54 protein-coding genes, 1 tRNA gene and 1 other RNA gene (2 of these 56 only partly in view) are annotated in these 56,080 nt (G+C 63.8%); 29 read left to right on the forward strand and 27 right to left on the reverse strand.

What is annotated here, in order from left to right:
- Positions 1-279, forward strand: partial view of a purine-cytosine permease family protein gene (locus AC1DUN_RS06130; RefSeq protein WP_477713191.1) — the end only. Its footprint begins 1,035 nt before the window's first position; only the last 279 of its 1,314 coding nucleotides appear in the window; the start codon falls outside the window, past its left edge; it ends in the stop codon at positions 277-279.
- On the opposite strand, the gene thiD is transcribed toward AC1DUN_RS06130, so the two are convergent.
- From thiD to thiM, 3 genes are read right to left on the reverse strand one after another with little or no spacing between them, the layout of a single operon-like run.
- Complete coding sequence (thiD, locus tag AC1DUN_RS06135; RefSeq protein WP_477713192.1) at positions 263-1,108, reverse strand: bifunctional hydroxymethylpyrimidine kinase/phosphomethylpyrimidine kinase; 846 nt, start codon at positions 1,106-1,108, stop codon at positions 263-265. The genes AC1DUN_RS06130 and thiD overlap by 17 nt on opposite strands.
- Before the next feature lie 4 nt (positions 1,109-1,112).
- Positions 1,113-1,763 carry a thiamine phosphate synthase gene (thiE, locus tag AC1DUN_RS06140; protein ID WP_477713193.1) on the reverse strand — a complete coding sequence of 217 codons (651 nt, stop codon included), beginning with the start codon at positions 1,761-1,763 and terminating at the stop codon, positions 1,113-1,115.
- An 11-nt stretch (positions 1,764-1,774) separates the two neighbouring features.
- Positions 1,775-2,608, reverse strand: a complete 834-nt coding sequence (thiM, locus tag AC1DUN_RS06145; protein ID WP_477713194.1) for a hydroxyethylthiazole kinase — start codon at positions 2,606-2,608, stop codon at positions 1,775-1,777.
- 310 nt (positions 2,609-2,918) lie between these two features.
- Between thiM and AC1DUN_RS06150 the strand changes: the two genes are divergently transcribed.
- Positions 2,919-3,587 (forward strand): methyltransferase domain-containing protein, encoded by a 669-nt coding sequence (locus tag AC1DUN_RS06150; RefSeq protein WP_477713195.1) that lies wholly within the window; start codon positions 2,919-2,921, stop codon positions 3,585-3,587.
- Positions 3,588-3,620: 33 nt separating this feature from the next.
- Here AC1DUN_RS06150 and AC1DUN_RS06155 read toward each other — a convergent pair whose 3' ends face one another.
- A complete protein-coding gene (locus AC1DUN_RS06155) occupies positions 3,621-4,625 on the reverse strand; it encodes a glycosyltransferase (protein WP_477713196.1) in 1,005 nt (334 codons plus the stop codon).
- A gap of 280 nt (positions 4,626-4,905) precedes the next feature.
- On the opposite strand from AC1DUN_RS06155, the gene AC1DUN_RS06160 reads away from it, so the two are divergent.
- From AC1DUN_RS06160 to AC1DUN_RS06175, 4 genes are all read left to right on the forward strand, one after another.
- Positions 4,906-4,981, forward strand: a tRNA-Asn gene (locus AC1DUN_RS06160).
- A gap of 208 nt (positions 4,982-5,189) precedes the next feature.
- Positions 5,190-5,957, forward strand: a complete 768-nt coding sequence (gene aat, locus AC1DUN_RS06165) for a leucyl/phenylalanyl-tRNA--protein transferase (RefSeq protein WP_477713197.1) — start codon at positions 5,190-5,192, stop codon at positions 5,955-5,957.
- Complete coding sequence (locus tag AC1DUN_RS06170; protein WP_477713198.1) at positions 5,954-6,739, forward strand: arginyltransferase; 786 nt, start codon at positions 5,954-5,956, stop codon at positions 6,737-6,739. The genes aat and AC1DUN_RS06170 overlap by 4 nt, the downstream gene beginning before the upstream one ends.
- Positions 6,740-6,812: 73 nt before the next feature.
- Entirely contained in the window at positions 6,813-7,592 is a 780-nt protein-coding gene (locus tag AC1DUN_RS06175; protein WP_007869695.1) for an IclR family transcriptional regulator, read from the forward strand.
- Between the two features lie 46 nt (positions 7,593-7,638).
- Here the strand turns inward: AC1DUN_RS06175 and pbpG are convergent, their stop codons facing one another.
- The 7 genes from pbpG to AC1DUN_RS06210 form a co-directional block, all read right to left on the reverse strand.
- The gene (pbpG, locus tag AC1DUN_RS06180) at positions 7,639-8,703 is read right to left on the reverse strand and encodes a D-alanyl-D-alanine endopeptidase (protein ID WP_477713199.1); all 1,065 of its coding nucleotides are present in this window, start codon (positions 8,701-8,703) and stop codon (positions 7,639-7,641) included.
- A gap of 204 nt (positions 8,704-8,907) precedes the next feature.
- On the reverse strand, positions 8,908-10,446 hold the full coding sequence (locus AC1DUN_RS06185; RefSeq protein WP_477713200.1) for a 2-isopropylmalate synthase: 1,539 nt from the start codon (positions 10,444-10,446) through the stop codon (positions 8,908-8,910).
- A gap of 26 nt (positions 10,447-10,472) precedes the next feature.
- The gene (gene leuA, locus AC1DUN_RS06190; RefSeq protein WP_477713201.1) at positions 10,473-12,173 is read right to left on the reverse strand and encodes a 2-isopropylmalate synthase; all 1,701 of its coding nucleotides are present in this window, start codon (positions 12,171-12,173) and stop codon (positions 10,473-10,475) included.
- Positions 12,174-12,346: 173 nt separating this feature from the next.
- Complete coding sequence (gene pssA / locus AC1DUN_RS06195) at positions 12,347-13,159, reverse strand: CDP-diacylglycerol--serine O-phosphatidyltransferase (RefSeq protein WP_074574637.1); 813 nt, start codon at positions 13,157-13,159, stop codon at positions 12,347-12,349.
- A gap of 248 nt (positions 13,160-13,407) precedes the next feature.
- Positions 13,408-14,424, reverse strand: a complete 1,017-nt coding sequence (ilvC, locus tag AC1DUN_RS06200) for a ketol-acid reductoisomerase (RefSeq protein WP_413329667.1) — start codon at positions 14,422-14,424, stop codon at positions 13,408-13,410.
- Positions 14,425-14,551: 127 nt separating this feature from the next.
- Positions 14,552-15,043 (reverse strand): acetolactate synthase small subunit, encoded by a 492-nt coding sequence (gene ilvN / locus AC1DUN_RS06205; RefSeq protein ID WP_007869681.1) that lies wholly within the window; start codon positions 15,041-15,043, stop codon positions 14,552-14,554.
- A 111-nt stretch (positions 15,044-15,154) separates the two neighbouring features.
- Entirely contained in the window at positions 15,155-16,933 is a 1,779-nt protein-coding gene (locus tag AC1DUN_RS06210) for an acetolactate synthase 3 catalytic subunit (RefSeq protein ID WP_413329669.1), read from the reverse strand.
- 323 nt (positions 16,934-17,256) lie between these two features.
- Between AC1DUN_RS06210 and AC1DUN_RS06215 the strand changes: the two genes are divergently transcribed.
- The 6 genes from AC1DUN_RS06215 (at position 17,257) to AC1DUN_RS06240 (ending at position 20,716) form a co-directional block, all read left to right on the forward strand.
- Positions 17,257-17,823 (forward strand): RNA polymerase sigma factor, encoded by a 567-nt coding sequence (locus AC1DUN_RS06215; RefSeq protein ID WP_036838986.1) that lies wholly within the window; start codon positions 17,257-17,259, stop codon positions 17,821-17,823.
- Entirely contained in the window at positions 17,820-18,266 is a 447-nt protein-coding gene (locus AC1DUN_RS06220; RefSeq protein WP_477713202.1) for a DUF3619 family protein, read from the forward strand. Before AC1DUN_RS06215 ends, AC1DUN_RS06220 begins: the two co-directional genes overlap by 4 nt.
- Positions 18,263-18,991 (forward strand): DUF3106 domain-containing protein, encoded by a 729-nt coding sequence (locus AC1DUN_RS06225; protein WP_477713203.1) that lies wholly within the window; start codon positions 18,263-18,265, stop codon positions 18,989-18,991. Before AC1DUN_RS06220 ends, AC1DUN_RS06225 begins: the two co-directional genes overlap by 4 nt.
- Positions 18,992-19,070: 79 nt before the next feature.
- Positions 19,071-19,610: an RDD family protein gene (locus AC1DUN_RS06230; RefSeq protein WP_477713204.1), complete on the forward strand. Its 540-nt coding sequence runs from the start codon at positions 19,071-19,073 to the stop codon at positions 19,608-19,610.
- 36 nt (positions 19,611-19,646) lie between these two features.
- Positions 19,647-20,099, forward strand: coding sequence for a diacylglycerol kinase (locus AC1DUN_RS06235; RefSeq protein ID WP_477713205.1), 453 nt, complete (start codon positions 19,647-19,649; stop codon positions 20,097-20,099).
- A complete protein-coding gene (locus AC1DUN_RS06240; RefSeq protein ID WP_477713206.1) occupies positions 20,096-20,716 on the forward strand; it encodes an LOG family protein in 621 nt (206 codons plus the stop codon). Before AC1DUN_RS06235 ends, AC1DUN_RS06240 begins: the two co-directional genes overlap by 4 nt.
- Positions 20,717-20,731: 15 nt before the next feature.
- On the opposite strand, the gene AC1DUN_RS06245 is transcribed toward AC1DUN_RS06240, so the two are convergent.
- Both AC1DUN_RS06245 and AC1DUN_RS06250 read right to left on the reverse strand, forming a co-directional pair.
- Positions 20,732-21,070 (reverse strand): P-II family nitrogen regulator, encoded by a 339-nt coding sequence (locus tag AC1DUN_RS06245; protein ID WP_007869659.1) that lies wholly within the window; start codon positions 21,068-21,070, stop codon positions 20,732-20,734.
- 153 nt (positions 21,071-21,223) lie between these two features.
- Positions 21,224-22,912, reverse strand: a complete 1,689-nt coding sequence (locus tag AC1DUN_RS06250; protein ID WP_477713207.1) for an NAD+ synthase — start codon at positions 22,910-22,912, stop codon at positions 21,224-21,226.
- Positions 22,913-22,936: 24 nt separating this feature from the next.
- Here AC1DUN_RS06250 and AC1DUN_RS06255 point away from each other — a divergent pair, with 24 nt between their 5' ends.
- From AC1DUN_RS06255 to AC1DUN_RS06280, 6 genes are all read left to right on the forward strand, one after another.
- Entirely contained in the window at positions 22,937-24,154 is a 1,218-nt protein-coding gene (locus AC1DUN_RS06255) for a GNAT family N-acetyltransferase (RefSeq protein ID WP_477713208.1), read from the forward strand.
- A gap of 115 nt (positions 24,155-24,269) precedes the next feature.
- Positions 24,270-24,866: an outer membrane beta-barrel protein gene (locus AC1DUN_RS06260; protein ID WP_477713209.1), complete on the forward strand. Its 597-nt coding sequence runs from the start codon at positions 24,270-24,272 to the stop codon at positions 24,864-24,866.
- A gap of 93 nt (positions 24,867-24,959) precedes the next feature.
- Positions 24,960-25,277, forward strand: a complete 318-nt coding sequence (locus tag AC1DUN_RS06265) for a hypothetical protein (protein ID WP_477713210.1) — start codon at positions 24,960-24,962, stop codon at positions 25,275-25,277.
- Between the two features lie 22 nt (positions 25,278-25,299).
- The gene (locus AC1DUN_RS06270) at positions 25,300-26,103 is read left to right on the forward strand and encodes a hypothetical protein (protein ID WP_477713211.1); all 804 of its coding nucleotides are present in this window, start codon (positions 25,300-25,302) and stop codon (positions 26,101-26,103) included.
- 111 nt (positions 26,104-26,214) lie between these two features.
- On the forward strand, positions 26,215-27,819 hold the full coding sequence (locus tag AC1DUN_RS06275; RefSeq protein ID WP_477713212.1) for a wax ester/triacylglycerol synthase family O-acyltransferase: 1,605 nt from the start codon (positions 26,215-26,217) through the stop codon (positions 27,817-27,819).
- A gap of 85 nt (positions 27,820-27,904) precedes the next feature.
- Positions 27,905-28,741, forward strand: a complete 837-nt coding sequence (locus AC1DUN_RS06280; protein ID WP_477713213.1) for an alpha/beta hydrolase — start codon at positions 27,905-27,907, stop codon at positions 28,739-28,741.
- 71 nt (positions 28,742-28,812) lie between these two features.
- Here the strand turns inward: AC1DUN_RS06280 and ppa are convergent, their stop codons facing one another.
- A complete protein-coding gene (ppa, locus tag AC1DUN_RS06285; RefSeq protein ID WP_477713214.1) occupies positions 28,813-29,346 on the reverse strand; it encodes an inorganic diphosphatase in 534 nt (177 codons plus the stop codon).
- A 308-nt stretch (positions 29,347-29,654) separates the two neighbouring features.
- Between ppa and AC1DUN_RS06290 the strand changes: the two genes are divergently transcribed.
- From AC1DUN_RS06290 to moeA, 7 genes are all read left to right on the forward strand, one after another.
- Complete coding sequence (locus AC1DUN_RS06290) at positions 29,655-31,820, forward strand: sodium-translocating pyrophosphatase (RefSeq protein ID WP_477713714.1); 2,166 nt, start codon at positions 29,655-29,657, stop codon at positions 31,818-31,820.
- A 95-nt stretch (positions 31,821-31,915) separates the two neighbouring features.
- Positions 31,916-33,349, forward strand: coding sequence for an aldehyde dehydrogenase family protein (locus AC1DUN_RS06295; protein ID WP_477713215.1), 1,434 nt, complete (start codon positions 31,916-31,918; stop codon positions 33,347-33,349).
- A complete protein-coding gene (locus tag AC1DUN_RS06300) occupies positions 33,342-34,397 on the forward strand; it encodes a DUF4424 family protein (RefSeq protein ID WP_477713216.1) in 1,056 nt (351 codons plus the stop codon). Before AC1DUN_RS06295 ends, AC1DUN_RS06300 begins: the two co-directional genes overlap by 8 nt.
- Positions 34,398-34,503: 106 nt before the next feature.
- Complete coding sequence (locus AC1DUN_RS06305; RefSeq protein WP_477713217.1) at positions 34,504-35,265, forward strand: SDR family oxidoreductase; 762 nt, start codon at positions 34,504-34,506, stop codon at positions 35,263-35,265.
- A gap of 213 nt (positions 35,266-35,478) precedes the next feature.
- A complete protein-coding gene (gene moaA, locus AC1DUN_RS06310) occupies positions 35,479-36,606 on the forward strand; it encodes a GTP 3',8-cyclase MoaA (RefSeq protein WP_477713218.1) in 1,128 nt (375 codons plus the stop codon).
- A 1-nt stretch (position 36,607) separates the two neighbouring features.
- Positions 36,608-37,255, forward strand: coding sequence for a molybdenum cofactor guanylyltransferase MobA (gene mobA, locus AC1DUN_RS06315; RefSeq protein ID WP_477713219.1), 648 nt, complete (start codon positions 36,608-36,610; stop codon positions 37,253-37,255).
- Positions 37,252-38,556, forward strand: a complete 1,305-nt coding sequence (gene moeA, locus AC1DUN_RS06320) for a molybdopterin molybdotransferase MoeA (RefSeq protein WP_477713220.1) — start codon at positions 37,252-37,254, stop codon at positions 38,554-38,556. The genes mobA and moeA overlap by 4 nt, the downstream gene beginning before the upstream one ends.
- Before the next feature lie 29 nt (positions 38,557-38,585).
- Here moeA and AC1DUN_RS06325 read toward each other — a convergent pair whose 3' ends face one another.
- The 5 genes from AC1DUN_RS06325 to AC1DUN_RS06345 all read right to left on the reverse strand — a co-directional run bounded on the left by AC1DUN_RS06325 (position 38,586) and on the right by AC1DUN_RS06345 (position 46,107).
- Positions 38,586-39,824, reverse strand: a complete 1,239-nt coding sequence (locus AC1DUN_RS06325) for a hypothetical protein (RefSeq protein WP_477713221.1) — start codon at positions 39,822-39,824, stop codon at positions 38,586-38,588.
- Between the two features lie 57 nt (positions 39,825-39,881).
- Positions 39,882-43,055 (reverse strand): efflux RND transporter permease subunit, encoded by a 3,174-nt coding sequence (locus AC1DUN_RS06330; protein ID WP_477713222.1) that lies wholly within the window; start codon positions 43,053-43,055, stop codon positions 39,882-39,884.
- A gap of 28 nt (positions 43,056-43,083) precedes the next feature.
- Complete coding sequence (locus AC1DUN_RS06335) at positions 43,084-44,466, reverse strand: efflux RND transporter periplasmic adaptor subunit (protein ID WP_477713223.1); 1,383 nt, start codon at positions 44,464-44,466, stop codon at positions 43,084-43,086.
- Between the two features lie 264 nt (positions 44,467-44,730).
- The gene (gene rnhA, locus AC1DUN_RS06340; RefSeq protein WP_477713224.1) at positions 44,731-45,213 is read right to left on the reverse strand and encodes a ribonuclease HI; all 483 of its coding nucleotides are present in this window, start codon (positions 45,211-45,213) and stop codon (positions 44,731-44,733) included.
- Between the two features lie 75 nt (positions 45,214-45,288).
- Positions 45,289-46,107, reverse strand: a complete 819-nt coding sequence (locus tag AC1DUN_RS06345; RefSeq protein WP_477713225.1) for a class I SAM-dependent methyltransferase — start codon at positions 46,105-46,107, stop codon at positions 45,289-45,291.
- A 31-nt stretch (positions 46,108-46,138) separates the two neighbouring features.
- Between AC1DUN_RS06345 and gloB the strand changes: the two genes are divergently transcribed.
- Entirely contained in the window at positions 46,139-46,909 is a 771-nt protein-coding gene (gene gloB, locus AC1DUN_RS06350; protein ID WP_477713226.1) for a hydroxyacylglutathione hydrolase, read from the forward strand.
- Positions 46,906-48,480 (forward strand): transglycosylase SLT domain-containing protein, encoded by a 1,575-nt coding sequence (locus tag AC1DUN_RS06355; RefSeq protein ID WP_477713227.1) that lies wholly within the window; start codon positions 46,906-46,908, stop codon positions 48,478-48,480. The genes gloB and AC1DUN_RS06355 overlap by 4 nt, the downstream gene beginning before the upstream one ends.
- 25 nt (positions 48,481-48,505) lie before the next feature.
- Here AC1DUN_RS06355 and AC1DUN_RS06360 read toward each other — a convergent pair whose 3' ends face one another.
- The 8 genes from AC1DUN_RS06360 to dnaX form a co-directional block, all read right to left on the reverse strand.
- Complete coding sequence (locus tag AC1DUN_RS06360; protein ID WP_007871478.1) at positions 48,506-48,658, reverse strand: DUF3096 domain-containing protein; 153 nt, start codon at positions 48,656-48,658, stop codon at positions 48,506-48,508.
- Positions 48,659-48,823: 165 nt separating this feature from the next.
- Positions 48,824-49,663, reverse strand: coding sequence for an ABC transporter permease (locus AC1DUN_RS06365; RefSeq protein WP_477713228.1), 840 nt, complete (start codon positions 49,661-49,663; stop codon positions 48,824-48,826).
- Positions 49,664-49,665: 2 nt separating this feature from the next.
- A complete protein-coding gene (locus AC1DUN_RS06370) occupies positions 49,666-50,493 on the reverse strand; it encodes an ABC transporter ATP-binding protein (protein ID WP_477713229.1) in 828 nt (275 codons plus the stop codon).
- Positions 50,494-50,696: 203 nt separating this feature from the next.
- The gene (locus AC1DUN_RS06375) at positions 50,697-51,746 is read right to left on the reverse strand and encodes an ABC transporter substrate-binding protein (protein WP_477713230.1); all 1,050 of its coding nucleotides are present in this window, start codon (positions 51,744-51,746) and stop codon (positions 50,697-50,699) included.
- A gap of 136 nt (positions 51,747-51,882) precedes the next feature.
- The gene (locus AC1DUN_RS06380) at positions 51,883-52,296 is read right to left on the reverse strand and encodes an MAPEG family protein (protein ID WP_477713231.1); all 414 of its coding nucleotides are present in this window, start codon (positions 52,294-52,296) and stop codon (positions 51,883-51,885) included.
- A 44-nt stretch (positions 52,297-52,340) separates the two neighbouring features.
- Positions 52,341-52,967, reverse strand: a complete 627-nt coding sequence (recR, locus tag AC1DUN_RS06385; protein WP_477713232.1) for a recombination mediator RecR — start codon at positions 52,965-52,967, stop codon at positions 52,341-52,343.
- 15 nt (positions 52,968-52,982) lie between these two features.
- Positions 52,983-53,306 carry a YbaB/EbfC family nucleoid-associated protein gene (locus AC1DUN_RS06390; RefSeq protein ID WP_477713233.1) on the reverse strand — a complete coding sequence of 108 codons (324 nt, stop codon included), beginning with the start codon at positions 53,304-53,306 and terminating at the stop codon, positions 52,983-52,985.
- Positions 53,307-53,378: 72 nt separating this feature from the next.
- Positions 53,379-55,223 carry a DNA polymerase III subunit gamma/tau gene (gene dnaX / locus AC1DUN_RS06395; RefSeq protein WP_477713234.1) on the reverse strand — a complete coding sequence of 615 codons (1,845 nt, stop codon included), beginning with the start codon at positions 55,221-55,223 and terminating at the stop codon, positions 53,379-53,381.
- Between the two features lie 103 nt (positions 55,224-55,326).
- On the opposite strand from dnaX, the gene ffs reads away from it, so the two are divergent.
- Both ffs and AC1DUN_RS06405 read left to right on the forward strand, forming a co-directional pair.
- An RNA gene (gene ffs / locus AC1DUN_RS06400) (signal recognition particle sRNA small type) lies at positions 55,327-55,423 on the forward strand.
- Positions 55,424-55,585: 162 nt separating this feature from the next.
- Positions 55,586-56,080, forward strand: the 5' portion of a protein-coding gene (locus tag AC1DUN_RS06405; RefSeq protein WP_477713235.1) for a DUF3800 domain-containing protein. It continues 354 nt past the right edge of the window; 495 of the gene's 849 nt are visible here — the first part of the coding sequence; it begins with the start codon at positions 55,586-55,588; the stop codon falls past the right edge of the window.

Raw genomic sequence — 56,080 nt, forward strand, 5'->3', positions numbered from 1 at the left:
CTGATGCTCAGTTCGGTGTTTGTGCCTTTGTACGGCGTGATCCTGGCGCGGCTGGCCGGCACGCCCCATATCGCCTCGCTGGTGGCCGCACGCAAAGTAAACCCCAGCGCCGTGGCGATCTGGCTGCTGGGCATTGTTTGCTACCACCTGTGCGCCAAGCTGGCACCCGACTGGGGTGCCGCGCTGCCGACGCTGGTGCTGACCTTTGCCCTGGCGCGGCTCACGCGAGCCGGCTCCTCTGACGCCTCCGGCGCTTCCGGCGCTAGCGCAGCGGCTTGAGCCGCATCGCGAGGGGTGCGTGGCCGTGGTTCAGCGGCCCGCTGCCCCCGCCTGTGCGCACCCGGGCGCCGGCCTGCAGCGCCGCGCGCACATAGCTGCGCGCCAGCAACACGGCCTCCAGCAGGGGCTGGCCCAGCGCCAGGTGGGCGGCGATTGCGGACGAGAGTGTGCAGCCCGTGCCGTGGGTGTTGGGGCTGGGAATGCGCGGCCCGCGCATCCAGTGCAGCTCGCCGCTTTGGGTAGCCAGCAGGTCGCTCACCACATCGCCGGGCAAATGCCCGCCCTTGAGCAGCACGGCGCGCGCGCCTTTGGCCAACAGCTCCTGCGCCGCGGCCTGCATGGCTTCTTCGTCGGCCAGCGGCCGGCCGACCAGCAGCGACGCTTCATCGAGGTTGGGTGTGATGACCGTCGCACGCGGGAACAGCTCGCTCACCAGCACCGCGATGGCCGGGTTGGCTATCAGCACCGCGCCGCTGGTGGCGACCATGACCGGGTCCAGCACCACGTTCGGCAGCGCGTGGCGGTCTATGGCCTGGGCCACGGTGAGCACGATGTCGGGTGCATGCAGCATGCCTATCTTTACCGCGTCCGCACCTATGTCTTCGATGACGGCGTCGATCTGCTCGCCCAGCATCTGCGGCGGCACGCCGTGGATGGCGCGCACCCCGCGCGTGTTCTGCGCCGTCAGGGCGGTGATGGCCGTCATGCCGTAGCAGCCCAGCGCGGCAAAGGTTTTAAGGTCGGCCTGGATGCCGGCCCCGCCGCCGCTGTCGGAACCCGCGATGCTCAGGACGCGGGGGTATTCGTGGTCAAAAAGAGTGTCGGTCATTGAGTCATCCATGATCCCGGGTATGGTCGCACAGCGACCTCAATGCGGCCGCCGCCGCACGCGGATCGTCGGCGGCGCACAGCGCGCTCACCACGGCCAGGCCGTCAGCACCCGCGCGCAGCACCTTGCGTGCGTTGCCGGCGTGGATGCCGCCTATGGCCACCAGCGGCAGGCGGGTGGCGGCCCGCACAACGGCCAGCCCTTCCAGGCCCCAGGGGTCTTTGGTATCGATTTTGGTGGGCGTAGAAAAAACCGGGCTCACACCCAGGTAGTCGACCGGCAGTGCTGCGCTTTGCCGCACGTCATCCATGGATTCGACCGACCAGCCGATGAACACGGCGGGCGGCAGCAGCTTGCGCGCCTCGTCGGCCGGCAGGTCGTTCTGGCCCAGGTGTACGCCATCGGCGCCGCAAGCCAGGGCGATGTCGATGCGGTCGTTGATGACCAACGGTATGCCTTGGGGCGCGAGCAGCGCTTTGAGGACCAGGGCCTGGGCCAGGAATTCGCGCGTGCCCAACTGCTTTTCGCGCAGCTGCACGCAGCTGGCCCCGCCTTGCACGGCCTCGGCCACCACGTCGGCCAGGTGCCGGCCGCGCATCAGCGCCTGGTCGGTGACCAGGTAAAGCCGCAGGACTTCTGGGTTCAGCCGTGCCATGCTGTGGTCCCTCACCCGTTCGCTACTTCCAGCTTCAGGCGGGTGGTGAAGGTCGCCTTGTCCAGCAGCTGCAATTCATCGAGCAGTTGCACGGCCATGCTGCCCACGCCCAGGCCGCGCGCCTGGGTTTTTTCGGCCGCCATTTCGCCGGCAAGGCCCAGAACAGCCATCGCAGCGGTAGTCGCTCGCCAGGCGTCCGGCTGCACCGCGCAAAACGCGCCAATCAGGGCGGTGGCCGAGCAGCCGACGCCGGTGATGCGGGTCATCCAGGGATGGCCGTTGGAAAGCCGGGCCCAGCGGCGGCCGGCGTCCAGGATATGGTCGGTCTCGCCGCTCACACAGACCACGCCCTCTGTGCGCGCGGCCAGAGCCCGCGCGGCATCCAGCGCATCCCCTGCAGCTGCGCCGCTGTCGACGCCGCGCGTTTTCACGGCGACGCCGGCCGTGCTCATGATTTCAGAGCCGTTGCCGCGAATGACAGTGGGGGCAGCGACGGCGAGCAGATTCTCCAGCGTGGCATTGCGGTAAGGTGTGGCACCCGCGCCGACCGGGTCGAGCACGCAGGGAATCCCGCGCGCCGAGGCGGCCGCCAGGGCCAGCTTCATGCTCTCGACCCAGTAAGGATCCAGCGTGCCGATATTCAGCACCAGCGCCTGGGCAATGCCGGCCATGTCGCGCACCTCTTCATGCGCATGCGCCATGACGGGAGAGGCACCCGTGGCCAACAGCACATTGGCGTTGAAATTGATCACCACCAAATTGGTGATGCAGTGCACCAAGGGCGAACGTTCGCGGACCGACGCGAGGTCGGACCAGAGATCTGCGGCTGAAAGGGTGGAAGCCATGGATTCCTTGGGTGTCCTTGCGGGTGAGCGGTGTTCTGCGGCGAGTATGTGCCGCGCGGAGTCAATTATCGTGGAAGGACGCGCCGCGGCTCACGGCCATTGACTTTTTACGACCCGTGTCACGGCCTCCGCGACACGGCAGGCTGGGGAGCCACGGAACACGGAAACCTCTTTTTGCGAGTACCGCTTGTTTTCCGCCGCAAAATCACGGCAGGACACATAAAATGAATTGCGCAAGTCCGGCGTTGCTTTTCAAACCTGGTTCACAAAACCGCCTGGTTCATCTTGCCCATCCTTACCGCCCCAACATATGAGTCAAACTCCAGTTCACGAATTTCACAATCCCGATCTGCTGGATATCATTCCTTGGGGGGCGAACAAGCTGATTGAAGTGGGATGCAGTTCGGGCGCCATGGCAAGGGAGTTCAAAAAGATATCCCCACACTGTCACTATCGTGGGATCGAAATAGACCCGGACTATGCCAAGCTGGCGGAGCGGTACTGCGACCAGAGCTTGGTTCTCGACATTGAAGCCGCAGACGAAACTTTCTGGAAAGCAAACGCAGACAGGGATTGCTGGATCTTCGGCGATGCCCTGGAGCATCTGAGGGATCCCTGGCGCATCTTGCACCAGGTGCGCAGCGTCATGCCGCCCAATGCAAGCATTGCCGCTTGCATTCCCAATGCACAGCACTGGTCCTTGCAAGCGAAGTTGAGCATCGGTGATTTCCGCTACGAAGACAGCGGCCTGCTGGACAGAACCCATTTGCGGTTCTTTTCCAGGCAAACCATTCTGGAAATGTTCAACCATGCCGGCTTCACGGTCACCGCCTGTATTCCCAGAATCTTTGAAGAGCCCGGGAGGGAGCAGTTTTTGCCGGTCATTGAACAGTTGGCAAAGCTGGCTGGTGCGAATCCCAACATCTCGGTGGATGATGCCATGCCGCTTCAATACGTTGTCAGCGCCGTCCGCCGATAGCGCCCAGCACTGTCTCTTAACGCTTGCGAACGGCTAAAACCAGGCCTTCAACATTTGGGCCTGGTTTACATATGGGAAATTTGCCTGTTCGCTGAGGCCGTCGCTTTCCCTTTCCGGCAAGTGACCTTTGTATTTTTCCTCAAATCTGCGCGCATAGGTTTTATAGACGCCTTCAAAATCACCGACTGTTGATTTATGGGCAATCAAGATGTCTTTGCAGACCGCCAGCTCAAAGCCGCGCAAAAAAGCGCCATAGCTAAAGTCCGTGTCATACCCGTGAAAACCATCAAAAGTTTCCTCATCGAATCGCACTGACTCGACGACACGGCGATTTGCCGCGATAAAAACCCCGTCCAATGCCTGTATGCCTTTAATCGGGGTCAGTTCTGTACCGCCCCACATCGATACATGGAAGAGGTCACTGGGCCATGCACCGGCAACCGGGTAGGCAATCACCCCATGGATATAAGGATCGCCGCTGCTCATCCACTTGCTGTCCTTGAGCCGGGTCGTACCGGCGCAACCAATGACATCAAAAGTTTGTAGATGCTTGCGGACCAGGCTGGAAAAACTCGGCGAAATAATTTGAATGTCGTCATGGCAAAAAATCAAAATATCGCCCTGACTCTTTTTGACACCCTTGTTGTAGCCTTCGCAGAGGGACTTGGCATCATGAATGCCGATGATTTCATAGGGTGAGTCACCAAAGCGATCTTTGAGATTGGCACAGACCAGCTCATATTTGACCGGATCGATGCTACAGATGATCACGGAGATCAAGGAATCTTTCTTCGCTCCATGGGCCTCAAAACCGGCAACATCAGCGTTTGGGCTCTGGAGACTTCCTGCGCGAACCGCAATCACAAGGGAAATACCCCCTGAAAGGCAAAGCGCCGCAAGGATGGCGGCACCAACCGGGTCCTTCTGCCAAAGCAGCCACGAGGCCAGTGCAAGCGCACAGCAGGCCAAGGAAATTCCCCTGCTGATTCGGTGGCTTACCCGGCTCTGAATCAGGTCATTTTTCTGGATAGATTTCATGGTCGAGCCGAAGGTTCCCATCTATGGGACAGCGCTCCAACCCGGACGCCGGGCTGCGGATTAGGCTTTCATCGCTACCCGCGAATCCCTCGAACGCAAATCTCAATGCGAGGCATCTCTGCTATCAATGCGATAGCACTCCATTTTTATCATTCAAGGGAGCCGGGAAGAAGTAGCGGCCATCTTGGATCTGCCTGCCGTGAGAGCGCCCTTTTTGGGCACCGGAAAATACCTCGGGCTTAAAAAGCGCAAAAATTGACGCTATAATCTAAGGCTGCATTCCTCAATAGCTCAGTTGGTAGAGCGCCGGACTGTTAATCCGTAGGTCCCTGGTTCGAGCCCAGGTTGAGGAGCCAGTGAATTTCCGAAATGGGCACCCTTGCGGTGCCCATTTTTTTGCGCAGCGCAAATCGCAGCGGCCTTTTCAGCCGTAAGCAGGCTGCCCGGCGCAGCGGCGGCGCCATCGCCTGCCGGCCTTGCCGCCGCCACCCACTCGGCTACCATGTGCGCATGCCCTTCCCGGCCTGCTGTTTCCGCGGTTTCATGCCGATGCGCTTTTAAGCCATGGGAAAACTCCCGCGCCCCGTGCCTTGGCTTGCCGCCGGCGAAAGCTTTCCGCCGCTCGAAGAAGCTTGGGGTCATCACGACCCGGCCCCCGGCCTGCTGGCTGCAGGCGCCGCGCTGGATGTGCCGACACTGGTGCAGGCCTATTCGCAAGGCATTTTTCCGTGGTTCAGCCTGGGCCAGCCGCCGCTGTGGTGGAGTCCCGATCCGCGCATGGTCTTGCAGACCCGGCATTTCAGGCTGCATCGTTCGTTGCGCAAAACGCTGGCCCATTTCCAGGTTCAGACCGGCCGCGAGATTCGTTTTGACAGCGCCTTTGAACAAGTCATCCATGCCTGCGCGAGCAAACCCCGCGAGGGCCAGCCGGGCACCTGGATTGTCCCGGACATGGTGCAGGCCTACACCAGCCTGCACCGGGCCGGCCATGCCCATAGCGTGGAGACCTGGGTGGACGGCGAGCTGGCCGGCGGCCTTTACTGCGTCAACCTGGGCCGCATGGTGTTCGGCGAATCGATGTTCGCCCACCAGACCGACGCTTCCAAGATCGCGCTGGCGGCACTGGTGGCTTTTTGCCGCGCCCGAGAGATGGCCATGATCGACTGCCAGCAAAATACCCGGCATCTGGCCTCGCTGGGGGCGGGTGAAATCAGCCGCGCGGAATTTGTCGCCCATCTCGCCGCAAACGTGAACAAAACCGCACCCTTCTGGGAGTTCAAACCCGTATACTGGAATCAGCTTCTGACGACGGGAATGACAGACCTACCGTGACGCACCTCAAAGACCTGCCCCTGCAAACCTTGCAGTTCTATGCAACGGCGCCCTACCCCTGCAGCTACCTGCCGGGCAAGCAGGCCCGCTCGCAGGTCGCAACGCCCAGCCACCTGATTCACAACGACGCCTATTCAGACCTGGTGACCAACGGCTTCAGGCGCAGCGGCATGTTCACCTACCGCCCCTATTGCGACGGCTGCCAGGCCTGCGTGCCGCTGCGGGTGCCCGTCAAGCTCTTCAGCCCCGACCGCAGCCAGCGCCGCGCCTGGAGGCGGCACCACACGCTGCACGCCCGCATCCTCAAGCTATGCTTCATGCCCGAGCACTACCAGCTCTACCTGCGCTACCAGAACGGCCGCCACGCCGGCGGCGGCATGGATCACGACAGCATCGACCAGTACACCCAGTTCCTGCTGCAAAGCCGTGTCAATTCGCGCCTGGTGGAGTTCCGCGAAACCCTGCCCAACGGCGAGCCGGGCGCGCTCAAGATGGTGTCCATCCTGGACGTGCTGGAAGACGGGATTTCGGCGGTCTACACTTTTTATGAGCCCGACACCCGCGCAAGCTACGGCAACTACAGCGTGCTCTGGCAGATCGAGCAGGCACGGCGCCTCGAGCTGCCCTATGTCTACCTGGGTTACTGGATCGCCGAGAGCCCGAAGATGAACTACAAGGCGGGGTTCAAGCCCAACGAAGTGTTGCTGGACGGCCGCTGGGTGCTTTCCACAACACATCCGGCCGTCAGCCCGGATGCCGGCGGACATCCCGACCCGGCCTGAGCCCGCCGCTTCGCATGCGTCACCAGACGCATCTGCATTTCACAGGGTAAAATTTGTAGCAGAAAGCCTGCACATGAAAAAGCCCGACTCCGCCCCTTCCGCCACACCGACCGTCCAGGTCATCGAGAGAATGTTCACGCTGCTCGAAATCCTGGCAAACCGCGAGGAGGCCCTGTCGCTCAAGGAAATCAGCGAAAAATCGGGCCTGCACCCTTCCACGGCCCACCGCATCCTGAACGACCTGGCCACCGGGCGTTTTGTCGACCGCCCTGCGGCGGGCAGCTACCGGCTGGGCATGCGCTTGCTCGAGTTGGGCAACCTCGTGAAGGCACGACTGGATGTGCGCGAAGCGGCGCTGATCCCGATGCGCGAGTTGCACAAGATCACCCAGCAGCCGGTGAACCTGAGCATGCGCCAGGGCGACGAAATCGTGTACGTGGAACGCGCCTACAGCGAGCGTTCCGGCATGCAGGTGGTGCGCGCCATAGGCGGCCGCGCGCCGCTGCATTTGACGTCCGTGGGCAAGCTGTTCCTGGCCTTCGACGACCCGCAGCGCCTGCGCACCTATGCGACGCGTACCGGGCTGTCGGGGCAGACGCGCAACAGCATCACCCAGTTGCCGGTGCTCGAGCGCGAACTCTCCAAGGCGCGCCAGTATGGTATCGCGCGCGACAACGAGGAGCTGGAACTGGGGGTGCGCTGCATGGCCGCCGGCATTTACGACGACCAGAACAAGCTGGTGGCGGGTTTGTCGATTTCGGCGCCGGCAGACCGGCTTGACGAGCACTGGCTGCCCAAACTGCAGGCAACGGCCAATGAAATTTCTGCGGCGCTGGGCTACAGGCCTAAATAGAAAAGAAAAATGAGATCTGCCTTGGGCGTTGGCCGCGGCGGAATAATCAGCCGTTGGCTTGCTTGGCGGAAGCGCTGACGTTGACCTTGGGTTCGGTCACCGGGTTGGACTCCACCCAGCGGCGCACGCGCTCGGCATCGCCCAGGCGGCTCAGCTTGCCGGCGGAATCCAGGAACACCATGATCAGCTTGCGGCCCGCGATTTTGGTCTGCATGACCAGGCACTGGCCGGCTTCGGAGATGTAGCCGGTTTTCTGCAGGCCGATGTCCCACTCGGGGTTCTTCACGAGGCGGTTGGTGTTGTTATACTGCAGCGTGCGGCTGCCGACAGCCACTTGGTAGCCGGTGGAGGTCGACAGTTCACGCAGCATGGGGTCGCCGTGGGCGGCATTGACCAGAGTCGCCAGGTCTTGCGCGCTTGACTGGTTGCGACTGGACAGGCCCGTCGGCTCGACATAGCTGGTGTCGGTCATGCCCAGCATCTTGGCCTTGGCGTTCATCAGGCTCACGAAGGTGGCCATACCGCCGGGGTAGGTGCGGCCCAGGGCATGCGCCGCGCGGTTTTCGCTAGACATCAGGGCCAGGTGCAGCAGTTCGCCGCGGGTCAATGTGGTGCCGACCTTCAGGCGCGAGCTGCTGCCCTTTTCGGTGTCCACGTCATCCTGCGTCACGGTGATCAACTCGTCCATGGGCAGCTTGGCGCCGCTGATGATGACGCCGGTCATCAGTTTGGTAAGGGACGCGATAGGCAGCACCGCATGGTCGTTCTTGCTGAACAGCACTTCGCGCGTGTCCTGGTCAATCACCAGCGCCACACTGGACTTGAGTTCCAGCGGATCCTGCGCACTGTGCAGGCCGGCGATCTGCCCGAAAGACGGTTTGGCCGGCACCGAGGCGCGGATGATGCTGCGGCGTTTGGTACCTGCAACAAAACGTACGCTCTTGCGCGTGGAGACAACTTTTTTGGAAGCCGACGCCTTCGAGGAAGCGTGCTGCTTTTTGACAATGGTATTTTTGGCGGTCGCCGCATTGGCGGCGGGCACTGCAAAGGCGGCTATCAAAGCCACGAATCCAACGATTTTTAATGCGCGATTGAAAATCTGATGAGACATGGTGAATATTGCCTGCGTGGGATTGCAATGATGGGATGGCTGGAGTGTATACAAATAGAAAAAGTCACGCAATATCAAAAACTTGCGTGACTTTCCTAAAAATACACTCAATTCGTGCGATTTTTCCGCTTCGCCTCTCGGTTTGCACCCAGACTCAGCGCCAAGTCGTTGAATTTAAACGACTTTATTTTCCGAATTGTTACATCAACCCTGCGCGGCCACCCGGTCAGCTTTACTTTGGAGTTTGTTCAGGGCACTCAGATACGCCTTGGCCGAGGCCACCACGATGTCCGGATCGGCCCCCACCCCATTGACAACCCGCCCGCTGTTCTGCAGGCGCACCGTGACTTCCCCCTGGCTTTCCGTCGAGCCGCTGATGGCGTTCACGGAGTAAAGCACCATCTCGGCACCGCTTTTGACGTGTGATTCGATGGCCTTGAGGGAAGCATCCACGGGGCCGTTGCCGTCCGACTCGCCTTTGACTTCCTTGCCGGCCACCGTGAACACGACGCTGGCCTGGGGGCGTTCGCCGGTTTCACTGTGCTGCGACAGGGACACAAAACCGTACTGCTCGTTGTCGTGGGAAGCGCTTTCATCGCTGGCCAGCGCGAGGATGTCTTCGTCGAAAATTTCGCTCTTGCGGTCGGCGAGTTCCTTGAACTTGGCGAAGGCGTTGTTGATGTCGGCCTCGCTCTCCATGGCGACGCCGAGCTCGAGCAGGCGCTGCTTGAAGGCGTTACGCCCACTCAGCTTGCCCAGCACGATCTTGTTGGCGCTCCAGCCCACGTCCTCGGCACGCATGATTTCATAGGTGTCGCGCGCCTTGAGCACGCCGTCCTGGTGGATGCCCGAGGCATGGGCAAACGCGTTGGCGCCGACCACGGCCTTGTTCGGCTGCACCACAAAGCCGGTGGTCTGGCTCACCATGCGGCTGGCCGCGAGGATGTGCTGGGTGTCTATGCTCAGGTCCAGGCCGAAATAGTCCTTGCGGGTCTTGACGGCCATCACCACTTCTTCGAGCGAACAATTGCCGGCGCGCTCGCCCAGGCCGTTGATGGTGCATTCCACCTGCCGCGCGCCGCCGATTTTCACGCCGGCCAGCGAGTTGGCCACGGCCATTCCCAGGTCGTTGTGGCAGTGCACAGACCAGACGGCCTTGTCGCTGTTGGGGATGCGCTCGCGCAGGTTCTTGATGAAGTTGCCATAGAGCTCGGGGATGGCGTAGCCCACGGTGTCGGGCACGTTGATGGTGGTCGCGCCCTCCTTGATCACGGCTTCCAGCACGCGGCACAGGAAATCAGGCTCGGAGCGGTAGCCGTCTTCGGGGCTGAACTCGATGTCGCCCATCAGGTTTTTGGCAAAACGCACCGAGAGTTTGGCCTGCTCGAACACCTGGTCGGGCGTCATGCGCAGCTTTTTTTCCATGTGCAGGGGGCTGGTCGCCAGGAACAGGTGCAGGCGCCCGGAAGCGGCCGGCTTCAAGGCCTCGGCAGCACGGGAAATGTCCCTGTCGTTGGCGCGCGCCAGCGAGCAGACCGTGGAGTCCTTGACGACTTCCGCGRTCGCCTTGACGCATTCGAAGTCGCCGTTGGAACTGGCGGCAAAGCCGGCCTCGATCACGTCGACCTTCAGGCGTTCCAGCTGGCGGGCGATGCGCAGCTTTTCGTCCCGGGTCATGGAAGCGCCGGGCGACTGCTCGCCGTCGCGCAAGGTGGTATCAAAAATAATGAGTTTGTCGGTCATGGTGAGGCTCCTGAAGCTGAAGATTTTTAGTTGGATGGGGCCAAAGCGGCGCAAGACGTATTTTCGCTCGAAGCCTTGCGCATTTGCGCGCGCTGCCATCCTGACAGAATGGCCTTCAAGGACGCCGAGACGATATTCGCGTCCATGCCGACGCCAAACACCGTATGCCGTTCGTCGACGCGCAATTCCAGGTAGGCCACCGCGCGGGCATCGGCACCGGAGCCCAGGGCGTGTTCATGGTAGTCCAGCACGCGCACCGTGGTGCCCAGCGCGGCGTTCAAGCCGTTGACGAAGGCCTCGATAGGCCCGGCGCCCTGCCCTGCAATCTGCCGCATCCCGCCGGCTATTTGCACCTGGGCCGTCAAAGCCACGCCATCCGCCGACACACTTTGCTGGACCTGCGGCGCCGCGGCGCCGGCCATGCCGTATTCGTCCTGAAACAACTGCCAGAGATCTTGTGCCGTCAATTCCTTGCCTTCGCTGTCCATCACTGACTGCACGGCCTGGCTGAACTCGATCTGCAGCCGGCGCGGCAACTCGAGGCCGTATTCGCTTTCCAGCAGATACGCGATGCCACCCTTGCCCGACTGGCTGTTGACGCGGATCACGGCCTCGTAGCTGCGTCCCAGGTCTTTCGGGTCTATGGGCAGGTAGGGCACGGCCCAGGCGGCGCCTTCTTTTTGAACGGCGAAGGCTTTTTTGATGGCATCCTGGTGGGTGCCGGAAAACGAGGTGTAGACCAGTTCGCCAACATAGGGGTGGCGCGGGTGCACCGGCAACTGGTTGCAATGCTCCACCGTGCGGCGGATTTCATCGATGTTGGAGAAGTCAAGATTGGGCGCCACGCCCTGGGTGTACAGGTTGAGCGCCACATTGACGATATCGAGGTTGCCGGTGCGCTCCCCGTTGCCGAACAGGCAGCCTTCGACCCGCTGCGCGCCGGCCATCAAGGCCAGTTCGGCCGCCGCCACACCGGTCCCGCGATCATTGTGCGGGTGCACCGACAACACCACCGCGTCCCGCCTGGCGATGTGGCGGTGCATCCACTCGATCATGTCGGCGAACACGTTGGGGGTCGAATGCTCCACCGTGGTCGGCAGGTTGATGATGCAGGGGCGCTCGGCCGTGGGCTGCCATACCTCGGTGACCGCATCGACCACACGTTTGGAAAACGCCAATTCGGTGCCGGAGAAATGCTCCGGCGAATACTGGAAAGTCCACTGCGTGTCGGGCTGAGTGCGTGCCAGGTCCTGGATCAGCCGCGCATGGCTGGTGGCCAGTTCCACGATCTGGTCCGGGTCCATGCCCAGGACCACTTCGCGCATCAAGGGCGAGGTGGCGTTGTACAGGTGCACGATCACTCGCTTGGCGCCGGCCACCGCGTCCATGGTGCGGCGTATCAAAGGCTCTTTGGCGGGCGTCATCACCTGGAGAGTGACATCGTCGGGAACCATGTTGTTGTCGATCAGGTGGCGGACAAAATCGAACTCAACCTGCGACGCGGCCGGAAAGCCGACCTCAATTTCCTTGAAGCCGATCCGCAGCAGCTGCCCGTACATCCGCAGCTTGCGTGCGATATCCATGGGCTCGATCAACGCCTGGTTGCCGTCACGCAGGTCGGTGCTGAGCCAGACGGGCGCTTGTGTCAGGACCGCGTCGGGCCAGGTACGGTCGCGCAAGCCAATGGGTGCGAAGGCGGGATATTTGCTGGCAGGTTGCTTCAACATGGTTTTCCTCTCTCGAAATCCGAAATCAAGAACCAGCAACCCAAAAGAAAAACGGCCCGTTGCTGGTGCAAACGGGCCGTTGAATCAGGTGTACGCGTGCGCTACCGTCTCCGCCCGTTGGCAGATAGCAGTAGTGCTAGCGAAATTTGTTTCATCCGGTCAATGTACCACAATTATTTGTGGAGGCCGCGCTCGTCCGGTTCATCGGTGGAAGTCGATATCACGCTGGTCTGCAGGCCCTTGGCCTTGCGCCAGCCGTACAGCACGTAGCCCGAAAGGCCATAAAGCACGAACAGGCCGAACATCACGGTCGGCGGATGGATGTTGATAACGGCGATCCCGAGGGCGATCAGCACAATGGCCGCGAAAGGCACGCTGCGCTTCATCTGCACGTCCTTGAAGCTGTAGAACGGCACATTGGTGACCATGGTCAGGCCGGCGTAAAGCGTGAGGCCGAAAGTCACCCAGCGTACTTCCATCCCGCTGATGCCGGCATCGGTCATCAGCCAGATAAAGCCGGCCACCAAGGCCGCGGCGGCCGGCGACGGCAGGCCCTGGAAGAAGCGCTTGTCGACCACCGCCGTGTTCACGTTAAAACGGGCCAGGCGCAGCGCGGCGCAGGCACAGTACACAAACGCGCCTATCCATCCCCAGCGCCCCAGGCTGGTCAAGGCCCAGACGTAGGCGATCAGGGCCGGCGCGGCGCCGAAAGACACCATGTCCGAGAGCGAATCCATCTGCTCGCCGAAAGCGCTCTGCGTGTTGGTCATGCGGGCAACCCGCCCGTCCAGGCTGTCGAGCACCATGGCGCAGAACACGCCGATGGCGGCCTGGTCGAAGCGCCCGTTCATGGCCATGACGATGGCGTAAAAGCCGCCAAACAAGGCGGCCAGCGTGAAGAGGTTGGGCAATATGTAAATGCCCTTGCGGCGCTTGCGTATCACGACCTCCTGGTCGTTGCCCGCGGATTCTTCGCCATCATGCATAAAAAAAACTCCTGAAGCACAGCTGGTGCACACAAATAGCTATCAAAGTCATAGCATCCTAGGACACCACAGCGGAAGCCGGCCCCGCCCGCCGGGGGCACCCAATTGCCGGTCCAAGGCGCCAAGGATACCAAGATCGGCCCACATAAACTCCCGGAACACGCCCGAGTTTGTGCTTCCCAGAAAAAAAGCCGCGCAGGAACTTTGCGCGGCTTTTTGCAGGACAAGGCCCTGGCGGGCCCGCCCCATCAGTTGCGGGTCTGGTCGACCAGCTTGTTTTTGGCGATCCAGGGCATCATCGCGCGCAACTTTTCGCCCACCACTTCGATCTGGTGCTCGGCATTGAGGCGGCGGCGGCTCAGCAGGGTTGGCGCGCCCGCCTGGTTTTCCAGCAGGAAGCTCTTGGCGTATTCGCCGGTCTGGATGTCCTTCAGGCACTTGCGCATGGCGTCCTTCGTGGCCGAAGTCACGATGTTGGGGCCCGTCACGTACTCGCCGTACTCGGCATTGTTCGAGATCGAATAGTTCATGTTGGCGATACCGCCTTCATAGATCAGGTCGACGATCAGCTTGAGTTCGTGCAGGCATTCGAAGTAGGCCATTTCAGGCGCGTAGCCGGCTTCCACCAGGGTCTCAAAGCCGGCCTTGATCAGCTCGACAGTGCCGCCGCACAGAACAGCCTGCTCGCCGAACAGGTCGGTTTCGGTCTCTTCGCGGAAATTGGTTTCAATGATGCCGGCCTTGCCGCCGCCATTGGCCATGGCATAGCTCAGGGCCAGGTCACGGGCCTTGCCGGACTTGTCCTGGTGCACCGCCACCAGGTGAGGCACGCCGCCGCCCTGGGTGTAGGTGTTGCGCACCGTGTGACCGGGCGCCTTGGGGGCGACCATCCAGACGTCGAGGTCGGCGCGGGGAATCACGGCGCCATAGTGCACGTTGAAACCGTGGGCGAACACCAGGGAAGCGCCCTGCTTGATGTTGGGGGCCACGTCGTTCTTGTAGACCGCGCCGATCTGCTCGTCAGGCAGCAAAATCATGACCACGTCGGCGGCTTTGACCGCGTCCGCGACTTCGGCGACCTTCAGGCCGGCCTTTTCAACCTTGGGCCAGGAAGCGCCGCCCTTGCGCAGGCCGACGACCACTTTCACGCCGCTGTCGTTCAGGTTTTGCGCGTGAGCGTGGCCTTGGCTGCCGTAGCCGATGATGGCGACAGTCTTGCCCTTGATCAGGCTCAAATCACAATCTTTGTCGTAAAAAACTTTCATTTTTCTCTCCAGAATAGGTATTGGCGAAAATGCCCTTCGACAGGCTCAGGGCGAACGGTAAACGCATATCGCCACTCAAAATCCGTTCGCGTTGAGCCTGTCGAAACGCGCGCACGGACGACTTAAATCAAACCCGCAAAATCCGTTCACCGCGGCCGATGCCGCTGGAGCCGGTTCGCACCGTCTCCAGGATCGCGCTGCGGTCTATGGCTTCCAGGAAAGCATCGTTCTTGGACTGGTCGCCGGTCAGCTCGATGGTGTAGCTTTTCTCCGTGACGTCGATGATTCGCCCGCGGAATATATCAGCCATGCGCTTCATCTCCTCGCGCTCCTTGCCGACCGCGCGCACCTTGACCATCATGAGCTCGCGCTCGGTGTAGGCGCCCTCGGTCAGGTCCACCACCTTGACCACTTCGATCAGGCGGTTCAGGTGCTTGGTGATTTGCTCAATGACGTCGTCGGAGCCCGTGGTCTGTATCGTCATGCGCGACAGGCTGGGGTCCTCGGTGGGGGCGACGGTCAGGCTTTCGATGTTGTAGCCGCGCGCTGAAAACAGGCCGACCACGCGGGAAAGAGCGCCCGGCTCGTTTTCCAGCAAAACTGCAATGATGTGTTTCATAAGAAGATTCCTCTTTTCGCTGCCCTCCCCTGCGCACGGTAATGCGCAGGCTCGGCAGACAATAGATTCGTCAGGTGACGGTGAATGAATGGGTGTGTGGCGGCTTGAGGCTTAGAGGTCTTCCGACCCCAGCAGCATCTCGGTAATGCCCTTGCCGGCCTGCACCATCGGGAACACGTTTTCGGTCGGATCCGTGCGGAAATCCATGAACACCGTGCGGTCCTTGAGCTTGCGAGCCTCGCGCAGCGCCGGCTCCACGTCCTGCGGCTTTTCGATCAGCATGCCGACGTGGCCATAGGCCTCGGCCAGTTTCACGAAATTGGGCAACGCGTCCATGTAGCTGCTGCTGTAGCGCCCAGCATATTCGACTTCCTGCCACTGGCGAACCATGCCCAGGTAGCGGTTGTTCAGCGATACGATCTTGATCGGCGTGTTGTACTGCAAGCAGGTGGAGAGTTCCTGGATGCACATCTGTACCGAGCCTTCGCCCGTAATGCAGAACACTTCCGAGTCAGGCTTGGCCAGCTTGATGCCCATGGCGTAGGGAATGCCGACGCCCATGGTCCCCAGGCCGCCCGAATTGATCCAGCGGCGCGGCTCGTTGAACTTGTAGTACTGCGCGGCCCACATCTGGTGCTGGCCCACGTCCGAGGTGATGTAGGTGTCGGCGTCCTTGGTCAGGTTCCAGAGGGTTTCGACCACATGCTGGGGCTTGATGACGTCGCCCTTGCCCATGCTGTATTTCATGCAGTCGCGCTTGCGCCAGCCTTCGATCGTGTCCCACCAGCCGCCCAGCGCGTTGGCGTCGGGCTTGAGGCCGGACTCCTTGATCATGCTGATCAGCTCGGTCAGCACGTCCTTCACGTCGCCCACGATGGGGATGTCGACCCGCACGCGCTTGGAGATGCTGGACGGGTCGATGTCGATGTGGATGATCTTGCGCTCGTTCTGCGCGAAATGCTTGGGATTGCCGATCACGCGGTCGTCAAAACGGGCGCCGACGGCCAGCAACACGTCGCAGTTCTGCATCGCGTTGTTGGCTTCGATGGTGCCGTGCATGCCCAGCATGCCGAGGAATTTTTTGTCAGTGGCCGGATAGGCGCCCAGGCCCATCAGGGTGTTGGTGCAGGGGTAGCCCAGCATATCGACCAGGGTGCGCAATTCCTGCGAGGCATTGCTGAGCAGCACGCCGCCGCCGGTGTAGATGTAGGGCCGCTTGGCCGAAAGCAGCAGTTGCAGGGCCTTGCGGATCTGCCCGCCGTGGCCTTTGCGGACCGGGTTGTAGGAACGCATTTCAACGGTTTGCGGGTAGCCCGCATAAGGCACCTTGTTGAAGGACACGTCCTTGGGAATGTCCACCACCACGGGACCGGGACGGCCGCTGCGGGCGATGTGGAAGGCCTTTTTCAGGGTCTCGGCCATCTGCCGCGCATCCTTGACCAGGAAATTGTGCTTCACGATGGGCCGGGTGATGCCGACGGTGTCGCACTCCTGGAAGGCATCCAGGCCTATGGCGTGGGTGGGGACCTGTCCCGTGATGATGACCATCGGGATGCTGTCCATATAGGCCGTCGCGATGCCGGTCACCGCATTGGTCACGCCGGGGCCCGAGGTGACCAGGGCCACGCCCACGTCGCCCGTGGCGCGGGCATAGCCGTCCGCCGCGTGCACGGCTGCCTGCTCGTGGCGCACCAGGATGTGCTGGATCGAGTCCTGCTTGTAGAAGGCGTCGTAAATGTGAAGGACCGCGCCGCCGGGATAGCCCCAGACGTACTTGACACCCTCAGCCTGAAGCGACTTGATGAGGATTTCCGCGCCGCGGAGTTCCTGGGAATTTGTGTGTGCAGACGCTGCTGCCGCGGAAGCGATTTCCGCCTTGGAGATTTCCATGATGAACCTTTGTGAATTTCTCTAACGAAATACCTTGGGTGCCTCTTCGCCCACTCTTGTGAAGCGGCGTCGAGACTTGAGGCCAGAACCATAAGCGGAAACATAAACCGCCGAGCCATGACCCGTTTGCCTTTTGAATTGCAGGCCATATTATGACATTTCGCGTTGCGCAATGGCCGCAGGCGCCGAAAAAGGGCCGGCCAGGGCCGGCCGTGATGCGATAATTTTCCAGCGGCATCCCAAGGATGCATGCTGATCGGCACGGGCCCCGCGGCGACCACGGGCCATCCCCGCAGCACTGGACGAACCGGAACCCCATACCGTTGGCAACTGAACAAGAACTCTCGGATTTCCTGAAAAACGTTGAAAAACGGGCTTTCAAGCGCAGCATTTACCACGTCAGGGACGAAGAAGCTGCGCTCGACATCGTTCAGGACAGCATGATGAAGCTGGCGCAGCACTACGGCGACAAACCCGCCGCGGAGCTGCCCATGCTGTTCCAGCGCATCCTGGCCAACACCACGCTGGACTGGTTCCGCCGCCGCAAGACCCGCAACGCGCTGTTTTCCAACATGAGCGACTTCGAGGCGCCCGGGGAAGACGGAGATTTCGATCTCCTGGAAACTTTAGAGACCTTGACCAACTCAGAAGGTACGGAGAGCGCCCAGGATGCGACGGAACGGGCTCAGATATTGCATGAGATCGAACTGCAGGTAAAGGAATTGCCCGGCCGTCAACGGGAAGCCTTTCTGATGCGTTACTGGGAGGAAATGGACGTCGCTGAAACAGCAGCCGCCATGGGCTGTTCAGAGGGTAGTGTCAAAACGCACTGTTCGCGCGCGGTTCACGCTCTCAGCAAAGCCCTGAGCGCCAAAGGTATAAAACTATGACTAATTCACTACAAAAAAGAGCCGATATCCTGCAGGACCGCTTTGGCCTGAAAACCGCCTCCTACCTGTCCGCAGGCGCGGCAGACCTGCCTTACGACATTTCCGAGCGCCTGCGCGCCGCGCGCTTTCAAGCCGTCTCCAACCGCAAAGTGGCAAAAACCCAAACCGCCGCCGGCATTGTGGGCAATGGCGGCAGTGCGGCCATGACCTGGGGCTCCGACGACGGCCTGAGCTGGTGGGCCCGGATCGGATCGGTGCTGCCCCTGGTGGCTCTGGTTGTGGGCCTGCTGGTCATCAATTCCATTCAGAACGACAACCGCGCCCAGGAACTGGCCGAAGTCGACGTGGCGCTGCTCACCGACGAACTCCCGCCCGCGGCCTTTGCCGATCCCGGTTTTGTCCAGTACCTCAAAGTGACGCGCCAAGCCCCCACGGTCCAATGACCCGCCCCGCAGGCGCCCGGCGCCTCTCCCTGCCTCTTGAACCTTCAAGCAGCTTGAAGCTGCAATGGCTATCGTTCGGGCTCGTGGCGGCCGTCCTGCTGGCCGCTCCAGCCTTGGGTTTCGCCCAGGGGCCCAAGCCGGCAGCCCCCGCCAGCGCGCCTGCCGCAAAACCTGCGGCAAGTGCGCCCGCCAAAGCGGTCGTTTCCAAGCCCACATGGGTGGAGCTCAGCCCCATGCAGCAGCAGGCGCTCGCGCCCCTGGCCTCGAGCTGGCACGACATCAGCGAGCAGCAAAAGCGCAAATGGCTGGAAATCTCCAAAAACTACCCTTCGCTGCCCCCTGAAGGCCAGGCCAACCTGCACAGCCGCATGAACGAATGGGTCACCCTGAGCCCCCAGCAGCGCGCCCAGGCACGCTTGAATTTCGGCAAGACCAGGGAGCTCTCCAAGCAGCTCACGCCGGAAGAGAAAAAAGCCAAATGGGAAACCTACCAGGCCCTGAGCCCGGAAGAAAAACAAAAACTGGCGGCCAAGGCCAGCCCCAAGCCCACCGGGGCCGCAACCGCCGTCAAGCCGGTCGCTCCCCAGAAGCTGGCGCCCGTTCCGCCGCACCCGGTCAAGGCCAGCAGCAAGGCTGCGCCTAAAATCATTGCTTCACAACCGGCGGCCGCCGCCACGCCCGCAGCACTGCCCGCCAGTGCCCCAGGCGCCACGCCCCAGCGTTGACACGCCGCCGGCGGCTGCCGGCCGGACTTATTGGCCGCTCCGGCAGTCCCCTGCCCGCGAGCATTGAAGAGCGACTCATTTGACAGCCACCGACACCCCCTCGATACCGTCCATCCCCCGGCGCATGGCATGCTGGATGTATGAAGGCATGCTGATGTTCGGCGTGGTCTTCCTGGCCGGCTACCTTTTCAGCACCTTGAGCCAGACCCGCAATGCGCTGGACAACCGCCATGCGCTGCAGGCTTTTGTGTTTGTGGTCTTCGGCATCTACTTTGTCTGGTTCTGGGCCAAGGGCCAGACGCTGGCGATGAAGACCTGGAACATCCGCGTGGTCGACGTCCACGGCGCGCCCATCACCCAGAAACGCGCCCTGCTGCGTTACGTGCTGAGCTGGCTGTGGTTCCTGCCGCCGCTGGCCGTCAGCTGGCTGCTGGCGCTGCCGGGCCGTGAAGGCGCCGTGCTGACGCTGGGATGGGTGGCCATCTGGGCCATCCTGGCGCGCTTCCACCCGCAAAAGCAGTTCTGGCACGACGTCTGGGCGGGCACCCGGCTGATCACCTGGGTTGCGCCGGAAAAACCCCGCCGCAAGGACAAAAGCATGACAGGCGCGGGTGCATAACATCAACATGCCATAAAGCTGCGCGACAATCGCTCCATGCCCGAACAAGTTCCGCTTTCCGCCTCCGCGCCAGCTTCCATCAGCACCGCCTCCCCCGCGCCCCTCGATGAGCCGGTCAACCCCCAAAAGCACCGCAGGGGCCTGAGCCGCGTCTGGCATGCCACGGGCTACTCCATCGCCGGCCTGCGCGCCGGCTGGCATGAAACCGCCTTCCGCCAGGAAGCCATCGCCTCCATCGTGCTGATACCCGCCGCCTTCTGGCTGGGCCGCGGCTGGGTGGAGACCGTGCTGCTGGCCGGCACGGTCATCCTCATCATGATCGTGGAGCTGCTCAATACCGGCATCGAAACCGCCATAGACCGCATAGGCCCCGAGTGGCACGACCTGTCCAAGCGCGCCAAGGACATGGGCAGCGCCGCTGTTCTGCTCAGCCTGCTGCTGTGCGCGGGCACCTGGGCCATGGCGCTCTGGCAACGCTTTGCAGCATGAACAAAGACAACACTGAAGTGACAGAAATCTCCAAACCCGCCTTTTCCCTTTGCGTTTACTGCGGCTCACGCCCAGGCGCCCAGCCTGAATTCGCCGCGATCGCCGCCCTCGTCGGCACCTGGATAGGCCAGCATGGCGGCCAGTTGGTCTACGGCGGCGGCCGCAACGGCCTCATGGGCATACTGGCCGACGCCGCCCTGGCAGCGGGCGCGCGGGTCGTGGGCGTGATCCCCAAGGCACTGGTGGAAAAGGAATGGGCCCATACCGGCTGCACCGAGCTGCACATCGTGGAAAACATGCACGAGCGCAAACGCATCATGGCCGAGCATGCCGACGCCTTCCTGGCCCTGCCGGGCGGCATAGGCACACTTGAAGAATTTTTTGAAGTCTGGACCTGGCGCCAGCTGGGCTACCACGACAAGCCGGTCGGGCTGCTCAATATGGGCGGCTACTACGACAGCCTGCTGGCCTTCCTGGCCTCATCGGTGAAAGCCGGCTTCATGAACGACTGGCTGATGGACCTGATACGTACCGGCACCGAGGCGGAACCCCTGCTCGAAACCCTTGTGCAGACGGCCGGCATGACCCCCGCCGCCACCCGCCTCGACCAGATTTAAGCGGCTTGGCGGCTCTCAGACCGCCGCTTCGTCTTCCTCGCCCGTGCGGATGCGCACGACACGCTCCACGCTGGTGATGAAAATCTTGCCGTCGCCGATCTTGCCGGTGCGCGCGGCGCGCACGATGGCGTCCACACAGCGCTCCACGTCCTCGGTTTTCACGACGACTTCGACCTTGACCTTGGGCAGGAAGTCGACCACGTACTCGGCGCCGCGGTAGAGCTCGGTGTGGCCCTTCTGGCGGCCGAAACCCTTGACTTCAGTGACGGTCAGGCCCGTCACGCCGCATTCGGCCAAAGCCTCGCGGACTTCTTCGAGTTTGAAAGGCTTGAGGACGGCGGTAATTTGTTTCACTGAATATCTCCGTTGGTTTTACTGTCTTCAAAAGCGGTGTGCGACGTGCGGGTCTTCACCAGCAGGGGCCGCGGAACCGGCTTTGCCGGGCCGCAGGCGCAGCGGCCCCCTCGGGGGGCAGCGACCCACACGCAGTGGGGGAGCGTGGGGGCCTCATTGCCTAAACTTACTGGTAATAGGATAGCGCCAATCCTTGCCAAAGCTCCTGTGGGTGACCCTGATGCCCACCGGCGCCTGCCGGCGTTTGTACTCATTGATCCGGATCAGCTGGGCCACGCGCACGACCAAGGCGCGGTCAAACCCGGCAGCGGCGATGGCGTCCACGCCCTGGTCGTTCTCCATATACCGCTCCAGGATGGCATCCAGCACCTCATAGGGCGGCAGGCTGTCCTGGTCGGTCTGGTCGGGGCGCAGCTCGGCGCTGGGCGGGCGCGTGATGATGCGCTCGGGAATCGGGTTGCTGCCGGTGCCGTAGGGGTCGTTGGCATTGCGCCAGCGCGCCAGCCGGAACACCGAGGTCTTGAGCACGTCCTTGATCACCGCGAAGCCGCCCGCCATGTCGCCGTACAGCGTGCAATAGCCGGTGGCCATTTCGCTCTTGTTGCCGGTGGTCAGCACGATGGAGCCGAACTTGTTGGACAGCGCCATCAAAAACACCCCGCGTATGCGCGCCTGGATGTTTTCCTCGGCCGTGTCTTCCTTCAGGCCCTTGAACTCGCCGGCCAGCGAGGCCTTGAAGGCCTCGAACTCGGGCACGATGGATATCTCGTCGTAGCGCACCTTCACGCGTTCGGCCATCTCGCGCGCGTCTATCCACGAAATATCGGCGGTATAGGGTGAAGGCATCATCACCGCGCGCACCTTGTCCGCGCCCAGCGCATCCACCGCGATCGCCAGCACCAGGGCCGAGTCGATGCCGCCCGACAGGCCCAGGATGGCGCCCGGGAAACCGTTTTTCCCCAGGTAGTCGCGCACGCCCAGCACCAGCGCATCCCACAAATCGGCCTCTGGGCTGCGCTCGGGCGCCGTATCCGCCGCCAAGGTGACGGCATCCCCCGCGCGCTCGGCACGGACGGCAAACAGCTTTTCCTTGAAGCTCTCGGCCCGTCCGGCCAACGTACCGTCGGCCTGCAGCGCAAAAGAGCGGCCCTCAAACACGATTTCGTCCTGCCCGCCCACCAGGTGGGCATAGACCAGCGGCAGCCCGGTGGCCAGGCAGYGGTTTTGCATCATCTGCTCGCGCTCGCCGCCCTTGCCCACATGGAAAGGCGAGGCATTGATGACCGCCAGCAGTTCGGCGCCAGCTTCCTTGGCCAGCCGCGCGGGCTCTTCGAACCAGGCGTCTTCACAAATCAACAGGCCTATGCTGATGGCCTCGTCGCCCTCCCCGGCCTGGAACACGCAGCTGCCCTGGCCCGGCGTGAAGTAGCGGCGTTCGTCGAACACCTGGTAATTGGGCAGCTCGCGCTTGGCGTAACTTTCGATGACGCGACCCTCACGCAGTACCCGGGCCGCGTTGTGGCGCTGCTGCACCTCCACGCTTTTGGTGCGCAAGCCCTTGCCGTTGTCGCCGTGGGTGGGCGTGCCCACCACCACCGTCAGGCCTTTTAACCCGGCCAGCTCGCGGGCCACTTGATTCACGGCATCATCACAGGCCTGAATGAAAGAGGGGCGTAAAAACAGGTCTTCGGCCGCATAGCCGCAAATCGCCAATTCCGGGGTCAGCACCAGCCGCACACCGTCCTGGTAGGCGGCGCGGGCGGCCTCGATGATCTTTTGCGCATTGCCCGGCATGTCTCCCACGCAGTAGTTCAGTTGGGCAACGCAGATTTTGAGTGGCATGTAGAAGTAAAACCCCAAAAACACGTGAAAAAAGACTCAAACGATTATGTCATCCGCGTGCTGGATTCGCCGCTGAAGGTGAATGCATCCGAGTGGAACGCCCTGCTGGCGGCGCAAAGCCCCGGCGAAGCCGCCAACCCCTTCATGCGCCACGAGTACCTGGCCGCGCTGCACGAAAGCGGCAGCGCCACCCCCGAGACCGGCTGGACGCCGTGCTTTGTCACCCTCTGGCAGGGCAAGACCCTGGCCGGCGCCTGCCCGCTTTACCTCAAGGCTCACTCCTACGGCGAATACGTCTTCGACTGGGCCTGGGCCAATGCCTACCAGCAGCACGGCCTCGACTACTACCCCAAGGCCGTGGCCGCCGTGCCCTTCACGCCCGTGCCGGGCGCCCGGCTGCTGGCGCGGAACGCCGCCGAGCGCACGCTGCTGGTCAAAGCGCTGCTCGCCTGGTGCACGGAAGAAGCGCTCTCATCCTTGCATCTGCTGTTTACTGCCGATGAAGATGTCGCCGCTTGCGAGGAAGCCGGGCTCATGCTGCGCCACACAGTCCAATTCCACTGGACCGCGCCGCCCGCCGGCTACCGTGACTTCGACGACTTTTTGATGTCGCTGAACCAGGAAAAGCGCAAAAAGATCCGCCAGGAGCGCCGCAAGGTCCACGATGCCGGCATCAGCTTCCGCTGGTCGCTGGGCAGGGACATCAGCCAGGCCGACTGGGACTTCTTTTACCGCTGCTACGAGCGCACCTACCATGAGCACGGCAACGCGCCCTACCTGAGCCGCGACTTCTTCCGGCGCATGCAGGACACCATGCCGGAAAACTGGCTGCTGTTTGTGGCCGAAGGCACAGTAGGCGGCGAACGCCGGCCCATCGCGGCCAGCCTGATCGCGGTCAGCGCCCCGCCTTCATCGCCGGGCGCGGCTGCGCCCCCGCTGGCCGCCTACGGCCGCTACTGGGGGGCCCTGGCCCGCGTCGACTGCCTGCACTTCGAGGCCTGTTACTACCAGCCCCTGCAGTGGTGCATAGAGCACGGCTACCAGCGCTTTGAAGGCGGCGCCCAGGGCGAGCACAAAATGGCGCGCGCCCTGCTGCCCGTCAAGACCACCAGCGCCCACTGGCTTGCCCATCCCTCCTTTGCCGACGCGGTCGAGCGCTTCCTGGAGCGCGAAGGCGCCGGCATTCAAAGTTATATGGACGAGCTGGAGCGGCGCAACCCGTTTAAAGCATCCTCTAAATAGAGGACTGACAACATAGCGACTAAGTCAATTTATGCAGAAGCAACATACAGGGCGTTACAAACAAAGGTATGCTCGGCGCCGGTTTCTTATGTTTCACCCTTCTGAAAGAATTTCGATGAAAAAGGTTTTCCTGGCTGGCGCAATCGCCGCAGCGTTCGTGGCGATGCCGGCTTCGGCCCAGTGGTATATCGGTGGCGGTGTCGGTTCGTCCAAAGTCACCGGAGCAGACGGCACGGCGTCCACGACGCCTCCGCTTACGCTCACCGGCGCTGACTCCAACAAAGCTTCCGTCAAGATTTATGGCGGCTACCAGATCACCCCCAACTGGGGTGTCGAAGCCCAATACGCCGACCTCGGCAACCGCGATTTCGCGATCCGCAACGGTGCCGGCGTCCAACTCGCCACGGGTAGCCTGAAAGCAACGCAGTTCAGCATCGCCGGCACGGGCACGCTGCCACTGGCCAACAACTTCTCGCTGTTTGGCAAGCTGGGTGTCTCCAGCAACCATGGAAAAATCAGCGCCGTTGGCATCTCCGACCGCGGCAGCAAGACTTCTCCCCTGATCGGTGTGGGCGCCCTTTATAACGTCACCCCGAAACTTGCCGTTCGCCTCGAGTACGAAGACTTCGGCAAGTTCTCCAATGACGGCGGCGCAAGCGGCGGTGCGATTCGCGCCAATAACTTCGGCCTCAGCCTGCAATACGCATTCTGATCTGATAATCTTGCTGACCTGACCAAGCCGGGCTCGTCCCGGCTTTTTTCATCCAGCCGCCCCCTCATCCTTCACGTCACGCGAGGAACCCAAATGGCCGCCGCCTCCGCCTACAAGGTCAACCTGGTTGAATGCCCCACCCTCAGCGCCGAGCAGCGCGCAGCCGCGGAATTGCGCTTTCGCATGGCGCTTGAATTCGCCGTGGGCGGGCCGGAATATGTGCTGCCTTCGCTACAGGCCTATATGCTGGCGCAGACCCTGAACGAAGGCCTGCCGCTGCAAGGCGCCTCGCAGGCCGAAGAGCAGGTCATCGCGCTGTGGCAGAACGCCGAAACCGATGCCATCCTGGCCGCCATGCGGCCGCTGGGCGACAACCTGGACAACGCGCGCTTCGAAATCGTCCCGCTCTGACGCATCGGCCCGACCCCAACTCATGACAGCCGCCCCCGCCCCACTGCCAAGCCCGCAGGCGTCCGCGCCGGCCGCCAACGACAGCGCCCTCGAAATACCGCCGCCGCTGGGCCGCCCCCATGCCCGGCGCCTGCGCGAGGTCTACCGCTCCGCCGGCTGGCCTTGCCAGGACCTGCTGGAGATCGAGCTGCTCGCCACCGGCATGCTACAGCGCGTGGCCGGGCCCGCGGGCCACGAGACCCTGCGCGTCACCGACGCCGGCATTGCCTACCTGGCGGCCACGCTGCTGCGCAACCGCTCGGCCCTGTCCAAGCATGAGACGCTGGTCGAGCAGGTCGCACGCGAAATGGTGCATGCCGGCCGCATCGCCTGGCGCGGCCTGGGCCTGCGCGCCCAGCTGCCGCCCGACACTGAAGGCGGCAAGCCGCGCTGGTGCGTAGTCCGGCCCGACGTGTTCTCCATCCGCAACACCACGGTGCAGGAATACGTGGACCCCATCGTCCACGAGATCAAGGTGCACCGCTCTGATTTGCTGGGCGACCTGCGCCGCCCCGAAAAGCGCGCCGCCTACCTGGACCTGGGCGGCGAGTGCTGGTACGTGCTGGGCTGCGATGCCAAAGGCCGGCCCATAGGCGCGGCCGACGAGGTTCCGGCCGAATGCGGTGTGATGCTGATGGAAGACCAGCGCCTCGTCGTGGCCCGCGCGGCGCCGCGGCGCTCGCGTCAGGCCTTGCCGCTGGGCGTCTGGATGGCGCTGGCCAAGGCGGCGCCGGTGGCCGGGCTCAATGACGATGAGCAGGGCATGCTGGGCGACTGCGAAGCTTGAACTTTATCGCGGCCGCGCGCTGAGCCCGGCGTGACAGCCGCGGCTACGGCAAACCCTAGTGCCGCCACCCCGCCCGCTCGGTTAAGGTCTCCCCACGGAGACAACACAACCATGAAATCCCTGACCGGCCTGGACGCGACCTTTCTTTACCTCGAAACCCCTGAAATGCCCATGCATGTGGGCTCGCTCAATTTGTGCGAACTGCCGGCGGGCTTCAAAGGCAGCTTTCACAAGGCCGTCAAAAACCACATCGCCAAACGCATGCACTTGGCGCCGGTGTTCAGCCGCAAGCTGGTGTTCATGCCGCTGGACCTGGGCCACCCGCTGTGGGTGGAGGCCGATTCGGTGGACATCGATTTCCACATCCGCCGTGCCGACCCCATCAAAAAAGGCGCGGCGCCCATGACGCTGGCCGAGGTGCACAAGCTCTGCGCCCAGCTGCACGGCGAAGTCATAGACCGCGACTACCCGCTCTGGGAGTTCTACATCTTCGACCGCATCCAGCTGCCCGAATCCCAGGGCGGCGGCATCGTGGCGGGCTTTTTCTCCAAGATCCACCATGCCGCGCTGGACGGCAAGGGCGGCGTGATGCTGGCCAACGCCATGCTGGACCTGAGCCCCGAGCCGCGCGAGGTGGCGCCGCCCGACCCCGACAGGCGCCGCAAGCTGGAGGCCGACCTCAAGCTGGGCAAGATGATCGGTTCGGTGTTCTCCAGCTCGCTGGGCCAGCTGGCCAAGGTCGCCAAATCGCTGCCCGCCGCGGCCAGCACCTTCGGCAGCACGCTGGCCAAGCAGTCCATGGGCAGCTCGGCCACCGGCGTCAAGCCCAAGATGCCCATGAAGCTGGCGCCGCCCACACCCTTCAACGCGGGCATAGGCACAGGCCGCGTGTTTGTCACCGCCACCATCCCGCTGGCGGAGACCAAGGCCATGGGCAAGGCGGTGGGAGGCTCGTTCAACGACATGGTGCTGTGGATCTGCTCGACCGCGCTGCGCAGCTACCTCACGCAGCACCACAGCCTGCCGAAAAAATCGCTGGTGGCCGCCATGCCGGTGTCGCTGCGCGAAGCCGGCGCCACCGATGCCAGCAACCTGGGCAACCAAGTCAGCATGAGCCTGGTCGAACTCGGCACGCACCTGGCGCACCCGCTCAAGCGCATGAACGCCATCATGGCCTCCACCGCCAAGGTCAAGACCTCCATGCAAAGCCTCAAGGGCCTGTTGCCGACCGATTACCCCTCGCTGCTGGCGCCCTGGCTGGTGGGCGGCGCCGCCAAGATGGCGCTCAATGCCTACGGCAAAAGCGGCATGGCCAGCCGCCTGCCCATGGTGGCCAACCTGGCGATCTCCAACGTGCCGGGCCCGCCCGTGCCGCTGTACCTGGCCGGCGCGAAATTCCTGACCTTCCATCCGCTGTCCATCATCCTGCACGGCCTGGCGCTCAACATCACCATACAGACCTACGCCGGCCACGTGGACTTCGGCATCATTGCCGACAAAAAAGCACTGCCGCATGCCAGGGACCTGGCCAAGGCCATTGAAGACGCCTTCGCGGAGGCACAGGCGCTGATGGCTGCCCCGGCGCCGGCCGCACCCGCGCCCCGCAAGACCGCCAGGCCCGCCGCGAAAAAGGCCGCGGTGAAGGCCGCCCCGGTAAAAACCCGAAAGGCCGCTGTCACGAAGGCGACGAAAACCGCCGCGAAGCGGGCAAGTTAGAGTCGCCTCCCTCTGTAAAAATCGGTAAGCGCCCCATACTGGTTTCTGTAGGAAACCAACACAAAAGTATCCAATGCTCCAAGCCATGGCAAGCCCATCATCCAAGCGAAACCCGTCCTCCTCCCCCCAGAATTCCTCAAAACCGGCTCCGCACGATGTCCCGCCCAGCGCCTGGCTGCTCGCACTCGAATTGCGCGCATTCTGGGAATTCGGCGCCCTGTTGCCCGCCTGGCCCCTGCTGGCCCGCGCGCCGCGCGGCGACGGCCATGCCGTGATGGTGTTCCCGGGCCTGTCGGCCAACGACGCCACCACCGTGCCGCTGCGCCAGTACCTGCAGTCGCTCAATTACAAACCCTGGGGCTGGGAACAGGGCTTTAACTTCGGCCCGCGCGCCGGTGTGCTCGAAGAAGCCCGCGACAGCCTCATCCGCACCTTTGAGGCCACGGGCCGCAAGGTCAGCCTGATCGGCTGGAGCCTGGGCGGCGTCTATGCGCGTGAGCTGGCCAAGGAAATGCCGGACAAGGTCCGCTGCGTCATCACGCTGGGCACGCCTTTCGCGGGCTCGCACAAGGCCACCAACGCCTGGCGTGTTTATGAGCTCACCAGCGGCCGCAATGTGGAGCGCGAGTCCGAAAACTACGACCTGCCGGCCGCCCCGCCCGTGCCGACCACCAGCATTTATTCACGCAGCGACGGCGTGGTGGCCTGGCAGGCCAGCATCCAGGCGCCCAGCGCAAGCAACCCGCAGACCGAAAACATCGAGGTGCTGGCCAGCCACATCGGCATGGGCGTGAACCCCAGCGCCTGGTGGGCGGTGGCCGATCGTTTGGCCCAACCAGAAGGCCAGTGGAAACCCTTCTCGCGCGAGGACAAGGGCCGGCTCCACGGCCTGGTCTACCCGGTGCCCGCGCAAGCAACTTAACACCGCGCCGGGCATCAAAAAAGCGCCTGCAGGAAAACCTGCAGGCGCTTTTTTTTGGGGGGAGCCTGAAATCAGGCGGCCTTGGCGTAGTTGGCGATGCCGTCGGTGATTTCCTTCTTGGCCGCTTCCGGGCCTTCCCAGCCCAGCACCTTGACCCATTTGCCTTCTTCCAGGTCTTTGTAGTGTTCAAAAAAATGGGAAATGGTCTTCAGGCGCAGCGGGTTCATGTCCTCGGGCTTTTGCCACTGGGTGTAGAGCGAGCATTTTTTGTCCACGGGCACGGCCAGCACCTTGCCGTCTTCGCCGGCTTCGTCCTGCATCTTCAGGATGCCGATGGCGCGGCAGGTCACCACCACGCCGGGAATCAGGGGCACCGGCGTGATCACCAGCACGTCGACCGGGTCGCCGTCGCCGCTGATGGTCTTGGGCACATAGCCGTAGTTGGTCGGGTAGTGCATGGACGTGCTCATGAAGCGGTCCACAAAAATCGCGCCGGACTCCTTGTCCACCTCGTACTTCACCGGGTCGGCGTTCATCGGGATTTCGATGATCACGTTAAAGGCTTCGGGAACGTTTTTACCGGGGGAAACTTTATCGAGGGACATGGTCGCTTGAAGTGTGTGTTGAAGGGAAAGAGATGAAATGAAAGGCTTCAGCCCGCATGGGCGTCCGTGCAAAGGGCGCGGAAGTTAATACTCTGCGGCTACCGGCAGCTCGGTATTTACCCTCATTTTACTGATTCGGGGCTTACGCATCGCGAACTTGTCATGTTTTCACGTTAAATTTCGCGAGTTGGCCAATCGACTTGTCTCCATACGTGACACAAGCAACGAGGAAGCAACGCAGCGGGGGCACCGCTCGCGTGGCACCCCCTCCAAGCGAAAAACAACGTAGGAGAATTTCAATGTCAGCTATGACAGGCAACTCGGCGCTCATTCTTGCGCTGGTCTGCGGACTGATCGCCGTCGGGTACGGTATCTGGGCACGCAGCTGGATTCTTTCCCAGGACGCGGGCAACGCGCGCATGCAGGAAATCGCGGCCGCCATCCAGACAGGCGCCGCCGCCTACCTCGCGCGGCAATACAAAACCATCGCCATCGTCGGTGTCATCCTCGCGGTGCTCATCGGCTTCTTTCTGGACGGCAAAACCGCCGTCGGCTTCGTGGTCGGCGCGGTGCTCTCGGGCGCCTGCGGCTTTATCGGCATGAACGTCTCGGTGCGCGCCAACGTGCGCACCGCGCAGGCCGCCACCAGGGGCATTGGCCCCGCCCTGGACGTCGCCTTCCGCGGCGGCGCCATCACCGGCATGCTGGTGGTGGGCCTGGGCCTGCTGGGCGTGAGCGGTTTTTACTGGTTCCTGGTGGGCAACGGCAACTACACGCCCGACCTCAAGCTGGCTAACCTGCTCAACCCGCTGATCGGCTTTGCCTTCGGCTCCTCGCTGATTTCCATCTTCGCCCGGCTGGGCGGCGGCATCTTCACCAAGGGCGCCGMCGTCGGCGCCGACCTGGTGGGCAAGGTCGAAGCCGGCATCCCCGAAGACGACCCGCGCAATCCCGCCGTGATTGCCGACAACGTCGGCGACAACGTGGGCGACTGCGCCGGCATGGCCGCCGACCTGTTTGAAACCTATGCGGTGACGCTGATCGCCACCATGGTGCTGGGCGCCCTGCTGCTGTCCAGCGCCGGCGCCACAGCCGCGGTCTATCCGCTGGCGCTGGGCGGCGTGTCCATCATCGCCTCCATCATCGGCTGCTTCTTCGTCAAGGCCTCGCCCGGCATGAAGAACGTGATGCCGGCCCTCTACAAGGGCCTGGCGATCGCCGGCGTGCTGTCGCTCATCGCTTTCTACTTCGTGACCATGTGGCTGATGCCCGACAACGCCGTGACGGCCAGCGGCACGCAGATGCGCCTGTTCGGCGCCTGCGCGGTCGGCCTGGTCCTGACCGGCGCGCTCTGCTGGGTCACCGAGTACTACACCGGCACGCAGTACAAGCCCGTGCGCCACATCGCGCAGGCCTCCACCACCGGCCACGGCACCAACATCATCGCCGGCCTGGGCGTGTCCATGCGATCCACCGCCTGGCCGGTGGTGTTTGTCTGCATCGCCATCCTGGTCGCCTTCAAGCTGGCCGGCCTCTACGGCATCGCGATCGCGGCGACCTCCATGCTGAGCATGGCCGGCATCGTGGTCGCGCTGGACGCCTACGGCCCCATCACCGACAACGCCGGCGGTATCGCCGAGATGGCCGAGCTGCCCAGCAGCGTGCGCGACATCACCGACCCGCTGGACGCCGTGGGCAACACCACCAAGGCGGTGACCAAGGGCTATGCCATCGGCTCAGCCGGCCTGGCGGCGCTGGTGCTGTTCGCCGACTACACGCACAAGCTCGAGGCCTACGGCAATGCCATCAGCTTCGACCTGAGCAACCCCTACGTGATCATCGGCCTCTTCATAGGCGGGCTGATTCCCTACCTGTTCGGCGCCATGGCCATGGAGGCCGTGGGCCGCGCCGCCGGCGCCGTGGTGGTCGAAGTGCGCCGCCAGTTCCGCGACATCAAGGGCATCATGGACGGCACGGGCAAGCCCGAGTACGACACCGCGGTCGACATGCTGACCACGGCCGCCATCAAGGAAATGATGATTCCTTCGCTGCTGCCCGTGGTGGTCCCCATCGTGGTCGGCCTGGCGCTCGGGCCCCAGGCCTTGGGCGGCCTGCTGATGGGCACCATCGTGACCGGCCTCTTTGTCGCCATCTCCATGTGCACCGGCGGCGGCGCCTGGGACAACGCCAAGAAATACATTGAAGACGGCAACCACGGCGGCAAGGGCTCGGAGGCGCACAAGGCCGCCGTCACCGGCGACACCGTGGGCGACCCCTACAAGGACACCGCCGGCCCGGCCGTGAACCCGCTGATCAAGATCATCAACATCGTGGCGCTGCTGATCGTGCCGCTGGTGATGAAATTCCACGGCGGTCCCGCGCAAGCCGCGCCCAGCGCGCCCATGGCGGAACCCGCCGCCGTGAGCGCACCGGCCGCCCCGGCCCCCGCGCCGGCAGCGCCAGCCTCCAAGTAAGACGTCCCGCGTCCCTTCCCAAAGCCCGCTACGGCGGGCTTTTTCACGGGTCTTTGCCGAGGCGTGCTTCACCGCTTTCGCGCAAAATCAGGCGCATGCAACTCAATTTCATCGCCAACGCCTCCCTTCCGTCCGTCTCCGGCAAGACCATTCCCGTCATAGACCCGTCCGACGGCCAGGTGTTTGACGAGATCCAGCGCAGCAACGCGCACGACATCGACACCGCCGTGCGAAGCGCGCGCGAATGCCTGGAACTGGTGTGGAGTCGCTTCAACGCCGCCGAACGCGGGCGCCTCTTGATGCGGCTGTCGGCCAAGGTGGCCGAGCATGCCGAGGAGTTGGCCTTGCTGGAGCAGCGCGACTGCGGCAAGCCCACCAAACAGGCGCGCGCCGATGCGGCCGCCCTGGCGCGTTATTTCGAGTTCTATGCCGGCGCCTGCGACAAGCTGCACGGCGACACCATTCCCTACCTGGACGGCTACAGCGTGATGACCTGGCGCGAGCCGCACGGCGTCACCGGCCATGTGATTCCCTGGAACTACCCCATGCAGATCTTCGGCCGCAGCGTGGGCGGCGCGCTGGCCGCGGGCAATGTCTGCGTGGTCAAGCCGGCCGAGGACGCCTGCCTTTCGCTGATCCGCGTGGCGCAGCTTGCCGCCGAGGTCGGCTTTCCGGCCGGCGCCATCAACATCGTGACCGGCTACGGCCATGAAGTGGGCGACGCGCTGGCGCGCCACAAGGGCATAGACCACATCAGCTTCACCGGCAGCCCCGCGGTGGGCACGCTGATCCAGCAGGCGGCGGCCGAGCGCCACTGCCCGGTCACGCTGGAGCTGGGCGGCAAAAGCCCGCAGATCGTCTTTGCCGACGCCGACCTGGACGCCGCGATACCCGCCATCATCAACGCCATCGTGCAGAACGCCGGCCAGACCTGCTCGGCCGGCTCGCGCCTGCTGGTGGAGCAGGCGATTTACGAGCCGCTGCTGCAGCGCCTGGGCCATGCCTTTGAAAACCTGCGCGTGGGACCCGCCGCCATGGACCTCGACGTCGGCCCCTTGATCCGGCAAAGCCAGCAGCAGCGCGTCTGGGACTTTTTGAGCGACGCGCAGGTCGCCAACATCGCCATGGTGGCCCAGGGCCAGATCGTCGACGAAGCGCCCGACACCGGCTTTTACCAGGCACCCACCCTGCTGCGCGACGTGCCGGTCACGCACCGGCTGGCGCAAGAAGAGGTCTTCGGCCCGGTGCTGTGCGCCATGAGCTTCAAGGACGAGAACCACGCCGTGGAACTCGCCAACGCCACCCCCTTCGGCCTGGTCGCCGGCATCTGGACACGCGACGGCGCGCGCCAGTTCCGCATGGCCAGGCGCGTCAGGAGCGGCCAGGTCTTCATCAACAACTACGGCGCCGGCGGCGGCGTGGAGCTGCCTTTCGGCGGCGTGAAGTCCTCGGGCTATGGGCGCGAAAAAGGCTTTGAGGCCTTGTACGGCTTCACGACGCTGAAGACCGTGGCGGTGCGGCATGGGTAAATTGAAATTTTGGGCCGTTACCGGTGCAATGCTTGCGTCGCTTCTGGCGCAACCTGCAGCTGCAAATGACTCCACAGCCAGAGTCGGCGCTGGCGGCCTCGAGCTGGTCAAGTCGGATGCCATTCGTATGGTGGAAGAAGTTCTCGAAATTTCTCCCACACGCGTACGGGTTCGCTACAAATTTTTGAACGACAGTAAAAGTGATGTAAAAACCATCGTAGCCTTTCCCATGCCGCGCTTTGGGTGGAATCCGGGAGAGGCGCAGCTGGACGCCAACGTTGGTCCGATGAGTTCGTTTGAAACCCGCGCCGACGGCCAAAAAGCTAAAACAAGTGTTGATACCAAGGCTTTCCTCAAGGGGAAAGACATCAGCGCATTGCTTCGGGCTCAGGGTTACACGGAAAAAGACATGGTCGACGTGATGAGCTGCAACCCTGGCGCAGTCAGCGAGGGGCAATGCATCGCGGAATCCATCGTCAAGCGGATTCCGGGCATCGCTGAAGGCGGGCACCCAAATTTCAGCGTCCAGCAGACCGCCTGGTGGGAACAAAAATTCCCCGCCGGAAAAATAGTGGAAATTGAACACAGCTACCAACCCAAAGTGGGCAATGTCTATCAAATCTACAACTACTACGGCAAGCCAGATGACAGCGCTTTGCTCAGGCCTTGGGTGCCGGGTGGCAACTCCGGCGAGGAAGACGGCCGCAGGGCATGCACCCATGAAGGCGGCGACGACGCCGTGATCTCCAGAGCCAAGCGGCTTCAGAAATTAGACGACGGCGAGGTCTGGATGACCCTGAATGACCTGGAATATGTGCTGGGCACCGGCCGCAACTGGAAAGGGCCCATAGACAGCTTCACCCTCCGGATCGAAAAAGCGTCGCCGGACCAGATCGTCTCGCTTTGCTTTCCCGGAAAGCCGAAGCAAGTTGATCACCGTACGCTGGAATTCAAAGCGACGCAGTTTGTGCCACCGGACGATCTGGTCGTTTACTTCTATACGGTTAAAACCGCCGGTCAAATAAACCGAGAGCCGCGAACAAAATGACCTGAGGCCTGCCACCTTGGCAAAAAACGGCCCTACGGCCCCAGGGCCGGGATGTAATAAGCTCACGTATCAGTTCAACAAATTCAAAATACCTGGAGACAAACCCATGCGGGTCAAAGACAAGTCCATCATCGTCACCGGCTCCGGAGGCGGTATCGGTGAAGGCATCGCCCGGCGGCTGGCGGCCGAGGGCGCCAAGGTCATCGTCAACGACATCAACGTCGCCCTGGGCGAAAAAGTCGTGGCCGCCATCACCAAGGCCGGCGGTACGGCCTCTTTCTTCGCGGCCGACGTGACGAAGTCCGCCGAGGTCAAGGCCCTGGTCGACGCCGCCGTGCAGCGCTACGGCCGGCTCGACGTGATGGTCAGCAACGCCGGCTGGACGCACCGCAACCAGCCCGCGCTGGACGTCAGCGAAGACGATTTCGACAAGTGCTACGCCATCAACGTCAAAAGCATTTACCTGGCCACCATCCACGCCACGCCGGTGTTCCGCAGCCTGGGCGGCGGCAGCTTCATCAACATCGCCTCCACGGCCGGCGTGCGCCCGCGCCCGGGCCTGACCTGGTACAACGGCTCCAAGGGTGCGGTCATCACCACTTCCAAGTCGCTGGCGGCCGAACTTGGCCCCGACAACATCCGCGTCAACTGCGTCAACCCGGTGTTCAACCCCGACACCGGCCTTTCGGCCGAATTCGCCGGCGGCCCGCTGGATGAGGAGCGCAAGGCGCGTTTTCGCGCCAGCATCCCGCTGGGGCGCTTTTCAACCGCGCTGGATGTCGCCAACGCGGTGCTTTACCTGGCCAGCGACGAGGCGGACTTTATCAGCGGCATCTGCCTGGAAGTGGACGGAGCCCGCTGTGTATAGCCCCCACGGTCGCTCACTGCGTGTAGCTCCCTGCCCCTTTCATCACGAAAGGGGCCGTTGCGCCTGCGGCCCGGCAGAGCCGGTTCCGCGGCCCCTGCTTGGTTAGAGAGTCTTCGTGAGCGGTGCCAATAACGCCTATCCTTTGGGGATAAGGCCTTGTTTTACCGCTCCGGGCGGGCCAATGGAGTAAATTCTCCCTTTGGGCCCTTCACGATGACGACCGAAAAAATCATTCCGCTGGCAGATATCCGCTACGCAAGCCGCGTGCCGCATATCCCTGCCCGGATCACGGCGCCCACGGGCCTCTTGAGCGATACGCGGGGCCGGCCGCTGCGGGACTTGCGCATCAGCGTGACCGACCGCTGCAATTTCCGCTGCAGCTACTGCATGCCGCGCGAGGTCTTCGACAAGGACTACGCCTTCCTGCCGCAAAGCTCGCTGCTGAGTTTTGAGGAAATCACCCGCCTGGCCAAAATCTTCGTGGCGCATGGGGTCGAGAAAATCCGCCTGACCGGCGGTGAACCGCTGCTGCGCAAGCACCTGGAAGTGCTGGTCGAAATGCTGGCGAAGCTGCAGACGCCGCAGGGCAAGCCGCTGGACATCACGCTGACCACCAACGCCTCGCTGCTCGCCAAAAAAGCCCAGTCGCTCAAGGATGCCGGCCTGCAACGCGTCACCGTGAGCCTGGACGCGCTGGACGACGCCATCTTCCGCCGCATGAACGACGTGGATTTCCCGGTCGCCGACGTGCTCAAGGGCATAGAAGCCGCGCAAAAGGTGGGCCTGGCGCCGCTCAAGGTCAACATGGTGGTCAAGCGTGGCACCAATGACGCGGAAATCCTGCCCATGGCCCGGCATTTCCGCCACACCGGCGCGGTGCTGCGTTTTATCGAATACATGGACGTGGGCGCCACCAACGGCTGGCGCATGGACGAGGTACTGCCCTCGGCCCAGGTGGTGGAGCGCCTGAACGCCGAATTCCCGCTCAGCGCCATCAACCCCAACTACAGCGGCGAGACCGCCGAGCGCTGGCGCTACGCCGACGGCGCAGGCGAGATCGGCGTGATCAGCAGCGTGACCCAGGCTTTTTGCAGCGACTGCAACCGGGCGCGCCTGTCCACCGAGGGCAAGCTCTTTCTCTGCCTGTTTGCCAGCCAGGGCCAGGACTTGCGCGCCCTGCTGCGCGGCGGTTATGCCGACGAGCAGATCGCGGCTGCCGTGGCCCATATCTGGCAAGGGCGCGACGACCGCTATTCAGAGCTGCGCGCCGCGCTGCCGGCCGACACCAGCATGCCCGGCAGCAATGCCAAACGCGTAGAGATGAGCTACATCGGTGGCTAGCATGACAAGCAACAGCCACAACAGCTCGCTGCATGCCGAAGCCATCACCGGCCTGATCCTGGCCGGCGGGCGGGGTTCGCGCATGGGCGGCGTCGACAAGGGCCTGCAGAATTTCAACGGCGTGCCGCTGGCCCTGCACACGCTGATGCGGCTCTCGCCCCAGGTCGGCGAGGTCATGATCAACGCCAACCGCAACCTGGCCGCCTATGAAGCCTTCGGCGTGCCGGTCTGGCCCGACAGCACCGGCCTGGGCGAATTCGCCGGGCCGCTGGCGGGCTTTCTCACCGGCCTGGAGCGCTGCGAGACGCCTTACCTGCTCACCGTGCCTTGCGACACGCCGCTGTTCCCCGAGGACCTGGTGGCGCGCATGGCCGAGGCCTATGTGCGGAGCGGTGCCGACTTCGCCGTGGCCGCCGCACCCGAGGAAGACGGCCAGCTCAGGCCGCAGCCGGTGTTTTGCCTGATGGGCACCCACATGCTCGAAAGCCTGGTGCGCTTCACCCATGGCGGCGGCCGCAAGATAGACGCCTGGACGGCCCAGCACAAAACCGTGTCCGTGCCCTTTGACCAGCCCGGCGACGACGCGCACGGTTTTTTCAACGCCAACACCCTGGCCGAGCTGCACCAGCTCGAATCGCGCCTGCCGTGAAGACACTGGACCAGATCGCGGCCGAACTGCAGGGCTACGACCCGCAAGCCCTGTCGGCCGGCCAGGTGCTGGATTTCCTCTCCCGTTTGGTGGTGCCCGTCCAGGACGCGATCAAGCTGCCGCTGTTTGAAGCCCTGGGCCGCGTGCTGGCCGAGGACGTGGTTTCGCCCTTTGACGTGCCGCCCCATGACAACTCGGCCATGGACGGCTTTGCCTTTGACGGCAGCCAGCTGGCCGCCGGCACGGCGCTGGAACTGCGGGTCGCCGACGGCACGGCGCTGGCCGGCAAAGCCTGGCAAGGCAGCGTGCAAACCGGCCAGTGCGTGAAGATCATGACCGGCGCCATCATGCCCTCCGGCCTGGACACCGTGGTGCCGCAGGAATTCGTCAAGCAGCATCCGGACGGCAGCATCAGCATCCCGCCCGGCCTGCTGCGCGCCGGCGACAACCGCCGCCTGCGCGGCGAGGACCTGGCGCAAGGGCTGCCGGCGCTGCGCAAGGGCGATACCCTCACGCCGGCCCGGCTGGGCCTGGCCGCCTCCCTGGGCTTGCCCACCCTGCCCGTCTGGCGGCCGCTGCGTGTGGCTTACTTTTCCACCGGCGATGAGATTCTTTCGCTCGGCGAAGCGCCGCGTGAAGGCGCTGTCTACGACAGCAACCGCTACACCGTCTTCGGCATGCTGAGCCGCCTGGGCTGCGAAGTCATCGACATGGGCGTGGTGCGCGACGAGCCGGCCCTGCTCGAGGCGGCTTTCACCGAGGCCGCCGCGCGGGCCGATGCCATCATCACTTCGGGCGGTGTCAGCGTAGGCGAGGCCGACTTCACCAAGGCCATGATGAAAAAACTCGGCGACGTGGCCTTCTGGCGCATCGCCATGCGGCCCGGCCGGCCTATGGCCGTGGGGCGCATACCGCCCCCAGCGCAGGGCACCTCCTGCAACCCCAACGGCGCGATCCTGTTCGGGCTGCCCGGCAACCCGGTCGCCGTGATGGTGACCTTTCTGGCCTTTGTGCGCCCCGCGCTGCTGCAGATGATGGGCGCCGGCGCCGCGCAACCGCCGCTGCTCAAGGCCCGCAGCCTGGAGTCCATGCGCAAAAAAGCCGGCCGCACCGAATACCAGCGCGGCTGGGTCTCCACCGCGGCCGACGGCTCGCTGCAGGTCAAGACCACGGGCAGCCAGGGCTCGGGTGTGCTGCGCTCCATGGCCGAGGCCAACGGCTTGATCGTGCTGCACCACGCGCAAGGCAATGTGGCCGTGGGTGATGAAGTCGATGTGCTGATGTTTGAGGGCGTCCTGTAAATCCATCAGATGCGCGCCGCCGACAGGCCTCAGTCGTTGCGGGAAGCTGGTAGCGGGGGCAAGTCTTCGTAGCCGAAAAAATAGGGCACGACCCGAAAACCCATCAGCAAGCCGCCCTTTTCGGGCGTGGCGTTCAGGCGCTCATAGTCCTGCGCGCCCAGGTGCTGTATTTTTTCGGCGTCGCGGTGCCGGCTGAAAACGTCGTGGCGCCACTGATAGACCTCACCGAGTTTTTCCAGGTAGGTGTAGTGGTGGTCGTTGTCGTTGTAATAGTCGTCAAACCGGTTGCCTCCCAGGTAGATGGCGTTGGAGCCCTCGTACCCTGTTTTCTGGCTGGTGCGCACATCGGTGTTCAGGAAATACACCCAATCGCCCGGAACAAAGTTGCCGGGGGCAACATCGCCCACCATGCGCAAAACCTTGCCCGGCCGCTCAAGTTCCAGCGGATCAAAATCAACTTCAAAGCTCCACATGCGGCCGGGCTCCAGGTCAACCAGGGGCTCCCCATCGGCCAATAGCCGCTGCTCCACGCCGCGTGCCTTGCCGGCATCCCTTTTGACGCGGCGAAAGTAATCCAACGCGCCTTGCGCAAACACCACCTTGGTCGCGGCGTAGCAGCCTATGTCGTATTTTCCCTGCTCAAAAAACATGTCATTCAGGGCTTTGTGCAAAGGGGTACGTAGCCTGGGCGTTCCATTGGCCCAATAGCGGGCATTCCATTTGGCGGGGCCGCCTTCGGGCCAGCCCCATTCCAGCACCTCGGCCCAGGCCACGGTGTTCTGGCGAATGCCGACATGGTCGGCCAGGGCCTGCACATCGCAGGCCTTTCCCTTGAATTCGGTCAAGCGGCCCGGGTGCAGCAAGGCCAGCAGGATCTCTTTTTGGGAAACCGTCCTGAGCTTGCGCGTCTTGTTGTTTTTCACCGGCATCAGCAGCACCTCGTCCCTGATCGCCAGCTCAGTGCGTTGAGCCAGAAACAGGGTGCTCACGGCCGTGCCCGAGCCCAGCAGGGAATAGGTCATGGCACCCCGGGGCTTATCGACGGTCTCCTTCACCAGGCGGGCCGGAATGCCGAGGCGCTGGAGGTAACGAAACATCTTGGGGCTGAGCTGCGCCAGCTGGGACGGTGAGCAGAGGAACTGCACACCATAGGTCCCGGCCTCCGGCGCCTCCTGGGCTTGCGCGTAAGCCGTATGGGCCGCTGCGAGCAGGAGTGCAACCAGGAAAGAAGCAGTGGTACGGATCCGGCCCGTGCGGGTTGCGGTCAAAACGGCGTTCTCACCGCCATGCCGGGAACCCGGCCAGGACTACGCGGCGCCTTCCGGTCATTTCGCCACGTACTCCGGGTGCTCAAGGTGCGCATCCGGCTCTTCCTTGGCGACGGCCTTGTTGGCTCCCGGAATGGCCTTTCGGGCAAACAGCGTGTACATGGTGGGCACCACAAACACGGTGAGCAAGGTGCCCAGGGACATGCCGCCGACGATGACCCAGCCGATCTGGATGCGGCTTTCGGCACCCGCGCCCTTGGCCAGGGCCAGTGGCAAGGCGCCCAGCACCATGGCGCCGGTGGTCATCATGATGGGGCGCAGGCGCTGAGCCGACGCCTTGACCAGCGCGTCTATCATCTCAAGCCCCTGGCCGCGCAGCTGGTTGGTGAACTCGACGATCAGGATGCCGTGCTTGGTGATCAGGCCCACCAGCGTGATCAGGCCGATCTGCGAATACACATTGAGCGAGCCGCCCGACCATTTGAGCGCGAGCAAGGCCCCTATCATGGACAGCGGCACCGAGAGCATGATGACCAGCGGGTCGATAAAGCTTTCGAACTGCGCCGATAGCACCAGGAAAATAAACAGCAGCGCGAGCACAAAAACGATGGCTAGCGCGCCCTGGGAGCTCCTGAACTCGCGCGAGGTGCCGTTGAGGTCGGTGCTGTAACCGGTTTTCAGCACCTTGGTGGCGGTCTGGTCCATGAATTTGAGCGCCTCGCCCAGCGAGTAGTCGCTGGCCAGGCTGGCCGTGATGGAGACCGAGCGGCGCTGGCCGAAGTGGTTGAGTTCGCGCGGCGAGACGCTTTCGCGCATCTTCACCAGCGCCGACAGCGGAATCATCGCGTCATTGCGGCCGCGCACATAAATACGGTCTATGTTCTCGGGCGTGATACGGCCGCTGGCCTCGGTCTGCACGATCACGTCGTACTGCTCGGCATCGCGCTTGTAGCGCGTCACGTTGCGCCCACCCAGCAGGGTCTCGATGGCCTTGGCGATCACCTGCACGCTGACGCCCAGGTCGGCCGCCTTGTCGCGCTCGACCTCGATGCGCAGCTCGGGTTTGTTCAGCCGCAGGTCCACGTCGGGCGAGACGATGCCGGGGTTTTTGGCGATCTCCTCCAGCATCTGGCGCACCACGGTGTTCAGGTTCTGGTAGCTGTCGGAGGTCTGGATCACAAAATTGAGCGGCCGCTCGCGAAAGCCCTGGCCCAGCGAGGGCGGCGTGATCGGAAAGGCAGTCACGCCCGGCAGCGCGTTGAACTTGGGCTGCAGCTCGCGCGCCATGTCCAGGGTGGAGCGCTCGCGCTTGTCCCAGTCGACCGTGCGGTAGACCACGCTGGCCTGGGCCACCGTGGGGTTGCCCACGTTGGCGAAAATCCGGTCGAACTCGGGGAAGGGCTCGCCCATCTTCTCGAGCGCCTTCGCATAGCGGTTGGTGTAGTCCAGCGTCGCGCCGTCCGGCGCGTTGACGTTGGCCAGGATCACCCCGCGGTCCTCGATCGGCGACAGCTCCTGCTTCATGCCCGGGAACACCAGCGCGATGGCCAGGGCGCTCAGCAGCATCACGCCGATCACGATCCAGCGCGCCTGCAGTGCCATGCCCTTGAGCCGCTGGGCCAGCGAGGGCCGGCTGCCCTCGTCCACCTCCGGCACATAGCGCGTGGTAACCACCCAGCGCAGCACCGCGCCGTAACGGTCGGAAATCGCGGTCAGGGCCCGCTCCATGTAGCGGTCAAAACGGTTGGGCTTGGGATTGTGCTTGAGCAGCTGGGTGCACATCATGGGCGTGAGCGTCAGCGCGACAAAGCCCGACACCACCACCGCGCCGGCCAGCGCCAGCGCGAACTCCACGAAGAGGCGCCCGGTGCGGCCCGGCGTGAAGGCCAGCGGCGCGTACACGGCCACCAGCGTAGCCGTCATGGTGACCACGGCAAAACCGATCTCGCGCGCGCCCTTGATGCCGGCCGAGAATGGGTCCATGCCCTCCTCGATGTGGCGGAAGATGTTTTCCAGCATCACGATGGCGTCGTCCACCACCAGGCCGATGGCCAGCACCAGCGCCAGCAGGGTCAGCGTGTTGATGGTGAAGCCCGCCAGGGCCATCATCGCGAAGGTGCCTATCAGGCTCACCGGAATGGTGACGATGGGGATGATGGAGGCGCGCAGCGTGCGCAGGAACACAAAAATCACCAGGGCCACCAGCACGATGGCCTCGGCGATGGTGTGGTACACATTGTTGACCGAGCGGTCGATGAACACCGAGTTGTCGTTGGCGACGTCGATCAGCATGTCGGCCGGCAGGTCGGCCTTGAGCTTGGGGAAAACTTCGCGCACGCCCTTGGACAAATCCAGCGGGTTGGCCGTGGCCTGGCGGATGACGCCGACCGCCACGGCCGAGCGGCCGTTGAGCCTGACCGCCGTGCGTTCGTCGGCGGCGCCCTCTTCCACCCGGGCCACGTCGCGCACCTTGACCGAAAAGCCGTTGACGTTCTTGATGACGATCTCGCGGAACTGCGCGGGCCTGACCAGGTCGGTCTGCGAGGTCACGCTGAATTCGCGCTGTTGCGACTCGATGCGGCCGGCCGGCAGCTCCAGGTTGCTGCGGCTGATGGCGTCCTCCACGTCCTGCGTGGTCAGCTTGTAAGAGGCGAGCTTGTCGGTGTCCAGCCAGATGCGCATGGCGTACTTGCGCTCGCCGAAGATGCGCACGTCGGCCACGCCGGTCACGGTCTGCAGGCGCGGCTTGACGATGCGGTTGACCAGGTCGTTGATCTGCAGCGGCGTCAGCGAGTCGCTGGAAAAAGCCACCTGGATGACCGGGAAAGCGTCGGCCTCGACCTTGGCGATCACCGGCTCTTCAATCGCCTGCGGCAGGCGGTTGCGCACGCGCGAGGTGCGGTCGCGCACCTCGGCGGCGGCCGAGTCGGCGTCTTTTTCAAGGCGAAAGCGCACGCTGATCTGGGCCTGGTCGGCCCGGCTGATGGAGGTGATCACGTCCACCGCGTCGATGCCGGCGATGGAGTCTTCCAGCGGCTTGGTGACCTGCGACTCGATCACCTCGGCCGACGCGCCGGCGTAGCGCACGCTGACGGTCACCACGGGCTCGTCGATCTTGGGGTACTCGCGCACGGACAGGCGGTTGAAACTGACCGCCCCTATCAGCACGATCAGCAGGGACAGCACGGTGGCAAAGACCGGGCGGCGTATGGAAACTTCAGCGAGTTGCATGGGGATTTATGGAAACCGGGACGGCCGCTCAGGTGGGGTCGCGCGCCGGCGGGCCCGCGGGAATGCGCTCGGCCGGGCTCAGGCTGCGCACCGGCACCAGGCCCCGCGGGGCCTCGGACACAACGACTCCGCAGGGGTTGGGGCCGGACAGCGGCGCCTGGGCCGCGGGCTCCGCCGCGGCGGCTTTCACCGGGGCAGGTGCTGCATTGACGGCGGGCGTGGCGGCGGGGGCTGAAGCGCCCGCGGCCGGGGCCGCGGCTTTTGCATTGCCCGCGCGGGCCGAAGCACCCGCGGCCAGGTCCACCACGGTGACCAGCGTGCCGTCGCGCTGCACGCGCTGCTGGCCGGCCGAGACCACGGTGTCACCGGCCTCCAGGCCTTCAACAATCTCGACCTTGCCCGGGCTGCGCAGGCCGACCTTGACCTCCACGCGCTTGGTCGTGCGGGTCTGCTCGTTCGGGCCTTCCAGCAGCTTGATGACGAACTGCCGTCCGCCCTGCGGAACAATGGCCTCCTCGGGCACCACGCGGGCGTTCTCGCGCACGCCGAAGACGGCGTTGACACGGGCGAACATGCCGGGGCGCAGCTGCAGCTGGCGGTTGTCTATGCAGCCGCGCACGCCTATGGAGCGGCCGTTGGCGTCGATCAAGGGATCTATGGCCTGGATCTGCGCGTTGTACTTGCGGCCGGGCAAGGCGTCGATGTCGAGCATGGCCGTCTGCCCGCGTTTGACCTTGTTCTGGAAGCGCTCGGGCAGGCGGAAGTCGACAAAAATCGCCTCGATGTCCTCGATGTTGACGATGTCCGCGCCGTCCTTGAGGTAGTCGCCCACGTTGACCTGGCGTATGCCGGCAATGCCGTCAAAGGGTGCGAGGATTTTCAGGCGCGCCGCCGTGGCCTTGGCCAGCGACAGCTTGGCTTCGGCCACCTGCAGGTTGGCCGCGCTTTCATCGAGGGAGCGCTGGCTGATGAAGTTCTGCGCCACCAATTCCTGGTTGCGTTTCTGGTTGGCCCGGGCGATGGAGAGTTCAGCCTGGCTTTGCTGCACCTGGGCCAGCGGCAGCTGGTCGTCGAACTGCACCAGCACCTGGCCTTTGCGCACGCGCTGGCCGTCGGTGAAATTGAGCTGGGTGATGCGCCCGCTGACCTCGGGCCGCAAGACCACGCCGCGGCGTGAACGCAGGCTGCCCACGGCCTGCGTGTCGTCCGACAGCCGGGCCAGTTCCACTTTGGCGGCTTCCACCGTGACCGGTTTCCCCGAATTGGCGCCATTGCCGTTGCTGTTGCCGGAAGCTGAAGGTGCGGTGCCCGCGGCATCCGGCGCCTTGGGTTTCTGGAGCCACCAGGCAGCGCCTGATGCGACCGCAATGCCCGCAACGGCGACAGCTGTGTAGAGTGCTTTGGATGCCATGGGGAAGAAACTTGTAATACAAAGAGATACAAACTTCCAATGTAGCAGGACAGCATGGCGCGCGCAGCCTTTTCTCGCCCTTGCCAGGGGCAAGCGCGGTAGCTTTACAACGGCTTTACCAAAGGCCGGCGGCCGCCGTGGGCCGGATGCTACGTACGCTTATGGTGCATGCCGGCGCGCGGGCATTGGCGCCGGCCATCCCTGCTTGGGTCGCGTTTTTTCGCGCATGTTCCCGCCGCCGCCCGCAGCCCACCCGGGCGCTTGTTACAAGCGGCCCAGCGCGCGTTCCACGCCCTTGTTGGCCAGCGCGTCGGCGCGCTCGTTGCCGGGGTCGCCGGCATGGCCCTTGACCCAGCGCCAGTCGATCTTGTGGCCGCTGCTGCTCACCAGCGCGTCCAGGCGCTGCCACAGGTCCACATTTTTGACGGGGGCCTTGGCCGCCGTGCGCCAGCCTCTGGCCTTCCAGCCGTGGATCCACTCGGTGATGCCCTTGCGCACGTACTCGCTGTCGAGGTACAGCGTCACGCTGCAGGGCCGCTTGAGCGCCGCCAGGGCCTCGATGACGGCCGTCATTTCCATGCGGTTGTTGGTGGTGCCCAGCTCGCCGCCGAACAGTTCTTTCTGGGTGCCGCCCTGGGACAGCAGCACACCCCAGCCGCCGGGGCCGGGATTACCCTTACATGCGCCGTCGGTGTAGATCACGACGGGCTGTGACGTAGCGGCGGGACTGGTGGATAAATCGGTCATGCGTTGCTTGCTGCTTATGAAAAAATACCGGGCCCTACAGCACCCGGCGGTTGAAAAGAAAGAAGAAGGACCCGCTCAAACCGGCGGCCGCAGCCGCACGGCCGGCTCCTTGTTGGCCACCGCGGCCGGTGCAGCGGCCGGGGCCTTGCGCGCCTTCCAGGCAGGCTCCAGCAGCCGCACACCGCGCACACGCTTGATCGCCGCGAGAAAGTACACGGCGCCGAAGATGGGCCACCAGCGCGCGCCCGCCGCGTCCATCCATTCGAAGCGGTCCAGCCAGGCCTGGCTGGTCAGCGCCGGGCGGTAGCAGCCGAAGCGCCCCGACTCTACCTCAAAGTCCAGCAGCCTCAGCCAGTCGCGCAGCCGCCAGTAGCCGATGAACTCGCCGGTCCTGGGCAGGAATAGGCTGTCATAACCCCAGCGCTGGTACAGGTGGCCACGCCGCTGGCGCAGGCCCCAGAGGCTGGTGGGATTGAGCCCGCTGATCACCACGCGGCCCTCGGGCACCAGCACCCGGCTGACCTCGCGCAGGGTGGCATGCGGGTCGCGGCTGAGCTCCAGCGTGTGCGGCAGCACCACCAGGTCCAGGCTGCTTTCCGGAAACGGCAGCGCGCCCGAGTCGGTCAGCAAGGCCGCGCGCCGGGAACTTGCCGCGGGGGCGCCGGTCGCACCATCAGCGTGCGCGGGCGAGGAAGGCGCGGACTCCAGCGCCAGCCATTTGTGCGGCATGCGATTGGCCTGCAGCGCATCGAGTTCCGGCAGACCCAGTTGCAGGGCGTGGTAGCCGAAGACGTCGCTGACGGCCTGGTCGAAATGCGCGCGCTCCCAGTCCAGCAGGTAAGCGCCAGGCGGCGTCGCCAGCCAGTCCGTCAAACCTATAATTTCAGAGCCCATCGAGATACCGCATGTTCATCGAAACCACCGCATGTATTTGATCCCCATCCCCGCCTTCAATGACAACTACCTCTGGTTGTTGCATGACGGCAAGCGCGCCCTGGTCGTGGACCCGGGAGATGCCGGGCCGGTGCAGCGCGCCCTGGATGAGCACGCATTGCAACTGGAGTCGATTCTAGTCACGCACCACCATGCGGACCACACGGGCGGTGTGGACGCCCTGCGCGAAGCAACCGGCGCCCAGGTCTGGGGCCCGGCCACCGAGCGCATTCCACAGCCTTATACGCACCTCAAGGGCGGTGACACCGCGCGCGCCCTCGGCCTTGAATTCCAGGTGATGGACGTGCCGGGCCACACCGCCGGCCACATCGCTTATTACGCACCCGAGGTGAACGGCAAGCCTTTGCTGTTCTGCGGCGACACGCTGTTCTCGGGCGGCTGCGGACGTTTGTTTGAAGGCACGCCGGCGCAGATGCTGGCCTCGCTCGACAAGCTCGCCGCCCTGCCCGGCAACACCGTGGTCTGCTGCACCCATGAATACACGCTGTCCAACCTGCGCTTTGCCATGGCCGTGGAGCCCGGCAACGCGGAACTGGCGGCCTACCAGGCCAAATGCATCCACCTGCGCGAGCAAGGCGTGCCCACCCTGCCGAGCTCTATCGCGCAGGAATTGCTGGTTAACCCCTTTTTGCGAACCCGGCAAGCCACTATCATGCAGGCTGCCCGGCACTTTGATGCGTCGGCCCATGACGACACCACCGTATTTGCCGCCATCCGGCAGTGGAAAAACCAATTCAAATGACGCCACACCCCCGCACCACTGCAGTCGCCGCTGTTTCGAGCTTTTCCGGCCCTTCGAATTCTTTCTCTTCCCCACTTTTTCGCCTTGTGTCGCTGGCCCTGCTGCTGGCGGCGGCGCTGCTCGCGGGCTGCGCCACGCGGGCGCCCGGCCTGCCCAGCGACCCGGTGCTGACCACCGGCGGCGCGCCGGCCGCCAAGCCGCTGCTGCCCAGCGGCCCGCTGCAGGCCATTACACCCGGCCAGGCCGGCTCGCGCCAGATCGCTTCGACCGAGCCGCCCAAGGAGCTTTGGGACCGCATACGCCGCGGCTTTGCCATGCCCGACCTGCAAAACGAGCTGGTGACCGACCGCGAGCAGTGGTATGCCAGCCGGCCCGACTACATCCAGCGCATGACCGAGCGCTCCAGCAAATACCTGTTCCACATTGTTGAGGAACTCGAGCGCCGCCAGATGCCCACCGAGCTGGCCCTGCTGCCTTTCATCGAAAGCGCCTTCAACCCGCAGGCCGTCTCCAGCGCCAAGGCCGCCGGCATGTGGCAGTTCATGCCGGCCACCGGCAAGTATTTCGACCTGAAGCAAAACGCCTTCCGCGACGACCGCCGCGACGTGCTGGCTTCCACCCGCGCCGCGCTCGACTATCTGCAAAAACTCTACGGCATGTTCGGCGACTGGCACCTGGCGCTGGCCGCCTACAACTGGGGCGAAGGCAGCGTGGCCCGCGCCATCGCCAAAAACCAGCGGGCCGGCCTGGGTACCAGCTACGCCGACCTCAACATGCCGGCCGAAACCCGGCTCTATGTGCCCAAGCTGCAGGCCGTCAAGAACATCGTCGCCAACCCGCAGGCCTTTCGCACCGAGCTGCCGCTGATCGAAAACCATCCCTACTTCCAGCAGGTGCTGATCACGCGCGACATCGATGTGGCCCTGGCCGCGCGCCTGGCCGACGTCAAGATCGAGGACTTCAAGGCGCTCAACCCCTCGGCGCACCGCCCCGTCATCATCGCCGCCGGCACGCCGCAAATCCTGCTGCCCTGGGACAACGCCACGGTGTTCCAGCGCAACTTCGAGGCCTACAGCCAGGGCCAGTACGCAAGCTGGACGGCCTGGACCGCGCCCAGCACCATGAGCCCGGGCGAGGCGGCGCGCCGCACCGGCATGAGCGAGACCGACCTGCGCGGCGTCAACAACATACCGCCGCGCATGCTGATCAAGGCCGGCTCCACCCTGCTGGTGCCGCGTTCGGCCAAGGTCGAGACCGACGTCACCCCGCATGTGGCCGACACCGCCCAGGTGTCCTTCGCGCCCGAAGTCGTCACGCGCCGCACCACCGTGAAAGCCCGCAAGGGCGAATCGGTGGCGACCATCGCCAAGCGCTACGGCCTGAGCGCCGCCAATGTGGCCGAGTGGAACCACGTCAGCGCCTCCAGCGCCTTCAAGCTGGGCCACCCGGTGGTGGTCTTCCTGCCGGTCAAAAGCCATGCCGCCTCGGCCAGCCACGGCCGCGGAAAGGCCGGCGTGAAGGCCGTCAAGCGCGGCACGGCCAAGCCTGTCGTGAAATCGAAAAAGCGCTAAGGCGGCGCTTTCACGCCCCGGGCGGCTACAGCTTGAGCGTGCCCACGCCGAACAGGCCCACCAGGCCGATGACGATCAGGTAGATGGCCACGATGTAGTTGAGCAGGCGCGGGATGATCAGGATCAGGATGCCGGCGATCAGGGACATCAGCGGCCCTATGCTGAGCGAGAGGTTCATGGCGTTTTCCTTGGAGTTTTGGATGCCGGCCTGCCCGCCTGCCCTCACGCGGCGGCGAGGGCATGGAACGGGGCAAGCCCGGTTTTGACTCTAAGGAGGTGCGCCGCCGGGCGCTGTAGGACGGCAGGAAGTTTGCGGTACAGGGGAAAACGCCAGGGTTTTCCGTCAGAGCTTTTCCGTCTCGCCGCTGCGCGGCTGCCACTTCATAAGGCGTTTTTCGAGCCGGCCCACAATGCCGTCCAGCACCAGCGCAAAGGCCGTCAGCACCACAATGCCGGCGAACACGGTGTTGACGTCAAAGGTGCCCTCGGCCTGCAAGATCAGGTAGCCCACGCCGCGCGCCGAGCCCAGGTATTCACCCACCACCGCGCCCACAAAAGCCAGGCCCACCGAGGTGTGCAGGCTGGAGAACACCCAGCTGGTGGCGCTGGGCAGGTACACGGTGCGCAGCAGCTGGCGCTGGTTGGCGCCCAGCATGCGGGCATTGGCCAGCACCACCGGGCTGACCTCCTTCACGCCCTGGTAGACATTGAAGAACACAATAAAAAACACCAGCGTGACGGCCAGCGCCACCTTGCTCCAGATGCCCAGGCCCAGCCACAGTGAGAAGATGGGCGCAAGAATCACGCGCGGCATGGAGTTGGCGGCCTTGATGTAAGGGTCCAGGATGGCGCTGGCCGTGGGCGCGAGCGCCAGCCACAGGCCGCAGGCCAGGCCCAGCACCGTGCCTATGCCAAAGGCCAGCACCGTCTCCAGCAAGGTGGTGCCCAGGTGCAAATAGATGTCGGCATTGCCGGACAGTCCTTCGGGAAACAGCGCGCTGGGGCCAAAGCCGAAAGGCATGAACCAGCTCCAGACCCGGCCCGCCACCTTGATCGGTTCGCCCAGGAAAAACGCGGTCTTCTGGTTGCGCGAAGCGGCGTGCCAGACCAGCAGGATGACGACCAGCAAACCCACTTGCCAGGCGCGCAGGTTTTTTTCGGAAGGTTTGAAATGCCGCCACATACTCAGGCGGCCTTCTTCAATTGCTGCGCATAACCCTTGAGCACCTCATCGCGCAGCACATTCCAGATCTGTGTGTGCAGCTCGACAAAACGCGGGTGATGGCGCACCTCGGCCACGTCGCGCGGGCGCGGCAGGTCGATGGTGAATTCACCGATGGGATGGGTGCCCGGGCCGGCCGAGAGCACGACCACGCGGTCGCTCATGGCAATGGCCTCGTCGAGGTCGTGGGTGATAAAAAGCACGGCCTTCTTTTTGGCGGCCCAGAGCGCCAGCACTTCGTTTTCCATGAGCTGGCGCGTCTGGATGTCCAGCGCGCTAAAGGGCTCGTCCATCAGGATGATGTCCGGGTCCAGCGCCAGCACCTGGGCCAGCGCGGTGCGCTTGCGCATGCCGCCCGAGAGCTGGTGCGGATAGCGGTCGCCGAACTCGGCCAGGCCCACGCGCTCCAGCCAGCCCTGCGCCTGGCGGCGCGCTTCGGCTTCGGGTACACCGCGGTACTGCAAGCCCATCATCACATTGGCCAGCGCGCTGCGCCAGGGCATCAGGGCCTCGGTCTGGAACATATAACCGGCGCGGGTGTTGATGCCGGCCAGCGGCGCGCCAAAGACTTTGACCTCGCCCGACGAGGCCTGCAGCAGGCCCGCGCCTATATTGAGCAGCGTGGACTTGCCGCAGCCCGTGGGCCCCACGACAGAGACGAACTCGCCCGCGTTGATGCGCAAGGTGGTGTTGCTGACGGCGGTGTAGCGCTGGGCCGCGTCGTCGCGTGAGCGGAAAGTGCAGCTGATGTCGATCAGCTCGAGGGCGCAGGCGGTGGCGGATTCAGGCATGGCGGGAGCTTACAGCAAGCCATCCGCGCGAGGCAGGCAGCGATGAAGGAATCGGAGAACAAACGAACGCAGCGACGGCACCTCTATCTTCTCCAGCCGGGGCCGCGGGACTGGCTTTGCCAGACCGCAGGCGCAGCGGCCCCCTCGGGGGGCAGCGCATTACACGCAGCCGAAGGCGAAGTGAAAAGCGTGGGGGCTCATATCTAGGCCTTGAAGCGATCCTTCGCGCGGCGCGCAAACTCGTTGGTGTAGGTCTTGGCGATATCTATCTTGTCGGCCCTGATGCTGGGGTCGAAGCTGGCCAGGGCCTTGAGCGCGGTGCGCGCGCCGTCGTCGGGAATGATGCCGTCCAGCGAGATCGACTCGCGCACCTTGTTGAAGGACGCCAGGTAGAGCGCGCGGTCGCCCAGCAAATAACTTTCGGGCACGGTCTTGATAATGTCGCCGGGGCCGGCGGTCTGCAGCCACTTGAGGCCGTGCACGATGGCATTGGCCATGGCCTGGCAGGTGTTGGGATGCTTTTGCACAAACTCCAGCGGCGCGTAGAGGCAGCCCGCCGGCATGGAGCCGCCGAACACCTCCGTCGTGCCCTTGAGGGTGCGCGTGTCGCTGATGATCTTGACCTCGCCTTTTTGCTCCAGCATGGTCATCACCGGGTCGGTATTGCTCATGGCGTCGATCTGGCCCGAGCGCAACGCGGTCAGCGCGCCGGCTGCCGTGCCCACGCCGATATAACTCACGTCGCTGGGCTTGAGCCCGGCGCGCGAGAGCACCAGGTTGGCCATCATATTGGTCGACGAGCCCGGCGCCGACACGCCGATTCTTTTGCCCTTGAGGTCGGCCAGCGACTTGTAGTTGGGCAGGTTCTTGGTCGAGATGCCGAAGGCGATCTGCGGCGCCCTGCCCTGCAGCACAAAGGCCTGGAACATCTGGTTCTTGGCCTGCAGGTTGATGGTGTGCTCAAACGCGCCCGAGCACACGTCGGCCGAGCCGCCGACCACGGCCTGCAGCGCGCGCGCGCCGCCCGCGAAATCGCTGATCTCGATGTCCAGGCCCTCGGCCTTGAAGTAGCCCAGCTGTTCGGAAATCGTGAGCGGCAGGTAATAAAACGCGGCCTTGCCGCCGACGGCAATCGCGATCTTGCTTTTTTCGAGTTTGGGCTGGGCGCGCAGCGACGGGATGGCCAGCGTCGCCACGGCCAGCGCGGCGCCGCCGGCAAAGCCGCGGCGGGAAATCAGGGGTGGGCGGTTCATGCAAAGCCTCTTTTCTTGTGGATGGCACAAGCTTATCGAGACGTAAAAAAGCCCGCATCGGGGACATCCCGTGCGGGTTTTTACCAAAAATCAGGCGTTGCGGTTACCAAAGGTTACCGCGCGTAGCGCAGATGCTTCAGCGGTAAGCCGAAAGCAGGATCAGGATGTTGACAAACAGCGCGACGGCCCAGACCGCCGAGCGCGCCTTGGCCAGGTCGGCCACGTACATCATGATGTAGGCGATGCGCAGGAAGACGAACAGCAGCGCCATGATGTCCAGCCGCGTCTGCGCGGCCTGCAGCATGTGCGCGATGATCACGGCCGCGAAAAAAAACGGCAGCGCCTCAAAGGTGTTCTGCTGCGCCGCGTTGGCGCGGCCGCGCCAGTCGGTCTGCTTGGCCAGCCAGCCGCGCGGGTTGTGGTTGTCAAAGCCGCCGTCGCGCCGGGGCGTGCTCATCATGCCGTACTTGGCGATTGCCGCGCAGGCAATCGGCAACAGCGCCGCGATCAGCACACACCAGTAGGCAATGGTGAAACGTGCGTATGTCATGTGGGTTTTCCTTCCGTATGTTGTTGTGTTGTCGCGGGCGCCCCTCAGCGCCTGTCCACCAGTGCATGGGCAATCGTGCCCAGGTCCACGTATTCCAGTTCGCTGCCCACCGGCACGCCGCGCGCCAGGCGCGTCACCTGCACGCCGCGGCTTTTAAGCGCCTGGGCAATCACATGCGCCGTGGCCTCGCCCTCGGCCGTGAAGTTGGTCGCCAGGATCACCTCCTGCACCTCGCGTGAGGCCGGCGGCAGCGCCTCGCCGCGCTCGTCCTTGGGCACCACGCGGTCGAACAGCTTTTGCAGGCCTATGTCATTCGGGCCAATGCCGTCCAGCGGGCTCAGCTTGCCCATCAGCACAAAGTACAGGCCCTTGTAGGCCAGCGTGCGCTCCAGCGCCGCCTGGTCGGCCGGGGTCTCCACCACGCAGAGCTTGCTGCGGTCGCGCTGCGGGTTCGCGCAGGTGCTGCAAAGCGCCTGCTCGGTCAGCGTGTTGCACAGGCTGCAGTGCCGCACGCTGCCCACCGCATGCTCCAGCGCGCGCGCGATCTGCAAGGCGCCGGGCTTGTCGTGCTGCAGCAGGTGAAAAGCCATGCGCGCGGCCGACTTGGCGCCCACGCCCGGCAGCTTGCGCAGCGCCTGGGTCAGGCCTTCAAGGGCATTGGAGTCAGCCATTCAGGGCAGCAGCCCTTAAAACGGCAGTTTCATGCCGGGTGGCAGGCCGGCGGTCAGCTTGCCCATTTTTTCCTGGCTGACTTCTTCGGCCTTGCGCACGGCGGCGTTAAAGGCCGCGGCCACCAGGTCTTCCAGCATGTCCTTGTCCTCGGCCAGCAGGCTGGGGTCGATCTCGATGCGCTTGACGTCGTGCTTGCAGGTCATGGTGACCTTCACCAGGCCGGAACCGGCCTCGGCCGTCACTTCCACAAAAGCCAGTTCGTCCTGGGCTTTCTTGATGTTGTCCTGCATGGCCTGCGCCTGCTTCATGAGGCCTGCGAGTTGTCCTTTGTTAAACATGGGATCTTCCTTTTGAATCGTGAAATCGGGGAATGTCGGGAGTTGGAATGCGTGCTTACAAGCTGTCTTTGATCATATCGATTTAGCCGCCAGCGGCCGTATGCTGCCGGGGACAATTTTCGCCCCCCAGTCGCGCATCATGTCCTGCACCAGCGGGTCGTTCTGGATCATTTCTTCGGCCGCGCGCTGGCGCTCGGCGGCCGCGGCGCCATTGCGGCGCGCCGGGGTGTCGGTGACCGGGCCGACCTCCACCACGAGCTTGAGGGCCGGGTCGCCCACATGGGTTTGCAGCGCGGCCTGCAGCTTTTCGCGCGCGGCCGCCTGGTTCAGCGATTCGCGCTCCACGCGCAGCGTCCACAGGCTGCCGTCCTGGCTGCGCAGCTCCGACTGCAGGCCCAGCTCGCGCGTCAGCGCCGCCACGGCCTCGGCCGCGACCAGCTGGTTGACCGTCTGGCCCCAGGCTTCACCCAGCGGCACGGGGACCAGCGGCGGGGGCGTGGTGGAAGGCGCGCTGGCCGGCGGGCGCGGCTGTGGCGGCGCAGCCTGCATAGGCGCAGGCTCGGGCATGGCCGGGGCACTGGCGCTGAAATGGGGTGCGGGCTGGGCGCGCTCGGCTTGCGCGGCGGGCGCAGGAGGCGCCACAGGCGGCCTTCTTTCGACAGCCGGTGCTGCCGGCGCTACAGGCGCAGCGACGGCAGCCATAGGCATAGTAGTCGGGGCCGGCGCGGGCGCAGCGGCCCGCGTCAGCTCAGGCTGAGGCTTTTTTCCGGGCTCGGCGGCACCCCCCGCATGGCTGGGAGCGGCCGAAGCCGAGGGCTTGAAGGCCAGCAGGCGCAGCAGCACCATGGTCAGGCCCGCGTATTCGTCGGGCGCCAGGCCCAGCTCGCCGCGGCCGTGCAGGCACAGGCTGTAAAGCAGCTGGGTCTCGTCGGCCGGCAGCACGCGCGCCAGCCGCGCCGTCTCGGCAACGTCCGGGTCGGCATCGTCGCCGCCCTCCCCCATCTCCGGCACGGCCTGCAGCACCGCCATGCGCTGCAGCACCGTCGTCATTTCTTCGAGCGTGGAGGCCGCGCTCAGGCCGTTAAGCCGCAGCGCCTCCGAGGTTTCCACCACCGTCTTGCCGTCGCCGCGCGCCAGCGCGTCCAGCAGGCGGTACACATAGCTGCGGTCCACGCTGCCCAGCATGGTGCGCACGCTGGCTTCCTCGAGCGAACCCGAGCCGAAGGCAATCGCCTGGTCGGTCAGCGACAGTGCGTCGCGCATGGAGCCGCGCGCCGCGCGCGCCAACAGGCGCAGGGCCTGCGGCTCGGCCGGCACGTTTTCCACGCCCAGCACCTGGGTCAAATGTTCGAGCACCGTCTCGGGCGCCATGGGCCGCAGGTTGAACTGCAGGCAGCGCGACAGCACCGTGGCCGGCACTTTCTGCGGGTCGGTCGTGGCCAGCACAAACTTCAGGTATTCCGGCGGCTCCTCCAGCGTCTTGAGCATGGCGTTGAAGGCCGTGTTCGTGAGCATGTGAACTTCGTCGATCATGAAGACCTTGAAGCGGCCCACCACGGGTTTGTAAACCGCCTGCTCGAGCAGCTGCGCGATTTCATCGACACCGCGGTTGGAGGCGGCATCCAGCTCGGTGTAGTCGACAAAACGACCGCTGTCGATGTCGGTGCAGGCCTGGCACACGCCGCAGGGCGTGGCCGTGATGCCGCCCTGCCCGTCCGGGCCCAGGCAGTTCAGCGACTTGGCCAGGATGCGCGAGATCGTCGTCTTGCCCACGCCCCGCGTGCCGGTAAACAGGTAAGCATGGTGCAAACGCTGGGTCGCCAGCGCATTGCCCAAAGCCTGCACCACATGCGACTGCCCCACCATTTCAGAGAAATTTTTGGGGCGGTATTTGCGGGCGAGAACGAGATAGGACATATCCAGGCATTCTAAATTGCCCACGGCAGTGTTTCGGGGGCATTTGCCGGACTATGTTCCCCAGGACACAAGGGTCATTCCCAAGTCCCTTACAATCGGAGGTGACGGGCCTTCCCGCATGGTAAAGCGGCCAACCGGGTCAGGTGGGGAACCAAGCAGCCCTAACTGTGGAGCCAGTGCCGGGGTCAAGGCTCGTCACCTTATTCATCTCAAATCCGCGATTCTTGCGGGTTTTTAACCTAATGCGGACTACCTACGTAGCTCCGTATTGCGGGCAACTCATCAATTTGGTCGTATGTGCCAGCTAATAGCGCCGGCGCGGCAGTCGGTTCAGGATCTGCCAAATGGCGTAATCTCAGGCAATGGAGATAAAGACGCCTGAAACCATCACCATTTCTCTGGGACAAACCGGGACCGCACCATTTGTCGCATATGGGGATGAGAGTCAGCATTTTGATGTTCTTGCTTACGCCTACGTCATTGCGCCACGTGAAAATTTACCGGCTCTTGAAGCCGCGGTAATCGCGCTCAAAGACAAATTTAATATTCCAAGAGAAAAAGAACTGCATTGCAGGTTTCTTTGCTCTCCAACAGGGCGAAAGAAAGGTGGCTTTGACTTTCTTGACAAAGAACTAGTGGAGTCCTTGTTGTACGAGGCATTCGAATTAATGGCTCATAACCAAGTCGCGATCCGCTTCGCGATTACAGACTACCGGCAACATAAAGACCAGTATGGTGAGCAGATTGTCTTGACCGATGGAAATGGGCAACAGACACCTCACAAAATTCATAGGCTAGCCTCCGGTGGCATTGATCCCAAAGCGATTTTGGGAAGTTTGTCTTCTCATGTGTGGGCA

This window comes from Polaromonas sp. P4_F6 (assembly GCF_056401275.1).

Excerpts from the sequence above, each read along its gene's own strand:
- pbpG (WP_477713199.1), bottom strand. The coding sequence starts at position 8,703 with ATGTCTCATCAGATTTTCAATCGCGCATTAAAAATCGTTGGATTCGTG.
- ilvC (WP_413329667.1), bottom strand. The coding sequence starts at position 14,424 with ATGAAAGTTTTTTACGACAAAGATTGTGATTTGAGCCTGATCAAGGGC.
- recR (WP_477713232.1), bottom strand. The coding sequence starts at position 52,967 with ATGGCTGACTCCAATGCCCTTGAAGGCCTGACCCAGGCGCTGCGCAAG.
- AC1DUN_RS06260 (WP_477713209.1), top strand. The coding sequence starts at position 24,270 with ATGAAAAAGGTTTTCCTGGCTGGCGCAATCGCCGCAGCGTTCGTGGCG.
- AC1DUN_RS06380 (WP_477713231.1), bottom strand. The coding sequence starts at position 52,296 with ATGACATACGCACGTTTCACCATTGCCTACTGGTGTGTGCTGATCGCG.
- AC1DUN_RS06335 (WP_477713223.1), bottom strand. The coding sequence starts at position 44,466 with ATGGCATCCAAAGCACTCTACACAGCTGTCGCCGTTGCGGGCATTGCG.
- moaA (WP_477713218.1), top strand. The coding sequence starts at position 35,479 with ATGACGACCGAAAAAATCATTCCGCTGGCAGATATCCGCTACGCAAGC.
- rnhA (WP_477713224.1), bottom strand. The coding sequence starts at position 45,213 with ATGACCGATTTATCCACCAGTCCCGCCGCTACGTCACAGCCCGTCGTG.
- AC1DUN_RS06375 (WP_477713230.1), bottom strand. The coding sequence starts at position 51,746 with ATGAACCGCCCACCCCTGATTTCCCGCCGCGGCTTTGCCGGCGGCGCC.
- AC1DUN_RS06235 (WP_477713205.1), top strand. The coding sequence starts at position 19,647 with ATGCCCGAACAAGTTCCGCTTTCCGCCTCCGCGCCAGCTTCCATCAGC.
- AC1DUN_RS06295 (WP_477713215.1), top strand. The coding sequence starts at position 31,916 with ATGCAACTCAATTTCATCGCCAACGCCTCCCTTCCGTCCGTCTCCGGC.
- AC1DUN_RS06225 (WP_477713203.1), top strand. The coding sequence starts at position 18,263 with ATGACCCGCCCCGCAGGCGCCCGGCGCCTCTCCCTGCCTCTTGAACCT.
- gloB (WP_477713226.1), top strand. The coding sequence starts at position 46,139 with ATGTATTTGATCCCCATCCCCGCCTTCAATGACAACTACCTCTGGTTG.
- AC1DUN_RS06150 (WP_477713195.1), top strand. The coding sequence starts at position 2,919 with ATGAGTCAAACTCCAGTTCACGAATTTCACAATCCCGATCTGCTGGAT.
- AC1DUN_RS06220 (WP_477713202.1), top strand. The coding sequence starts at position 17,820 with ATGACTAATTCACTACAAAAAAGAGCCGATATCCTGCAGGACCGCTTT.
- AC1DUN_RS06330 (WP_477713222.1), bottom strand. The coding sequence starts at position 43,055 with ATGCAACTCGCTGAAGTTTCCATACGCCGCCCGGTCTTTGCCACCGTG.
- AC1DUN_RS06360 (WP_007871478.1), bottom strand. The coding sequence starts at position 48,658 with ATGAACCTCTCGCTCAGCATAGGGCCGCTGATGTCCCTGATCGCCGGC.
- AC1DUN_RS06265 (WP_477713210.1), top strand. The coding sequence starts at position 24,960 with ATGGCCGCCGCCTCCGCCTACAAGGTCAACCTGGTTGAATGCCCCACC.
- AC1DUN_RS06365 (WP_477713228.1), bottom strand. The coding sequence starts at position 49,663 with ATGTGGCGGCATTTCAAACCTTCCGAAAAAAACCTGCGCGCCTGGCAA.
- AC1DUN_RS06175 (WP_007869695.1), top strand. The coding sequence starts at position 6,813 with ATGAAAAAGCCCGACTCCGCCCCTTCCGCCACACCGACCGTCCAGGTC.
- AC1DUN_RS06300 (WP_477713216.1), top strand. The coding sequence starts at position 33,342 with ATGGGTAAATTGAAATTTTGGGCCGTTACCGGTGCAATGCTTGCGTCG.
- AC1DUN_RS06345 (WP_477713225.1), bottom strand. The coding sequence starts at position 46,107 with ATGGGCTCTGAAATTATAGGTTTGACGGACTGGCTGGCGACGCCGCCT.
- ilvN (WP_007869681.1), bottom strand. The coding sequence starts at position 15,043 with ATGAAACACATCATTGCAGTTTTGCTGGAAAACGAGCCGGGCGCTCTT.
- AC1DUN_RS06370 (WP_477713229.1), bottom strand. The coding sequence starts at position 50,493 with ATGCCTGAATCCGCCACCGCCTGCGCCCTCGAGCTGATCGACATCAGC.
- AC1DUN_RS06275 (WP_477713212.1), top strand. The coding sequence starts at position 26,215 with ATGAAATCCCTGACCGGCCTGGACGCGACCTTTCTTTACCTCGAAACC.
- pssA (WP_074574637.1), bottom strand. The coding sequence starts at position 13,159 with ATGCATGATGGCGAAGAATCCGCGGGCAACGACCAGGAGGTCGTGATA.
- leuA (WP_477713201.1), bottom strand. The coding sequence starts at position 12,173 with ATGTTGAAGCAACCTGCCAGCAAATATCCCGCCTTCGCACCCATTGGC.
- thiD (WP_477713192.1), bottom strand. The coding sequence starts at position 1,108 with ATGACCGACACTCTTTTTGACCACGAATACCCCCGCGTCCTGAGCATC.
- AC1DUN_RS06280 (WP_477713213.1), top strand. The coding sequence starts at position 27,905 with ATGGCAAGCCCATCATCCAAGCGAAACCCGTCCTCCTCCCCCCAGAAT.
- thiM (WP_477713194.1), bottom strand. The coding sequence starts at position 2,608 with ATGGCTTCCACCCTTTCAGCCGCAGATCTCTGGTCCGACCTCGCGTCG.
- AC1DUN_RS06270 (WP_477713211.1), top strand. The coding sequence starts at position 25,300 with ATGACAGCCGCCCCCGCCCCACTGCCAAGCCCGCAGGCGTCCGCGCCG.
- AC1DUN_RS06305 (WP_477713217.1), top strand. The coding sequence starts at position 34,504 with ATGCGGGTCAAAGACAAGTCCATCATCGTCACCGGCTCCGGAGGCGGT.
- dnaX (WP_477713234.1), bottom strand. The coding sequence starts at position 55,223 with ATGTCCTATCTCGTTCTCGCCCGCAAATACCGCCCCAAAAATTTCTCT.
- aat (WP_477713197.1), top strand. The coding sequence starts at position 5,190 with ATGGGAAAACTCCCGCGCCCCGTGCCTTGGCTTGCCGCCGGCGAAAGC.
- AC1DUN_RS06390 (WP_477713233.1), bottom strand. The coding sequence starts at position 53,306 with ATGTTTAACAAAGGACAACTCGCAGGCCTCATGAAGCAGGCGCAGGCC.
- mobA (WP_477713219.1), top strand. The coding sequence starts at position 36,608 with ATGACAAGCAACAGCCACAACAGCTCGCTGCATGCCGAAGCCATCACC.
- AC1DUN_RS06210 (WP_413329669.1), bottom strand. The coding sequence starts at position 16,933 with ATGGAAATCTCCAAGGCGGAAATCGCTTCCGCGGCAGCAGCGTCTGCA.
- ppa (WP_477713214.1), bottom strand. The coding sequence starts at position 29,346 with ATGTCCCTCGATAAAGTTTCCCCCGGTAAAAACGTTCCCGAAGCCTTT.
- AC1DUN_RS06240 (WP_477713206.1), top strand. The coding sequence starts at position 20,096 with ATGAACAAAGACAACACTGAAGTGACAGAAATCTCCAAACCCGCCTTT.
- AC1DUN_RS06155 (WP_477713196.1), bottom strand. The coding sequence starts at position 4,625 with ATGAAATCTATCCAGAAAAATGACCTGATTCAGAGCCGGGTAAGCCAC.
- thiE (WP_477713193.1), bottom strand. The coding sequence starts at position 1,763 with ATGGCACGGCTGAACCCAGAAGTCCTGCGGCTTTACCTGGTCACCGAC.
- AC1DUN_RS06355 (WP_477713227.1), top strand. The coding sequence starts at position 46,906 with ATGACGCCACACCCCCGCACCACTGCAGTCGCCGCTGTTTCGAGCTTT.